Raw genomic sequence first — 56,488 nt, 5'->3', positions numbered from 1 at the left:
GGCAGCCGGCCGGCGCCGATGGCGGGGACCCGCGGCGCGCTGGCGATGGATGCGCGGCCGGAGCCGCGGGTCGAGCCGCGCCGGGCCGCCTCGCTGTTCGACGAGTCCGGAGGCATGGCGAAGATCACCACCCTCCGGCCACGTGATTACAGCGAGGCCCGCACAATCGGCGAGCAGTTCCGCGACGGCGTGCCCGTGATCATGGACCTCGTCGAGATGAGCAACGCCGACGCGAAGCGTCTCGTCGACTTCGCGGCGGGCCTTGCGTTCGCTCTGCGTGGTTCGTTCGACAAGGTGGCCACGAAGGTGTTCCTTCTCTCACCCGCGGAGATCGACGTCTCCGCAGAGGACCGTCGCCGTCTGGTGGAGACGGGCTTTTACTCCAAGTGATATCCGCCGGCAGGCACCCCCGTCGCGTCCGCGCGGCGGGGGTGCCGCCTATCACGGCCCGGCGGCGTGCGCGGCGCGGACGCCGGACGGTTCCGCCGGTCACCCGGCGTGGGGTGCGCCGCCGCTTTCGGGCAGAGTGATGAGCATGGCTGCGCTCGAGGTCGTCTACGTCCTTCTCTACATTTTCTGGTTCTGTCTCATCGGTCGCGTCATCGTGGAGTTCATCCGCTCATTCGCGCGCGATTGGCATCCCAAGGGGATCCTCGTGGTGCTGCTCGAGGTGCTGTTCACGATCACCGATCCGCCGGTGAAGCTGCTGCGCAAGCTGATCCCGCCGGTGCGAATGGGGCAGGTCCGGCTTGACCTGTCCATCCTGGTGCTGATGCTGATCCTGTTCGTCCTCATCAGCATCGTGGGGCGTTTCATGTACGCGTGAGTGGTGTTCGTGATGCACGATCGTGACCTGATGTGACAGGATGGGCGGCAGTGAACTGCGATGGCCGGGTCTCTCTCGGCTGCCCATGTATGCGATAGGGGAACACTCCAATGCCGCTTACTCCGGCCGACGTCCACAATGTGGCGTTCAGCAAGCCGCCCATTGGCAAGCGTGGCTACAACGAGGACGAGGTAGACCAGTTCCTCGACCTCGTCGAGGCCGAGCTGGCCCGGCTCGTAGAGGAGAACTCGGACCTGTCGCAGCGGGTCTCCGAGCTCGAATCCGAGCTGGCCGACGCCGAGAAGAAGGCCTCGTCCGCCACCGGCGCGCCTGGCGCGTCCGCGGCCGGGGCGACGGCGGTTCCGGCCGCCCGGACGCACTCGTCGTCGTCGGCCCCCGCTTCGGCCCCCGCTTCGGCCCCCGCTTCGACGGGCGCCTCGTCGTCCGGTGTCACCGCCGACGTCGAGGAGCAGTCCTCGTCGGACACGTCGGCTGCGGCCGCATCCGGTTCGTCGGTGGCCGCCGCCACCGAGGCCGCGCACGTGCAGGCGGCCAAGCTGCTGGCCCTCGCGCAGGAGACGGCGGACAGGCTCACCGGCGACGCCAAGACGGAGTCGGACAAGACGCTCTCCGATGCGCGCAGCACGTCGGAGAAGCTCGTCTCCGACGCCCGCGCCAACTCGGAGAAGATGGTCACCGACGCCCGCACCAAGGCGGACTCCATGCTCGCCGAGGCCCGGCAGAAGTCCGAGGCACTGCTGGCCGATGCGCGCACCCGGTCCGAGAACCAGCTCAAGCAGGCCCAGGACAAGGCCGCCGCTCTGCAGGCGGATGCGGAAAAGAAGCACACCGAGGTCATGGGCACCATCAACGAGCAGCGCACCAAGCTCGAGGGTGAGATCGAGTCGCTGCGCACCTATGAGCGCGAATACCGGACACGCCTGAAGACCTACCTGGAGGGGCAGCTCGAGGAGCTCAACCAGCGCGGGTCCGCTGCACCGGTGGACAACTCGTCCGAGGTCCGCGACCGCAAGTAGTGACCGCACGTAGCCGTACCCGCGCCCTGCGCCAGCCCGTTCTGCGCCGCCGGACATTCAGGAGGATCCGATGCTGATCGCAGCCCTGGTCGTGACCCTCGTCGGGTTCGTCCTGCTGGTCGTCGCGCTGGTGATCAGCTCGGTGGCCTTCGCCTGGGCGTGCATCGGCGTGTGCATCGTCGGATTCGTCCTGTTGGTGTTCGACATCGTCCGCGGTCGGCGCGGAGGCGACGGTTCGCCGCCGGACGATGACGCGCAGCTGGAACGCGGCGAGGAGCCCGGTGGCGAGGTCACGGCCGGTCACGGCGCACAGGACGAGGCCGACTAGAGTTGGCGCCAGTGCGGTTCCCCTTTCGGGGGCCGCGGCGTTGATCCGGCGATCACCGGGGAGCCTCCGGAAGAACAGCGGCACGCACGCCGACCCGCATCGCGGGTCGGCGTCCGTCCGCCCAGTAGACCCGGACGGGCGGGCCCGTCACAGCCCTCACGAGCGACCCGGCCTGCACAGCGCGGCCGGGTAAGCGGGGTGGTACCGCGGCGCAGGCGCGTCGTCCCCGTGCCGAGTCAAGGTGGCCCGCGGCGCGGGTGCACGAGGAAACTGGCACGTAGGGAGCCTGAACAGTGACCGACCCCCAACACCCCGGATCCGGTGACAGCAGTACCGCCGCCACGGCCTACCCGCGTGTCGACCTCACCGGCGGCCACAGCAAGGGTTCCGCCGATTTCCCGGCGATGGAGGAACGCGTGCTCGCGTTCTGGGCCGCGGACGGCACTTTCCAGGAGAGCATGCGCCGGCGCGCGGGCGCTGAGGAGTTCGTCTTCTATGACGGGCCCCCGTTCGCCAACGGCCTGCCGCACTACGGCCACCTGCTCACCGGGTACGTCAAAGACATCGTGCCCCGTTACCAGACCATGCGCGGCAAGCTCGTCGACCGGCGCTTCGGGTGGGACACGCACGGCCTGCCGGCGGAACTGGAGGCCGAACGCCAACTGGGGATCACGGACAAGTCGCAGATCGACACCATGGGCATCGCCGCGTTCAACGAGGCGTGCCGGTCCTCCGTGCTCGAGTACACCGACGAATGGCGAGAGTACGTCACGCGGCAGGCGCGTTGGGTCGACTTCGACCGCGACTACAAAACGCTCGACGTCACCTTCATGGAATCGGTGATCTGGGCGTTCAAGCAGCTCTATGACAAGGGCCTGGCCTACGAGGGCTACCGGGTGCTCCCGTACTGCTGGCGCGACGAGACCCCGCTGTCCAACCACGAGCTGCGGATGGACGACGACGTCTACAAGTCGCGTCAGGACCCGGCGATCACCGTCGGTTTCCGGATCGACGGCAATGGCGCGGGCCCGTTCGAGCGGCTGGACGGCGCGCACCTGCTGGTGTGGACCACCACGCCGTGGACGTTGCCGTCGAACATGGCCGCCGCTGTGCACCCGGAGGTCCGCTACGTGCTCGCGGCGGGGCCCAGCGGGCGCCGCGCCCTGCTGGCCGAGGCGCGCGTGGGCGCCTACGCCAAGGAACTGGGGGAGGACCCCGAGGTGCTCGCGCACTTCACCGGCGGGGAGCTGTTGGGCCTGCGCTACGTGCCGCCGTTCCCGTACTTCACCGGCGCCGAGAACGCCTTCCGCGTGATGGCGGCGGACTACGTCACCACCGACGACGGCACCGGCATCGTGCACATCGCACCCGCCTACGGCGAGGACGACAAGGTGGTCACCGACGCCGCCGGGATCACTCCGGTCACGCCGGTGGACGCGCGCGGCCGGTTCGACTCCCAGGTGACCGACTACGTGGGCGAGCTGGTCTTCGACGCGAACCCACGGATCATCCGCGACCTGAAGAACGCGTCGGGCCCGGTCGCTGCAAGCGGCGCCTGGCTGGTGCGGCACGAGACCTACGAGCACTCGTATCCGCACTGCTGGCGGTGCGGGAATCCGCTGATCTACCGCGCGGTGTCCTCCTGGTTCATCAAGGTCACCGAGTTCCGCGACCGAATGGTGGAGCTGAACGAGCAGATCACCTGGTACCCGTCGCACATCGGCCGCGGACAGTTCGGCAAGTGGCTCGAGGGCGCGCGAGATTGGTCGATCTCCCGCAACCGCTACTGGGGCACGCCGATCCCGGTGTGGGTGTCCGACGACGCCGAGCACCCCCGTGTGGACGTGTACGGCAGTCTCGATGAGCTGGAACGCGACTTCGGCGTGCGCCCGGCCGACCTGCACCGCCCGTACATCGACGAGCTCACCCGGCCCAACCCGGACGACCCCACCGGGCGCGCGACGATGCGGCGCATCCCGGACGTGCTCGACGTGTGGTTCGACTCCGGGTCGATGCCGTACGCGCAGGTGCACTACCCGTTCGACAACGGCGAGTGGTTCGACTCCCACTTCCCCGGCGACTTCATCGTCGAGTACATCGGGCAGACCCGCGGCTGGTTCTACACGCTGCACGTCTTGTCGACGGCGATCTTCGACCGGCCGGCGTTCCGCACATGCGTTTCGCACGGGATCGTGCTCGGCGACGACGGCCAGAAGATGAGCAAGTCCAAACGCAACTATCCGGACGTCTCCGAGGTGTTCGACCGCGACGGCTCCGACGCGATGCGCTGGTTCCTCATGTCGTCGCCGATCCTGCGCGGAGGCAACCTCGTCGTCACCGAGCAGGGCATCCGCGAGGGCGTGCGGCAGGCGCTGCTCCCACTGTGGAACTCGTGGGGCTTCCTGCAGCTCTATGCCGAGCGCCCGGGCAAGTGGCGCACCGATTCGCAGCACGTGCTCGACCGGTACATCCTGGCCAAGCTCGCGCTGTGCCGCGACGAGATGACCGCCGCGCTCGACGATCTCGACGTGGCGCGTGCCTGCGATCTGCTGCGCGGCTTCTGCGACGCGCTCACCAACTGGTATGTGCGCCGCTCCCGGCCCCGCTTCTGGGCGGGCTGCGAGGCCGAGCCGGATGCGTTCGACACGCTGCACACGGTGCTCGAGGTGCTCACTCGGTTGGCGGCGCCGTTGCTGCCGTTGGCCACCGAGGTGATCTGGCGGGGGCTCACCGGCGGACGTTCGGTGCACCTCACCGACTGGCCGGAAACGGACGTGCTGCCCGCCGATCCGCAGCTGGTGGCGGCCATGGACGACGTCCGCAGCGTGTGCTCCGCGGCGCTGGGCGTGCGCAAGTCCAACAAGCTGCGCGTGCGTCTGCCGCTGCGGTCCCTCACCGTGGCGGCCGACGGGGCCGGCGCGCTGCGGCCGTTCACCGACCTCATCGCCGACGAGGTGAACGTGAAGAACGTCGAACTCACCACGGACGTCGACACGCACGGCAGGTTCGAACTCGTCGTCAACGCGCGGTCCGCGGGCCCGCGCCTGGGCAAGGACGTGCAGAAGGTCATCAAGGCGGTCAAGTCCGGCGACTGGGCGCAGGGGGCGGACGGCACCGTCGTCGCGGCGGGCATCGCGCTCGCCGATGGCGAGTACACCAGCCGGCTCGTCGCCGCGGAGGAGGACTCCACCGCGGCGCTGCCCGGCGGCGCCGGTCTCGTGGTGCTCGACACGGAGGTGACCGAGGAGCTGGAGGCCGAGGGCTGGGCGAAGGACCGCATCCGCGAACTGCAGGACGCGCGCCGCAGCGCGGGCCTGGACATCTCGGACCGTATCCGCCTGACCCTCGACGTGCCCGACCGGTTCGCGGAGCGCGCGCGCGTGCATGGCGACCTCATCGCCGGCGAGGTCCTCGCCACCGAGCTCGCCTTCGCCACGGTCGACGGCGACGATGCGGTGGTGGAGCTGGGCGATGGCGTGCGGGCCGTGTTGGACAGGGCTTGACCCTGCCGGTTGTGCGACGGTGGTGACTGATCGGCGGCGGTGACGGCGTGGTGACGGGGACGGCGTGGTGACGGTGACCGGGGCGGGTGCGCAGCGCTGGGTGCTGCACATGGATATGGATTCGTTCTTCGCGTCCGTGGAGCAGCTGACGCGGCCTACGCTGCGCGGTCGTCCGGTGCTGGTCGGCGGCGCGGGCCCGCGCGGGGTCGTCGCGGGGGCGAGCTACGAGGCCCGCGCCTACGGTGCGCATTCCGCGATGCCCATGCATCAGGCGCGGCGCCTGGTGGGTCTGCGGGCCGTCGTGGTGCCGCCCCGCGGCCGCCTCTACCGGCTGGCGGGCCGGCGGGTGTTCGCCGTCGTGCGCGGTCTCGTCCCGGTGATCGAGCAGCTGTCGCTGGACGAGGCCTTCGCCGAGCCCGGCGAGCTCGTAGGCGCGGGCCCGGAGGACGTCGAACGCTTCTGCTCACGCCTGCGGGACGCCGTCTACGACGAGACGGGGCTCGTCGCCTCGGTAGGGGCGGGCTCGGGGAAACAGGTGGCGAAGATCGCATCCGGGCTGGCGAAGCCGCGCGGTCAGAAGGTGATCGCTCTGGCGCGGGAGCGGGCGGAGATGGACCCGCTGCCGGTGCGGAAGCTGTGGGGGATCGGGCCCGTGGCAGATGAACGGCTGCGCAAGGTGGGGGTGGAGTCGATCGGGCAGTTCGCCGCGCTCGGGCACGCGGAGGTGGTCTCGCTGTTGGGTTCGACGGTGGGACCGGCGCTGCACGCGCTCGCGCGCGGCATCGACGACAGGCTCGTCGCCGAGCGCGCGGAGGCCAAGCAGGTCAGCGCCGAGACCACGTTCGCCACCGACCTGCTCACCCGCCGCGAGATCCGGGGCGCCGTCCAGGCAACCGGTGAGGCGGCGCACCGGCGGCTGCTGCACGACGGGCGCGGCGCGCGGACCGTCATCGCCAAGTTCCGCAAGTCGGACATGTCCACCGTCACGCGTTCGAAAACCCTCACCTATGCGACGACGGACCGGGCGGTGCTCATCGCCGCCGCACAGAAGGCGGCCGTCGATCCCGGCGAGGTGGGGCCCATCCGCCTGGTGGGCGTGGGCTTCGCGGGGCTGACGGCACTGCAGCAGACGGTCCTGTTCCCGCAGTTCGACTCCGCGGACGCCGATGAACCGGGTGACCGAGGCGGCGGCGGTGATGTGGGCGTCGGCGGTGATGTGAGCGTCGGCGCGGGGGATGCGCGTGCCGCTGCCCGGACGCCGCTGAGCGCCGGCGACGATGTGCGGCACCCGGATCGCGGGCACGGCTGGGTGCAGGGGAGCGGCCACGGCGTGGTCACGGTCCGGTTCGAAACCCGCACTTCCGGGCCCGGTCCGGTGGTCACTCTGCCCGCGGAGGACGCCGCGCTGGCCCAGGCCGACCCGGCCGCCAGCCTGGATTGGCCCGAACGGTGGAGTGTGGCGGACGACACAGATCCGGCGGGTGCGGGGACCGATTTGGCATAGTGGTACGAGTATTCCGACGCGGGTGCCGGGTCGGCGGGGGTCGGCGTCGGCTTCCGCCGGTGCGGGCGCGTCGGGTGGAACTGCTCGCAGACCCGGAAACGCTCCGGTCGACCAACCACGAGGACTCGCCTGTGAATCTCCGTAAAACCGCCGCCGCACTCGGTGCGGGTGCCGCCATCGCACTGACTCTGACCGCGTGCGGCTCGGACGGCGGCGACACGACCACGCCCACCACCACCACCACCGCGGCGGAACAGACGACCGGCGCGGCGGACGGCGCCCAGGACAGCGCGCTGCCCCCGACGCCGACGGTCGACGAGCTCAACACCCAGCTGCAGACCGCGCTGGACCCGGCCGTACCGGTCGAGCAGAAGCAGGACCTGGTCACCGGCCTCGAGGCCGACCCGCAGCTGCTGCAGACACTTTCGGACAAGATCGCCGCGGCCAAGGCGGACGGCTCGCTGACGGACATCGCGGTTGTCGGCCCCATCCTGCCGCCCAACGGCGACGTGCTGTCGGTGCCGTTCAGCGCGAACTTCAATGGCCAGACCAACACCGGCGAGGCCACGCTCATCGCGGTCGACGGCACGTGGCGCCTCGACGGCAACTTCGTCTGCGGCCTTGCCACGGTGATCGGTGTGCAGAGCCCGGCCTGCCCGGCCTGATCCTGCACCGACACACACGCCACGGTGGCGTCGCCCGCGCGGGCGACGCCACCGTGGCGTGTGCGGCGCATCCGCAGCGGTCCGCACGGTAGGGGATGATGGAACGGTGAGCGAGGGAGCATCGGGTGAACGAGGCGTGCAGATCATGACCGGCGAGCAGAACCACGGCGGGGGCGATGCGAGCGGACGCCGCGTCAGCCGCCCCCTGGTGCTCGCCGCGATCGCCGTGATCGTGCTCACGCTCGACATCGTCACCAAGGTGGTCGTCGTCGCGAAGATGACCCCGGGGCAGCCGGTACCGCTGATCGGCGACGACATCCGCTTTACACTCATCCGCAATCCGGGCGCGGCCTTCTCCATGGCCACCGGCATGACCTGGATACTGACGATCGTCGCGCTGCTCGTGGTGGCCGGCATAATCCGCTACGGCCGCAGGCTTACCTCCGCCTGGTGGGCCGTGGGCCTGGGACTGGTGCTCGGCGGCGCTCTGGGCAACCTCGTCGACAGGCTCTTCCGCGCGCCGGGGCCCCTCGAAGGGCACGTCGTCGACTTCATCGCGGTCGGCTCGTTCCCGGTGTTCAACATCGCCGATTCGGGGATCACCGTCGGCGCGATCCTGCTGGCGGCGCTGGCGCTGTTCGGCGTGGAGCCGCAGCAGCGGCCCGTGGCGGGGTCCGCGGACGATGCGGTGTCGGTCGGGGATGCCGAGGCCACTGGGGATACGGGGTCCCCGTCCGATGCCGAGACCGCATCCGATGCCGACACTGCAGACGAAGCGGATTCCGCAGACGATGCCGGGTCCGACGCCGCCGGGCCTGCCGACACCACCGACGGGAAGGACCTGCCCCGCGATGCCTGATACACGCACGATCCCCGTACCCGACGGGTTGGACGGGATGCGGCTCGACGCCGCGCTCGCCCGGCTCACCGGGCTGTCGCGCACGGCTGTGGCGCACCTGGCAGAGTCCGGTTCGGTGCGCATCGACGGCGCCGCCTGCGGCAAGTCCGACCGGCTGCGCGCCGGCGTGTGGCTGGACGTGGACATGCCCGAACCCGAGCGGCCGCCGACCGTCGACGCCGAACCGGTCCCCGGCATGGACATCCTGTATTCCGACGAGCACATCGTGGTCGTGGACAAGCCCGTGGGCGTCGCGGCGCACGCGGGTGTCGGCTGGACGGGGCCCACAGTGGTCGGCGGGCTGGCCGCCGCGGGATTCCGCATCTCCACCTCCGGCGTGCACGAGCGCCAAGGGATCGTGCACCGGCTGGACGTGGGCACCTCGGGCGTCATGGTGGTGGCCGCCTCGGAGGTCGCCTACACCCGGCTCAAGCGTGCGTTCAAGGAGCGCACCGTGGACAAGCGCTACCACGCGCTGGTCCAGGGGCACCCGGACCCGTCCAGCGGCACCATCGACGCGCCCATCGGGCATGCCCGCGGCAACGAGTGGAAGTTCGCGGTGCGGTCCGACGGGAAGCACAGTGTCACCCACTACGACACGGTGGAGGCGTTCCGGGCCGCGAGTCTGCTCGACGTGCACCTGGAGACCGGCCGCACGCACCAGATCCGCGTGCACTTCGCCGCCGTGCACCACCCGTGCTGCGGCGACATGACCTACGGCGCCGACCCGGTGCTGGCCAAGCGGCTGCGCCTCGAACGCCAGTGGTTGCATGCCCGTTCGCTCGCGTTCACCCACCCCGGGGACGGCCGCTGGGTGGAGTTCACCAGCGAGTATCCGGACGACCTGCAGTACGGGCTGGACGTGCTGCGCGAGGCGGCGTGACGGCGCTGAGGCGCGTCCCCGCCGAAGCGTGGACGGTGGTGGTCATCGTCGCCGTGGTCATCGCGGTGTTCCTGGTGGGCAGGGCCAACCCGATCCCGCCGCCGACCGTGACGACGGACGCGCTCGGCCCCGCCGGCGGCGAAACGGTCGCGGAGTACACCGCGCGCGCGGCGGCGAGCCTGCAGGCGCGCGGCCCGTCGGACGCGGAGAGCGGGCCGCCGGACGCCTTGCACTGGGCGCTGGTCTCCTTCGAGCAGGGAGTGAGTGCGGACGCGGCGGCCCGCTCGGCGGCACCGATGCGCATTTCCGAGGTGCTCAGCCACGTGCCCGTCGACGGGGCGCAGACTCCGGTGACCCCCGTGCAGGTCCCCGCCACGGACGACCCGGCCGTGATGGTGGCTCGCGCCCAGTCCCGTGCGGCCGACGTCGTCGCGCAGCGCACGGGGCTCGCCACGGCTCCGGGGGAAGCTGCGGGATCGGGGGACACTGCCGGTTCGGGGCACGCTGCGGGGTCGCGGGAAACCGTGGCGGCCGCGGTGGTCGATGGGCTGCGCGGAGGATGCGCATGCGTGATGGCATTGGTGGTGCACGGCACCCTCGGGGACCTGCGCGCGGTGGCCGGCCGCCCGGGTGTCCTGGCGGTGGAAGCGCTGCCCGCGGACGCGGTGTTCGGCAGCTTCGCGGTGCGCCCGCCGGTACAGTACCTGCGCTGACTGCGGGCGCCGATCCGGCGCGCGGACGGGTGGGACGCGGGTGCCGGGGACGGCCTAGACTCGTCGGCAGCCGGTGGCGGTCGTCGCCGGCCGGGCGCAATCGGCGAAAGGACCGGGCAGGACGTGGCGGACGCGGTGCAGTCGGGGGATTCCAGTTCTTTTGTGCACCTGCACAATCACACCGAGTATTCGATGCTCGACGGTGCCGCCAAGACCGACGCGCTCTTCGCGGAGGCGCACCGGCTGGGCATGACGGCAGTGGGCATGACAGACCACGGCAACATGTTCGGCGCCAGCGACTTCTACAACCAGGCCGTCAAGGCGGACATCAAGCCGATCATCGGCATCGAGGCCTACGTGGCCCCGGAGTCGCGTTTCAACACCAAGCGCATCAAGTGGGGCGATCCCGGCCAGAAGTCCGACGACGTCTCCGGCAGCGGCGCCTACACGCACATGACGATGGTCGCCCGCAATGCGACGGGGCTGCGCAACCTGTTCAAGCTGTCCTCGCTCGCCTCGATCGAGGGGCAGCTTGGCAAGTGGGCCCGCATGGACGCCGACATCATCGCCGAGCACGCCGAGGGCATCATCGCCACCACCGGGTGCCCGTCCGGTGAGGTGCAGACCCGCCTGCGGCTGGGGCACGAGCGTGAGGCGCTCGAGGCGGCGGCGAAGTGGCAGGAGATCTTCGGCGAAGAGAACTTCTTCATGGAGGTCATGGACCACGGCCTGTCGATCGAACGCCGCGTGCGTTCGGGGCTGATGGACATCTCCCGGCAGCTGGGGATCCCGCCGCTGGCCACCAACGACTGCCACTACGTCAAGCAGGACTTCTCGCAGACGCACGAGGCGCTGCTGTGCCTGCAGACGGGCAAGACGCTCAACGATCCGACCCGTTTCAAGTTCGACGGCGACGGCTACTACCTCAAGCCCGCGTCGGACATGCGCGCGCTGTTCGACGACGAGGTCCCCGGCGCGTGCGACAACACGCTGCTGGTGGCCGAGCGCGTCGAGTCGTACGAGCAGGTGTGGACCCACCACGACCGGATGCCGATCTTCCCGGTGCCAGAGGGGCACACGCAGGGGTCGTGGCTGCGCGAGGAGGTTGCCGCCGGTTTGCGGCGCCGGTTCCCGTCGGGGCCGTCGCAGGCGTACCTGGACCGGGCCGACTACGAGATCGGCGTCATCGAGCAGATGGGGTTCCCCGCCTACTTCCTCGTGGTCGGCGACCTGGTACGGCATGCGCACGAGGTGGGCATCCGCGTGGGGCCGGGACGCGGATCGGCGGCCGGCTCGCTCGTGGCCTTCGCGCTGGGCATCACCAACATCGATCCGCTGCCGCACGGCCTGCTGTTCGAGCGGTTCCTCAATCCCGAGCGCGTGTCGATGCCCGATATCGACATGGACTTCGACGACCGCCGACGCGGCGAGATGGTCCGCTACGCCTCCGACCGCTGGGGCGAGGACAAGGTGGCCCAGGTCATCACGTTCGGCACGATCAAGACCAAGGCGGCCATCAAGGACGCCGCCCGCGTGCACTTCGGCCAGCCCGGCTTCCAGATCGCCGACCGGATCTCCAAGGCGCTGCCGCCGCCGGTCATGGCCAAGGACATCTCCGTCGTCGGCATCACCGACCCGGAGCACGAGCGGTACGCGGAGGCGGCCGAGGTGCGTGCGCTCGTCGAAACCGATCCCGATGTGCGCACCATCTACGACACCGCACTGGGCCTCGAGGGACTGATCCGCAACGCGGGCGTGCACGCGTGCGCGGTGATCATGTCCTCCGAGCCGCTCATGGATGCGATCCCGCTGTGGAAACGCGCCCAGGACGGCGCCATCATCACCGGGTGGGACTATCCGTCGTGCGAGGCGATCGGCCTGCTCAAGATGGACTTCCTGGGCTTGCGCAACCTCACGGTGCTCGGCGACGCGCTCGACAACCTCAAGGCCAACCGCGGTGTCGAGCTGGACCTGGACACGCTTCCGCTGGACGACATCAAGACCTACGAGCTGTTGGCACGCGGCGAGACGCTGGGTGTGTTCCAGCTCGACGGCGTGGCCATGCGTGACCTGCTGCGGCGCATGCAGCCCACCGGGTTCGAAGACATCGTGGCGGTGCTGGCGCTGTACCGGCCGGGGCCGATGGGCATGAACGCCCACAACGACTACGCGGACCGGAAGAACAGCCGCCAGCAGGTCACGCCCATCCACCCCGAGCTCGAGGAACCGCTCAAGGAGATCCTGGCCGACACCTACGGGTTGATCGTCTACCAGGAGCAGATCATGCAGATCGCGCAGAAGGTGGCCGGGTACTCGCTGGGCCGAGCAGACATCCTGCGCCGCGCCATGGGAAAGAAGAAGGCGTCGGTGCTCGAGGCCGAATTCGAGGGCTTCGAGAAGGGCATGCAGGACAACGGCTACTCGAAGCAGGCGATCAAGGCGTTGTGGGATACGATCCTGCCGTTCGCCGGGTACGCGTTCAACAAGTCGCACGCCGCCGGCTACGGGCTCGTGTCGTACTGGACCGCGTACTTCAAGGCCAACTACCCTGCCGAGTACATGGCGGGCTTGCTCACCTCGGTGGGCGACGACAAGGACAAGGCGGCGGTGTATCTGGCGGACTGCCGCCACCTGGGCATCACGGTGCTGCCGCCGGACGTCAACGAGTCCGGCACCTACTTCGCCTCGGTCGGCGAAGACATCCGCTTCGGCCTGTCGGCGGTGCGCAACGTGGGCACCAACGTGGTGTCGTCGATCATCGCGGCGCGCGAGCAGAAGGGCGCGTTCACCGGGTTCTCGGACTATCTGGGCAAGGTGGACGCCGCGGCCTGCGGCAAGAAGGCGATCGAGTCGCTGATCAAGGCGGGCGGTTTCGACTCGCTCGGGCATCCGCGCAAGGGGTTGCTGCTGGTGCACTCCGACGCCGTAGACGCCGTGATGGGCACCAAGAAGGCCGAGGCCATCGGCCAGTTCGACCTGTTCGGCGGGGACGGGGCCGCGGAGGAGAACTCGTCGGTGTTCGACATCCCAGTGCCCGACGAGGAGTGGGAGACCAAGCACCGGCTGGCTCTCGAACGCGAGATGCTGGGCCTGTACGTCACGGGTCACCCGCTCAACGGGGTCGAGCACGTTCTGGCCGCCCAGTCGGACACGTCGATCCCCGCGATCCTCGAGGGCAAGGTCAAGGACGGCACCCAGGTGTCGGTGGGCGGCATCCTCTCGTCGGTCAACCGTCGGGTGAACAAGCAGGGGCTGCCGTGGGCGTCGGCGCAGCTCGAGGACCTCACCGGCGGCATCGAGGTGCTGCTGTTCCCCAAGACCTATTCGGTGCTGGGCATGGACGTCGCCGACGACGCCATCGTCCTGTTGAAGGGCCGTATCTCCGAGCGCGACGAGCGACGCTCGCTCATCGTCAACGACCTGGCGGTGCCGGACTTGTCGTCGGTGGGCGTGGCGCGGCCGCTGGCGGTGACGATGGCGACGCGCATGTGCACCCCGGACAAGGTCGAGACGCTGCGCCAGGTGCTCACCCGGCACCCGGGCACCTCGGACGTGCACTTGCGGCTCGTCAGCGGCGAGGGCGACAAGGTGCGCCTGTTCCGTCTGGACGATCGGCTGCGCGTCGATCCCACCTCGGCGCTGATGGGCGACCTCAAGGCGCTGCTCGGCGCGGGCTGCCTGGGCGCCTGAGACCGGCCCGCGGCCGCGTCCGCGGGTGGTGCGACAATCGGGGGTTGTGACGACCAACGAGCAGACGCAGGCAGGTTCCGGGGTGCGCGACGGGCGGGGCGGGCTGCCCACGGCGGGCGACATCGACGCGGCCGCTGCGCGCATCGCCGACGTCGTCGTGCGCACGCCGCTGCAGTACTGCGAGCGGCTGTCGGCGGCCACCGGAGCGCGCGTGTTCCTCAAGCGTGAGGACCTGCAGGGGGTCCGGTCCTACAAGATCCGCGGCGCGTTCAACCTGATGGTGCAGCTCACCGACGACGAGCGTGCCGCGGGCGTGGCGGCGGCGAGCGCGGGCAACCACGCGCAGGGCGTCGCGTATGCCTGCCGGTCGCTGGGCATCCACGGACGAATCTACGTGCCGACGAACACCCCCAAGCAGAAGCGCGACCGCATCCGCGCCCACGGCGGCGAGTACGTGGAGCTGGTGGTCACCGGGACCACGTTCGACGCCGCGTCGGCCGCGGCCCAGGCGGACGCGGAGCGCACCGGCGCGACGATCGTCCCCCCGTTCGACGACCCTCGCACCATCGCAGGCCAGGGCACGGTGGCGGCGGAGGTCATCGAGCAGCTCGGCGGGGCGCCGGACACGGTGGTGGTCCCCGTGGGCGGCGGCGGGCTCATGGCGGGGCTGGTGACCTACCTGCACGACCAGGCCCCCGGCGTGTACGTGGCGGGTGTGGAGCCGGCGGGCGCGGCCTCGATGACGGCGGCGCTCGCCGCCGGCGGGCCTGTCACGCTGTCCGAGGTGGACCCGTTCGTCGACGGTGCCGCGGTCCGGCGGGTGGGGGCGTTGCCCTACGACGTGCTGCTGGCCGCCGGCGCGCAGGTGGTGACGCACGCGTCGCTGCCCATGGTCACGACCACCGTCCCGCGTGCCGACGGCGGCGGGATCGCCATGCTGCAGGTGGACGAGGGTGCGGTATGCACCGCGATGCTGGACCTCTACCAGACCGAGGGCGTCATCGCCGAGCCTGCCGGGGCGCTGGCAGTGACGGCGCTCGAGCAGATGCGAATGGAGCCGGGCTCCACCGTGGTGTGCGTGATCAGCGGGGGCAACAACGATGTCTCGCGCTACGGGGAGATCCTCGAACGTTCGTTGGTGCACCTGGGGCTCAAGCATTACTTCCTGGTCGACTTCCCGCAGGAGCCGGGTGCGCTGCGCCGGTTCCTGGACGAGGTCCTGGGACCGGACGACGACATCACGCTGTTCGAGTACGTCAAGCGCAACAACAGGGAGACCGGCGAGGCGCTCGTCGGCGTCGAGCTGGGCGAGCGCGAGGCCCTGGCCGCGCTGCTGGCGCGCATGGAGGCGTCGGCGATGCAGGTGGACCGGCTGGTGCCGGGGTCGCCGGCGTACCGTTACCTGACCTGACGGCCACCCGAACGGGCCGGGGTTGGACCTGACGGGCCGGTTTGGCGGATCATGCGCGGCCGAGGAGCCGCGCCACCACCCGTGCGTGCAGGTCGGGGTCCGGCCCCGGCAGGTCCAGCAGTGCGGCCAGGAGGATGCCGTCCCCGACGAGGCGGACGATCTCCGCATCCACCGGGTCGTCGAACTCCTTCTGCAGCCCCGCATCCCAACCGCGCAGCACCTCGGTCATCGCGGCCTGGACGACCTCGTGCCGCCCGTCGAGGCCGCGCAGCGCCGCGATTGCCGACTGGTATAGCGGCTTGTCGCTGAACGAATCGTCGTCCAGGGCCTGCAGGTAGAACTCCGCGACGGTGGTCCCGCCGGCCACGGCGGCGTCCAGCTCCGCGTCGGAACGTGCGCCGAGGCGCCGGACCATTGCCGCGAGCATCGCCTCTTTGGTGGGGAAGTGGTACAGAAGTCCGCCTTTGGACACGCCGGCGTCCGCCGCGACGGCCTCGAGAGTCGCCGCTCCGGGCCCCTCGCGCAGCAGGACGCGTTCCAGCGCGTCGAGGATCCTGTCGGGAGTGGACTGCCGCGTGGTCATGCGCATCACCCTACACAGGGCTATACCGTCCGGACGGTACACTGCTATTCTCTGTACCGTCCGGACGGTTTTGAGGTCGCGAGCGCCGCACACGGCGCGCGGCGGGGAGTCGAAGGTAGGGGAAATGTCGACGGCGATGGTCGAACGCGGATCGACGCGGGCCGGCGTGCGCGATTGGATCGGCCTGGCTGTGCTGTGCGGGGCGGTGCTCATCATCGCCATCGACGCCACGGTGCTGGACCTGGCCGTGCCGTCCATATCGGAGCACCTGGAACCGTCCACGGCACAGTTGCTGTGGATCATCGACATCTATTCGTTCGTCCTCGCCGCACTGCTGGTGACGATGGGGGTGCTGGCGGACAGGGTGGGGCGCCGCCGGCTGCTCATGCTCGGCGTCGCGGGCTTCGGCGCGGCGTCGGTGCTCGCGGCGTTCTCCGTATCGCCCGCGATGCTCATCGCCGCCCGTGTGCTGCAGGGCCTGTTCGGGGCGATGCTCATGCCGTCGACGCTCGGGATCATCCGCGCGACCTTCCTCGACGGCCGCCAGCGGGCCACGGCCATCGGCGTGTGGGGTGCGATGTGGGGAGGGGGTGCGGCCGGCGGACCGCTCGTGGGCGGATGGCTGCTGGAACATTTCTGGTGGGGCTCGGTGTTCCTCGTCGCTGTCCCGGTCCTCCTTGTCATGCTCGTCGCCATGCCGTTCGTGCTGCGCGAGTCGCGGGATCCGCACCCCGGCCGGTTCGATCTTCCCGGGGTGCTGCTGTCCGCGGGCGCCCTGGTGCCGCTGATCTACGCGCTGAAGGACGCCGCGTCGCACGGGCTGAGCGCACGCACCGGCGCCCTCGTCGTGGCGGGCGTTCTGTGCGGGTGGGCGTTCGTGTCCCGGCAGCGCCGCGCCGCCGACCCGATGATCGACGTGCGCCTGTTCCGCAATCCGGTGTTCTCCACGGCTATCCTCACGAACCTGCTGTCCGTGTTCGGGCTCGCCGGAGTGCTGTTCTTCGGCACCCAGTACCTGCAGATGGTGCTCGGGTACTCGCCGTTGGAGGCGGGGCTGCTCGCGGCCCCCGGCACCGCGGCGAGCATGGTGGCGGCGCTGCTCGCCGCAGCGGTGGCGCGCCGGATCGGGGTGCGTCGGGCGCTGGCAGGGTCGATCCTGTTCGCCGCCGCCGGCGGGGTCCTGCTCATGGCGCTGGGCGTCGACGGCCGGGCGCTCGTGTTCGTCGTGGGTTTCGTCGTGGTGGGGCTCGGCAGCGGTCTGGGGCTCACGCTCACCTCTGCCGTCGTGGTCGACGTGGTCGAGCCGGAGCGTGCGGGGGCGGCCTCGGGGATCTCCGAAACATCGTACGAGCTCGGCGTCGCGGCGGGGGTCGCGGTGCTCGGCAGCGTGGTGATGGGCATCTACCGGGCGGGCGTCGACGTGGCCGGGCTCGCCACGGGGCAGGGGGCCGCGGTGCGGGACACGCTCGGCGGCGCGGTGCGCGTGGCCGGTGAACTCGGCGGGCCGCAGGGCGACGCGCTGCTCGACTCGGCCCGGCACGCCTTCGTGAACGGCATGCACGTGGCGGCGGGGTCCACCGCGGTGCTGCTGGCGTGCGCGGCGGCGGCGGTGCTCGTGCTGCTGCGCGGCAGCTCGACGGAGCGCGATCCGGTGTGGGCGGACGGCAATTCGTCCTCTTGAGCGCGGGTGGCGGCGGGAGTATCGTTACAAGTTATGAAGAACGCCGTCCAGGCTGCCGAAGCTGCCCGGTGGCGGCCGTCCCCGTGAAGCGGGAATGTCCCCGTAATGCGGAATCGTCTCAGTAAGGGCGGTGGATCTGCACCGCCGCCTTCTCGGATGACATCAGATCGGCCCCGGCCGTCGGCCAGGGGCGGAACACTTCGGAGCGCGCTCCGTGCTCGGTCGTTGCCATCGGCGCGGCGCGTGCCATGATCATGACGTGGGTATCCGATGGGGAGCAGGCTGCCCGATGAGGGGATGACGGAGAATGCTGTCGGTGCGATGGGGAATGCGGGAACCAGGGCGGAAAACACAAGCGTTGCAGCATGGCCGGGTGCAGCGTCGGCGGCACCCCGGTAGGCGGGCCGCGCTGGCGAGCTGCAGCCTGCTGGCCGCGGCCGGACTTCTGGTCGCGTGCAGCAGCGATGCCGGCGGGGGCGCGTCCGGCGCCGCGGCGGCCACTGCCACCGGTACCGCGGGGGAGGGTGGTGCCGGCGCGGCGGACGCCGTGTCGGCGGACTCGTTGCCGCGCTTCGAAATCGACGCCGATGCGACCACTGCGGGCGGCGCCATGTCGTACACTCTGCCGTCCACGGAGGCCCCCGCGGGGACGGTCATGGTCACGCTGAAGAACAACGACACGATGATGCCGCACCAGGCGCAATTGCTGAAGCTGCATTCAGGCGTGACGGTCCCGCAGTTCACCGCCGCGCTCGCCTCACCGGCGGGGGTCGGGGCGGTGATGCCTCTGGCGGACTTTGCAGGCGGACCCAACGCGGTCATGCCCGGCGACGAGTCCAGTGTGGTCGTGCACCTTGACCCCGGCGCCACTTACATGGTGATCTGCCAGATCCCCGGGCCCGGCGGCAAGCCTCATTACGCGCTGGGGATGATCGCGCACTTCACGACGGGGGCCACGGCGCAGAGCGACGGGTGGCCGAAGACCGACGCCACCGTGAAGATGACCGACTTCAAGTTCTCGGAACCGTCGTCGATCGACTGGAACAAGCCGATCACAGTGGTCAACGAAGGCGACCAGCCGCACGAGCTGGCCGTCCTGGCGCCCGCCGACGGCAAGACGATGGACGACGTGCGGGCGGCGCTGTCGGCGCCGGAGGGCGCCTCGCCGGGGCCGTCGCCCTATAAGACCTACGGCGGCGTCGCTGCGGCAGCGCCGGATGTGCAGCAGCAGACCACGCTGAAGCTTGACGCGGGAGACTATCTGCTCGTGTGCTTCGTGGTCGATCCGTCCACAGGAAAACCCCACTACATGCTGGGAATGGAGCAGCCCATCACGGTCGGGTAGCCGGATGGGGCGGGGTCGCATGCGCGCTGCATGCGACCCCGCGTCCAGGTCAGCGGTTGAGGTTGCCGATGTCGATGGGAACCTGCACGCCGGTCATGTACTTGGCCTCGTCGGAGCACACCCATGCGACGACGTCCGCGATCTCCTCTGGCTGCGAGATCGCGTAGGGCAGCGAGTTCATGAAGATCGGCGCCAGGGTGTGGGCGTGCTTCGCGAACAGCGGCCCCATGTCCGAGGACATGTTCATCCCGGTCTCCACGCCGGCAGGATGAATCGTGTTGACGCGGATCTTGTGCTCGCCCAGCTCGTTCGCCATCGTCCTGGCCAGCCCGGTGATGCCGTGCTTGGTCGCCGTGTAGTGCCCGGTGAACGGTGTGCCCTTGAGCCCGGACACGGAGCTGGTGAACACGATCGCGCCGCCCTCGCCCTGGTCGATCAGGTAGGGGATGGCCGCCTTGGCCGTGTTGAAGGTGCCCGTCAGGTTGACGTCGACGGTCTCCTTCCAGTCCTCGGCCGAGACCTCCCAGCTCATGCGCCCGGAGCAGATGCCCGCGTTGGCGATGACGACGTCGAGCCGCCCGAACGCGTCGAGGCCCTCCTGCAGCGCCGCGGACAGCCCGTCGAAGTCGCGCACGTCGGCGACCTTGGCGACGATCTTCCCGCCGGCCTCCTCGACCAGGCGGACGGTCTCGTCCAGGTCGGCCCTGCTTGCACCCGGGTAGGGCGTCGATCGGAACTCGGCGCACACGTCGACGGCGATGATGTCCGCGCCCTCGTTCGCGAACTTCACCGCCTCCGCCCGGCCCTGACCTCGCGCCGTGCCGGTGATGAATGCGACCTTCCCCGCGAACCGTCCCTCGTTTCTGCTCATGCTCTGCCTTCCTTGCGACCGGTGCGTCTCCTCGCGGTCGCGAATGTGGGTCAACAACGATGACAGAGACCAAACTATCGGGAAGCGCCGCCCGCGCCCACCCCGCCGTCCCACTGGTATTGAACTGCAGTGACAGAGGGGGCGGACGGCGCGGCGGCGCGTCGATTCGGGTCCCGGATCAGTGCAGGACTCGCTCGTGCTTGTCACGGTCGAACTCCGGCAGCGGTCCGCCCTCGTAGAGGTGCTGCGCCAGATCCGGGTCGGCCAGGTGCAGCCGGCCCACCGCGATCAGGTCGAACTCCTCGTCGGTGAGGCGCCGGTGCAGCTCTTCGCGGTTGTCCTCGCTGGGGATGGTGCCGGCGCTGCGTCCCTCGCGCAGCGTCTTGCCCAGCCCGAAGCTGCCGACGGCCATGGTGCGGGCGCCGGTGAGCCTCTTCGCCCATCCGGCGAGCGAGCACGGGTCGCCGTCGAAGACGGGGGCGTCGAAGCGCCGGATGGAGGCGTCGAGCACGTCCGCGCCCGCGTCGACCAGCGTGCCCAGCAGCACCTTGAGCTCTTCAGGCGTGTCGGCGATGCGGGCCTTGTAGTCCTGCTGCTTGTGCTGGGAGAAGCGGTAGAAGATCGGCAGCTCGTCGCCGATCTCCGCGCGGATCGCCGCGACGACGGCGGCAGGGAATGCGGCGCGCGCCGCGAGGCTGCCGCCCCACTCGTCGGTGCGCCGGTTGGTGTCGGCCCACATGAACGCGTCGAGCAGGTAGCCGTGGCCGCCGTGGATGGCGATGCCGTCGAAGCCCGCGTCCACCGCGTTGCGCGCCGAGCGCACGTACGCGGACAGCACGTCGTCGATGTCCTGCGCCGTCATCGGTTCGGTGGCGGGGGAGTAGCGGGCGACGAGCTTCTCCGGGTACGAGGTGACGCCGGGCGTGCCCCACAGGCCGGACGGGCGCATCGGCTTGATCGCGGGGTCGGGTCGGCCCATCGCGCCCCACAGCGGGCCCACGTGCCACAGCTGCGGGATGATCTTGCCGCCCGCGGCGTGGACGTCGTCCGTCACGCGCCGCCAGCCGGCCAGCGCCTCGTCGCCGAACATGTGGGGGACCGACGGGTTCTCCACGGCGGCGGGGTGGTCGATGGTGACGCCCTCGGTGATGAGCAGGCCGGTGCCGCCCTCGGCGCGTTTGCGGTAGTAGTCGGCCACGTCGGCGCCGGGCACGCCGTTCGGGGAGTGCGAGCGGGTCATCGGCGACATGACCAGACGGTTCTTCAGCTCCAGCGAGCGGATGCTCAGCGGGCGGAAGATCGGCGACGTGTCCGGGGAATCGGGAGCGGTTCCGCTCATCGTCACGCCCTTCCGACGGTGCCGGCGCCCGCGCCATGCTCGAGGGTGCCGTCGGGGCCGGGCACGCCCTCGGCCAGCACGCGGGGCGCCTCGTCGCGGCCGTCGAGGACCCGGCTGGTGCGGCGGGTGCACTTCCACTCGCCGTCGGCGGTCTTGACCAGTTCCCAGCGGTTCGCGGTGGCCCGCAGCACGGTGAACACCGACTTGTCGGGCCGGGCCAGGATCAGCAGCGATTTGCAGGTCGCCACCGCGGTGTCGCCGTCGACGATCACGTTGCCCGGCTCGAGCACGTGCGCGCAGCCGTTCGTGATGAACCCCTGGTGGTTCTGGCCGCGGACCATCGCCGTGATCTCCGCGTGGCCGCGCATGATGCCGGTGTCGACGTCGTAGACGCCGTCCTCGGTCCACACGCGCGCCACCGCCTCTTCGCAGCCGGAGTCGATGGCGGGGCCGTAGGAGGTCATCAGGTCCACGATCGCCTGACGGTCCTCGAGGACGGCCAGGCGGGCGGAGAGGTCGCGGATCACGGTCGCCGTGTCGGTATCGGTCATGCCCTCCAGTTCGCCACGCGCGCGGGCGCCATTGGCGCCGGCATCCCGGACAGCGGGAAAGCAGGTCGCGTCAGCCGGGACGCGCGGCGCGCCGGCCGGTGGCTAGGGTCGTCGCTGTGACAGACGAGCGCATTGCGGCCCGGACGGAACTGACCACCCGGCAGATTACCGAGATCGACGCGGAACACATCTGGCATCCCTACGGCGCGTTCCCGCCGTCGACGCCGTCGCTGGTGGTGGACAGCGCGGCGGGCACCCGCCTGCGTCTCGCCGACGGCCGGGAGCTGGTCGACGGGATGGGCTCGTGGTGGGCGGCCATCCACGGTTACCGGCACCCGGTTCTCGATGCGGCCGTGCGCGAGCAGCTCGGCCGGATGAGCCATGTGATGTTCGGCGGGCTCACCCACGAACCGGCGGCCCGGCTCGCGCGACTGCTCACCGACGTCACTCCCGACGGTCTCGAGCAGGTCTTCTTCGCGGACTCCGGCTCGGTGTCCGTGGAGGTGGCGATGAAGATGGCCATCCAGTACTGGCGGTCCAAAGGGCGGCCGGGCAAGCGCCGGCTGCTCACCTGGCGGGGCGGATACCACGGCGACACGATGGGTCCGATGAGCGTGTGCGACCCGGACGGCGGGATGCACTCCTTGTGGTCGGACGTGTTGCCGCGGCAGATCTTCGCCCCGATGCCACCGCGCGACTACGACCCGGACTACGTGCTGAACCTGGAGCTGCTGCTGTCGGCGCAGGCGGACGAGACGGCGGCGGTGATCGTCGAACCGGTGGTGCAGGGCGCCGGGGGCATGCGCTTCCACGACCCGCAGTACCTGCAGGCGCTGCGCGACGCCTGCGACCGCCACGGCGTGCTGCTGATCTTCGACGAGATCGCCACCGGGTTCGGCCGTACCGGCCGCATGTTCGCGGCCGACCATGCCGACGTGCGCCCGGACATCATGTGCGTCGGAAAGGCTCTCACCGGGGGATACATGACGCTGGCGGCCACGTTGTGCACGCCGGAGCTGGCGCGTGCCATCAGCGTGGGCGAGGCGGGCGGGCTCATGCACGGGCCCACGTTCATGGCCAACCCGCTGGCGTGCGCGGCGGGTGCGGCGTCGCTGGAGCTGCTTCTCTCGCGGGATTGGGAGACGGAGGTGGCCGACCTGGCGGACGGGCTCACCGCGGGGCTGGCCCCGGCGTGGGACCTGCCGAACGTCGTCGACGTGCGCGTTCTCGGCGGGATCGGCGTCATCGAGCTCGATTCGCCTGTGGACATGGCCTCGGCGACGGACGCCGCGGTGGACGCGGGGGCGTGGCTGCGGCCGTTCCGGACGCTGATCTACGCGATGCCGCCGTACATCAGCACGCCCGAAGACCTGGCGACGGTCACCGGCGCGATGGTGGCGGCCGCGGCGAGCCAGGCGCTGGGGGACATGTCGGGCTGAATCGGACATCTGTGCAGTACACCCAGCGACTTGAACTGCGTTCAATTTGTGTACGGTGGGTCCATGCCCACCGAGACGCACGTGCATGACCCGCTCGCCTGGCTCGACGAGGCCTCGGCGGAGCGTAGGGCCGCCGGCCTGCACCGGGAGCTCGCGCCCCGGGTGGCGGGTGCGCCCGGCGAGGGCCGCGGCGCAATCGACCTCTCCTCCAACGACTACCTGGGCTTGGGCGCCCACCCCGAGGTGATCGCGGGCGCGGTCGACGCGGCGCGGCGCTGGGGCACCGGGTCCACCGGTTCGCGCCTCGTCACCGGCACCACCGAGGAGCACGCGGCGCTCGAACGCGAGCTCGCGGCGTTCGTCGGCGCCGGCTCCGGTCTGGTCTTCTCCTCGGGCTACACGGCCAACATCGGCGCGGTGACCGCGCTGGCGGGAAGGGGCGCGCTCATCGTGTCCGACGCCGGCAGCCACGCGTCGCTGGTCGACGCCTGCCGGCTCTCCCGCGCCCGCGTGGCGGTGGCACCGCACGGCGACGTCGACGCGGTCGAGCGGGCACTGGCCGTCCGCGCCGAGGACCGGGCGCTCGTCATCACCGACTCCGTGTTCAGCGCCGACGGCGACCTGGCGCCGCTGCGCGCCCTGCACGGGGCCTGCCGGCGGCGGGGCGCGGTGCTGCTGGTCGACGAGGCGCACGGGCTGGGTGTGCGCGGTGAGGGCGGCCGCGGGCTGGTGCACGAACTGGGGCTCGCCGGCGCCTCGGACGTCGTCGTCACCGCGACCCTGTCGAAATCGCTCGGCGGCCAGGGCGGCGTGGTGCTCGCCGATCCGCGGGTGCGGGAGCACCTCATCGACGTGGCGCGCTCGTTCATCTTCGACACCGGCCTGGCGCCGGCGTCGGCCGGATCGGCGCGGGCGGCGCTCGCGGTGCTGCGCCGCGAACCCGGGCGCGCTGCGGCGGTGCTGGATCGGGCGCACGAGCTGGCGCGGATCTGCGGCGGGGCCCGCCCGGAGTCGGCGGTGGTCTCGCTCGTGCTCGGCGGCCCGCAGCGGGCCGTCGACGCCGCACGCTGGTGTGCCGTCAGGGGGCTGCGCGTCGGCTGTTTCCGGCCGCCCTCGGTGCCGGCGGGGACCTCGCGGCTGCGCCTGACGGCGCGGGCCGACCTCACCGATGAAGACATGGCCATAGCGCGCGACGTGCTGGGGGCCGTCGCAGAGGGGGCGGCCGCGTGAGCATCCGGTTCGTCACGGGCACGTCCACCGGTGTCGGCAAGACGGTCGTCACCGCGGCGCTCGCGTCGGTCCTCGCGCGTTCCGGGCGCGTCGCAGTGTGCAAGCCGGCGCAGACGGGGCTGTCGCCGGAGGAGCCCGGGGACCTCGCGGACGTCTTCCGCCTGGCAGGCGCGGTGACCACGGTGGAGCTGGCGCGGTATCCGGAGCCGCTGGCGCCCGACACCGCCGCGCGCCGGGCCGGAATGCCGCTGCTGCGGTGCGCGGACGTCGTGGACGCCGTGCGGGAGCTCGCCGCCGTGCACGACCACGTGCTGGTCGAAGGGGCTGGCGGAGTGCTGGTGCGTCTCGGCGAGGGCGGGTTCACGCTTGCCGACGTGGCGGCGGGCGTCATAGAAACCGGCCTCGCCACTGATACCGCCGCCGTGGTGGTGGTCGACCCGGCATTGGGGGCGCTCAATCACGCCGACCTCACGGTACGTGCGCTGCACGAGGCGGATGTGCCGTGTGCGGGGCTGGTGATCGGTTCCTGGCCGGATGCCCCCGACCTGCCCATGCGGTGCAATCTTCGTGACCTACCCGCCCAGACCGGCGTTCCGGTGCTCGGCCGGTTGCGCGCCGGCGCGGGCGCGATGGGGCGTGCCGAGTTCGCGGCGGAGGCGCTGCGATCCGGGTTGGTGCGATCCGGGTTGGTGCGGTCCGGGCTGCGCTGATCACCCGTCGCGGTCGACCCAACCGTGGCCGGCCGGCTCCACCGCGGCCCTGCCGCCGGTGCGGGACGCGATCAACTCGTCGAACCCGGACGGGTCGTCGGCGGGCACGGCGACGGTGACGGCGGCGCCCGCGCCGCCGAAGCCCACTCCGTAGTCGACGGCCGCGATGTGCAGCCCGTCGGCGCGCAGCTCGTTCTCGAGCCGGCCGGCGTCGGCGGCCGTCACGGTCGCGGTCCGGTACTCCACGCGCATGCGGGTGCGGGTGCCTGCGGCGCCGAGGGCCGCCGTCACCGCGTCGCCGTATGCGCGGACCAGGCCGCCGGTGCCCAGCCTGATGCCGCCGAAGTAGCGGGTGACCACCGCCACCACGTCGCTCACTCCGCGTCCGCACAGCGTCTCGAGCATCGGCGCGCCGGCGGTGCCCGCGGGCTCGCCGTCGTCGTTCGACCGCTGCAGGCGCCCGCGCGGGCCGATCACGAAGGCGGTGCAGTGGTGGCGGGCGGCGCGGTGCTCGCGGCGGGCCTGGGCGATGACCGCCCGTGCGGCCTCCTCGTCCTCGACCCTGCGCAGGCGCGCGAGGAACCGTGAACGCTGCACCTCCGTCTCCACGTCGATGTCGCGGCCGATCACGAGGTAGGTGTCGGGGACGCCGTCCGGCCCCGCGGCGTACTGCGCCGGGTTACCGGGCATCGACGGGCTCGCGGACGGTCTCCAGGTCGGTGCCGTCCCAGCATTCGACGTTCCGCAGCCCGGGGACGTCATCGCGGTGGAACACCGGATCGAGCCCGCGGGACTTCTGCTGCCTGTAGTGGCGTAGCAGGACGACGGCGACCCCTCCGATGGCGAAGAGCCCGAGGATGTTGATCGTGGCCATGAGCGACGAGAACACGTCGGCGAGGTTCCACACCAGGCTCACCTGTGCGATGGCGCCGAAGAAGACGAATCGGACGACGAGGACGCGGAAGACGAGCAGCACCCCCTTGCTCCGGGTGAAGAACGCGATGTTGGTCTCGCCGTAGTAGTAGTTGCCGATGATGGAGCTGAAGGCGAGGAAGAACAGGATCACGGCGAGGACGGGCGCGGCCCAGCCGCCCATGTGCTCCTGGAGCGCGGTCTGGGTGAGCTGGACGCCTTCGATGTCGCTGCCGAGGTCGGGATTGGACAGCAGGATGATGAACGCGGTGGCCGAGCACACCACGAGGGTGTCGAAGTAGACGCCGAGGGTCTGGACCAGGCCCTGCTTGACGGGGTGGGATACGGCCGCGGTGGCGGCCGCGTTGGGGGTGGAGCCCATGCCCGCCTCGTTGGAGAACAGCCCGCGCCGCATGCCCTGCATCATCGCCGCCCAGATGCCGGCCCCCGCGAACTGGCGGATGCCGAACGCCGACTCGACGATGTCGGTGATCACCGTGGGGATGTGTGGCAGGTTGGTGACGATGACGAACAGCGCGATCCCCACGTACAGCACCGCCATCACGGGCACGACGATCTGGGAGACGCCGGAGATGCGGTGCACTCCGCCGAAAATGACCAGGCCGGCCAGGACGGCGAGCGCGACGCCTATGGCGGCCGGCATCCAGTCGGCATCCGATCCGACGGCCAGCTCGAATGCGCTGGTGATGGAGTTCGACTGCACGGCATTGAACACGAATCCGTAGGTGAAGGTGATCGCGACGGCGAACAGGAACGCCATCGCCAGGCCGACCTTGCGGTTCTTGATGCCACGGCTGAGGTAGTAGGCGGGGCCGCCGCGGTAGTCGCGGCCGTCGCGCACCTTGTAGAGCTGGCCCAGCGTGGATTCGACGAAAGCGGTGGCACCGCCGATGACGGCCAGCAGCCACATCCAGAACACCGCGCCCGGGCCGCCGACGGTGATGGCGACGGCCACACCGGCGACATTGCCGGTGCCCACGCGGGACGCGGCGGAGATGCAGAACGCGCGGAACGCGGAGATGGCGCCGGGGCCGGTGTCGCCCTGCGCGCGGGCGGGCCGTTCACGCAGCGTCCGCGCCATCTCGGGGAGCATGCGGAGCTGCACGACGGCCGTGCGGGCGCCGAAGTACAGTCCGGCGCCGACCAACAGGACGATCAGCACATAGCCGTACTTGTCGTTGAACCAGACGATGGCCTCGTCGACGGAATCCATTCCGCACATACTAGCGAGGTGTCGGGCCCCACCTGCGGCGAACCGGCAGGCCGGGTCATTGGCCGTGGGCGGGCGGCCGGCGGTGGTACTCAGGGTTGGGGCGGTGGCCCATGGCCGACGAGACCCGGTTGGTGAAGTTGTACATCGCCGCGATCTCGACGACGTCCCAGATGTCGTCGTCGGTCAGGCCGGCCGTGCGCAGGTCTTCGAGGTCCTGCTTCTCGACCATGTCCGGCGAGGTGGTGAGCTTCTCCGCGTAGGCGCAGATGGCGTGCCGGCGCGGGTCCAGCCCGGCGTGCCGCCAGTTGATCGAGATCAGGTCCGCCTGCGCGCGGTCGCCCAGCGCCTCCGCAAGCGAGTAGCCGTGCGAGACCATGCAGTAGGTGCAATGGTTGATGTTGGACACCACCACGGCGATCATCTCCCTGTCGGCCGCGTCGAGCGTCTCCGTGGGGGCTGTCACCTCGCGGAAGTGATTGAACCAGGCGGAGAACCGTTCCGGTCGTCGCGCGTAGGCCAGGAAGACGTTGGGCAGGAAGCCGATCTGCTCGCGGGCCTTGCCGAAGAGCTTCTGCAGGCCCGACGGCAGCTCCGCCTCGCGGGGGACGGGGAAGAACGGTTGCGGTTGCTGATTCACGGTGCTGCTCCTGGAGGTCATCGGTGGTGGGGGTGCGACTTCGGGTCAGGGAGTTCAGGGCGTTCGAGGCCGGTGGATTCCGGCGCGCACGGTGTGCTTGCGGACCTTGCCGGTGGCGGTCTTCGGGAGTGCGTCGACGAGGATGACGCGTTTGGGCACCTGGAACGGGGCGAGGTGCGCACGGGTGTGGGAGCGCACCCGCTCGGCCAGGTCGTCGGCGGTGGCCTGGTCGGTGGCCTGGTCGGTGGCCTGGTCGGTGGCCACCACGACGGCGCACACGGCCTCGCCCCAGTGGTCGTCCGGAACGCCGATGACGGTGCACTCGGCGACGCCGGGGACGGCGGCCACCACACGCTCCACGTCCACGGAGGAGACGTTCTCGCCGCCGGTCTTGATGATGTCCTTGAGCCGGTCGGTGAACCACACGACGCCCTCGTCGTCGAGGTTGCCGATGTCGCCGCTGTGGAACCATCCGTGCGCGAACGCCTCGCGGTTGGCGGGGCCGTTGTTCCAGTATCCGGACATCACATGCGGGCCGCGATAGGCGATCTCCCCGCTGTCCCCGGGGCGCAGGGAGTCGCCGCCGGGGCCGAGGATCGCCGTCCGGACGGTGGGCACCGCAGGCCCCCAGGAGGCCGGTTTGGTGCGCTGGTGGGCGGGCCATTGCAGCACCGTGGCGGGCACGACCTCAGTCTGCCCGGAGCCCAGGATCACCGAAGCCGACGGGAACAGCGCCTCGACGTCGCCGAGCAGATCCGCGGGCATAGGCGCCATCGCGTATACGGCGGTGCGCAATGTGCGGATGGGGCCTGCGTCCCCGCGCGCCGTGACCATCGCGCGGTACATCATCGGCAGGCCCATCGTGTGGGTGACGGCGTGGCGTTCGATGTCGGCAAGGACTGCGGACGGGTCGAACTGCGCGTGCAGCACGACGGTTCCGCCGGTGAACAGCACCGGGATGACCAGGGTGTTGAGCGCTGTCGTGTGGAACATCGGCAGCACGTTGAGCAGCGTCGACGGGGAATCCCCCCACTGATGGCCGATCTGCATCGCGTTGGTCATGGCTCCGATGACCACCGCGACGTGGCTGGTGAGCACGCCCTTCGGCCGCGACGTGGTGCCCGATGTGTACAGGCACTGCACGGTGTCCCTGTCGTCGACCGGAACCTCCACCGGGCCGGCCGGCGCACCCGCGACCACGTCGTCCCATGCTTCGACGCGGTGATGTTCGACGTCCGGGGGCAGGCCGGCGCCGGCGACGATGATCCGGAGCCCCGTGGGCGCGTGCGGCAGGAAGTCGTGCAGCAGGGGCAGCGCGTCGTCGTCGACGATGACGGTGCGGCAGCCCGAGTCCGCGAGGATCCAGGCGATGTCATCCGGGGAGAGTGCGATGTTGACGGGTAGCGCCACCAGCGCCGATTTGGCGCACGCGAAATACGAGGCGACCATGCGCCACGAGTTGCGCATGAGCATCGCGACGGGCTCCTGGCGGCGCGCTCCGCCGGCGAGAAGCGCGTGCCCGAGCGCGTCGGACTCCGCGTCGAGCCCGCGATAGGTGACGGTGGTATCGCCGTCCACGATCGCGGTGCGTGAGCCGAACATCTCGGCCGCGCGCACCAGCGCGTCCCCGGCGGCGACGCGCGTGGCGAGGTTGATGTCGATCTCGGGGATGCCGGAAAGGTCGGGGCGCATCGTCACCTCACGCGTGCTTCGGTGGCCCCGTTTGTGATCTGGGGCACGGACGATGCCGACGCTAACAGCGCCGCCTGTTGAAAACAAGCGTCGATGATTGTTTGGCGGCCGCAGTGCGGCGATGCAGCTGAGTGCCCCCGCGGCTGACTGACCCTGCAGCTGAGTGACCCTGCGGCTGAGTGACCGTGCGACTACTTGACGGCCCGCTTGTACCGGCCGATCGACAACGGCATGAAGATCACGAGGATGAGCACCACCCAGCACAGTGTGTAGGCGGTGGGATGCTGCATCGACCAGGCGTCGGAGACGGGGATCGCGGGGTTGGTGTTGCCGAAGAACTCGCGCACCGCCTGCGTGACCGCCGAGACCGGGTTCCACTCCACGAAATACTGCAGGACCGTGGGGAACGACTCGAGCGGCACGAAGGCGTTGGACACGAAAGTCAGCGGCATGATCACGACGAACGAGGCGTTGTTGATCACTTCGACGCTGGGCACGAGCAGGCCCACGTAGGCCATGATCCAGCTGAAGGCGTAGGAGAAGACCAGCAGCAGCAGGAATCCCGCGACGGCGTCGAGGACCGAGCCGCGCATGCGCCATCCGACCAGCAGCCCGGTGACGGCCATGATGGCGATGGACAGCAGGTTGTAGGCGATGTCGGAGACGGTGCGGCCGATGAGCACGGCAGACCGTGACATGGGCAGCGATCGGAACCGGTCGATGATGCCCTTCTGCATGTCCTCCGCGAGCCCCGCGCCGGTGAAGGTGGCGCCGAACACGACCGTCTGCGCGAAGATGCCGCCGATGAGGAACTCCCGATAGTTCACGCCGCCGCCCGGGTCGATGGCGCCGCCGAAGACGTACGCGAACAGCAGCACGAACATGATCGGCGAGATCAGCACGAACACCAGGACTTCCGGCACGCGGATGATCTTGATGAGGTTGCGTTTGGCGATGACGATCGAATCGGTCAACACCCGGGAGGGGCCGCGGTGGGGCGCGGTGAGGGATGTCGTGGTCATCGTTTCGCCTCGCCTGCCGTCGGGTCGCCGGTCCCGGCCGGGGAAGGGTCGGGGTGTGCGTCGGGCATCGGATCTGCTTCCGCCGCATGGCCGGTGAGCGCGAGGAAGACGTCGTCGAGCGTGGGGCGCCGCAAGCCGATGTCGGACACCTCGATGCCGGCGGTGTCGAGCCTGCGGAGTGTGTCCATCAGTGCCCTTGCGCCTCCTGACGCCGGCACCGCCATCGTGCGGGTGGGCTCGTCCACCTGGACCGTGTCGGCGGTCCCGGATGCGAGGGCGGCTCGTGCCCGCGGGATGTCCACGGCGTCGGTGACCACCAGCTCGATGCGGTCGGCGCCGAAGTCCTGTTTGAGCCGGTCGGCGGTGCCGTGAGCGATGGCGCGGCCGTGGTCGATGACGACGATGTCGTCGGCCAGGCTGTCCGCCTCTTCCAGGTACTGGGTGGTGAGCAGGACCGTGGTGCCGTCGGCGACGAGGAAGCGGATCACCGACCACATCTCGTTGCGGCTGCGCGGGTCGAGGCCGGTGGTGGGCTCGTCGAGGACCAGGACCGGGGGCGCGGCCACGAGGGCGCCGGCCAGGTCGAGGCGTCGGCGCATGCCGCCCGAGTAGGTTTTGGAGGGACGGTCGGCGGCGTCCGAGAGCGAGAACTGGGCGAGCAGTTCGCGGGCGCGGGCGCGGGCCTGTTTGCGGCGGAATCCGTAGAGGCGCCCCACCATCTCGAGGTTCTCGAAGCCGGTGAGGTGCTCGTCCACGGCGGCGTACTGGCCGGACAGCCCGAGGCGCGCGCGGGCGGCGTCGGGCTCGGCGAGGACGTCCACGCTCGCGAGGCGCACCGTGCCGGAATCGGGGATGAGCAGAGTGGAGATGATGCGCACGGCGGTGGTCTTGCCTGCGCCGTTGGGGCCCAGCAGGCCCAGGACGGTGCCCTCGGGGACTTCCAGATCCAGGCCGTCGAGTGCTGTCGCATCACGGTACTTCTTCACCAGGTCGTGGGCTTCGATCATCGGTGCCACGGGACGCTCCACAATCTTTGAGGGGCCGCTCGTGGGGGCGGCCTCGGGCGTGGTTCCGGTTCAGGGTAACTGCAGATCGCGAGCGGTGGGGAGAGCGCGGACTCCGCCGATGAACAAACCCAGCCCAAACTCGAAACCCTCGCCGGCGGTGGGCGACTCGAACAATGGGGAAGCCGATTCCTCCAGTGCGCCGTGCGAGTCCATCTGCATGCGGGACTGCTCGTCCATGGTCTGCCCGAGGATGTAGGAGAACAGTGCACGGGCGGCCATCCCGGCCTCGTGGGGCGGCATCCCGCCGTCGATGCACGCGGCGGCCAGGGCCTCCTGCGGCGCATCCGAGGCCAGGCGCGCCGCGTAGGAGGCGGACGCGACCTCGGCCCCGTCACGGTGCGACAGCAGCGCGTCGCGCATTCTGCGGGCGAGGGCGGCGAGGGCGACGTCCCATGCCGCGTTGTCTGCTGTCGACGAGTGCGGCATCGGTGTCGACGGCATCGGTGTCGGCGGCATCAGTGTCGGCGGCGTCGCCGCTTCCGTGAGGATCTCGTCGGTGATGGCCGCCAGCAGTGTCTGCTTGTTGGGGAAGTGCCAGTACAGCGCGCCCGGCTGCACGCCCAGCGACGACGCGAGACGGCGCATCGTGAGGTCGGCCAGGCCGTACTCGTCGAGGATCGTGATGGCACCCGCGAGCACGTCGTGGCGGCGCAACTGCATGGAATGCCTCCCTGGATGTCGCGGGCCGAGCCTCGTTGACACCCTACCCATTGGCGCTCTAACTTGAACGCTGTACAACTTGTACGAAGTTCAAGTTTCCGCGGGTGCTTCGGACACCTTGCGGCGATCGACCACGCGACGACCTGAGGAGACTTCGTGACCGAAGCGATGGCGGCCCCCGTGCACGGCCCGGACCGTACCGACGGCGGCATCCTCGCCGCCGCCCGCGAGCAAGTGCTCGGCAGCGGCGAACCGCTCGACCGGGACCAGGTGCTGCGCGTGCTGCAGCTGCCGGACGAACACCTCGACGAGGCGTTGGAGCTGGCCCACGAGGTGCGCTTGAAATGGGCCGGGCCGGAGGTCGAGGTGGAGGGCATCATCAGCCTCAAGACCGGCGGCTGCCCCGAGGACTGCCACTTCTGTTCGCAGTCGGGACTGTTCGCCTCGCCCGTGCGTGCGGCCCGCCTGGACATCCCGAGTCTGGTGGAGGCCGCGAAGCAGACGGCGAAAAGCGGCGCCACAGAGTTCTGCATCGTCGCCGCGGTGCGCGGGCCCGACGAGCGGCTCATGGCGCAGGTCGCGGCCGGAATCGAGGCGATCCGGGACGAGGTGGACATCCAGATCGCCTGCTCGCTGGGCATGCTCACCCGGGAGCAGGTCGACGCGCTCGCGGCCATGGGGGTGCACCGCTACAACCACAACCTGGAGACGGCGCGGTCGTACTTCCCGCAGGTCGTCACCACCCACACCTGGGAGGAGCGGGAGCAGACTCTGCGCATGGTGGCCGACGCCGGGATGGAGGTGTGCTGCGGCGGGATCCTCGGGATGGGCGAGACCCTCGAGCAGCGGGCGGAGTTCGCGGCCGACCTGACGGCCTTGGGGCCCGACGAGGTGCCGCTGAACTTCTTCGACCCGCGCCCTGGAACCCCGTTCGGCGACCTCGACGTCATGCCGGCGGCGGATGCTTTGCGCGCCGTCGCCGCGTTCCGGCTGGCGCTGCCGCGCACCATGCTGCGGTTCGCCGGCGGCCGTGAGCTGACCCTGGGCGACTTGGGCGCGCGCAAGGGCCTGCTCGGCGGAATCAACGCCGTGATCGTCGGCAACTACCTGACCACGTTGGGCCAGGCCCCGGAGAACGACCTGGAGTTGCTGGGCGAGCTGACCATGCCCGTCAAGGCGCTCAACGCGACGCTGTGATCGTGTCGGAGGGGGAGCGGGTCGGTGGTGAACTGCTCGCCGGCGGCCCGTTGGACGTCGGTGCGCAACGATTCGATGTGAACACGGGTGCGGAGATCGAGTCGGGGGCGGAAGCGCAGGATGCGGGGCTCGCCGAGCGGGTCGCGGGATGCCTGCAGCCGCCGCGATACTGCGGGGTGTGTGCGCGGCGCATGGTCGTGCAGGTGCGGCCCGACGGCTGGTGGGCGCAGTGCTCGCGGCACGGGCGGGTGGACTCTTCGGCCCTGGAACTGCGCTGATCAGGACGTTGAAGGCCGGCGTGCTCGCGGCCTGGTGGCGGGTGTGAGATCGCGTCGCATGATGTGGCCGGCGCTGCTGACGAGGTGATCGGCGGGGACGTCCTTTGCCACCACAGCGCCCGCGGCGACGACGGAGCCGGCGCCGATGCGGACGCCCGGCACTACCGTGGCATTCGCACCGATCCAGACGTCAGCACCGATCACGATCGGTGCGGCGGTGATCCCGTCGAATCGGCGGACCCGCTCCACCGGGTGCCCTGCTGTGGTCAGCGTGACCCCTGGGCCGATCATCGTCCTGTCTCCGATGTCGATTCCGCCGATGTCGTAGAACGAACAGTTCTGGTTGACGAACACATGCTCGCCGAGCTCCAGGCCAAGCCCGTAGTCGCAGTAGAAGGGCGGGTAGAGGGTGAGGGTTTCCGGCGCCGGCCGCCCCAGGATCCGGCTGAGAAGCGCGGTGCGGGCCTCGACGTCGCTGTGGAGCAGCGTGTTGAGGCGGGACGTCAGCTCGATGACGGTCTGCGTCCGCTCGGCGACGGCCTGTGATTCCGGCGTGCGCCGTCGGATCAGTCGCTGGTCGCGCATCGGATGAGCATGGCACGTCGTGGGAGGCGGGCATGACTCCGACACGCGCCGGCGGGATCTGCGCGGCGGGTTCTTTATCAGCGCGCGGTTCTTTATCCTCGGGGCATGGCGTCGACGGGAACGGGGAACTCATGACCGACAACTACGGCCGCGAATACCGGGGGCAGGGGTATCCGCAGGGGGCCGAATACCGGGATCGCGGGTACGAGACGCAAGCATATGAGACGCAGGCCTATGCGGGACGTCCCGCCGGAAACGAGGGGGCGGGGCGACGGGCCGCGCCGGGCGGGGGGCCGGAGAAGTCGCCGAACGGCGCCGTCATCGATCACGCGCAGTTCGCGGCGGGCGCGGTGGCCACGGCACTGGTGGCTGCGGTCGCGGGGTTCGTCATCACTGCGATCATCAACGCCGTCTACACCTCGCACGCCCTCGGCTCGGCCTGGGTGGACGGGGAGCAGGACCCGTGGGATTCGGTGCTGATCGGAGGAGTGGGCGGCCTGGTGGCGGGCGTCGTCCTGTGGATGTTCCTCAACCTGGTTCCGTCGCCGTTGACGTTCTTCCGTTGGATTGCGGGACTGTTCGTGTTCGCAGCCGTGGTGTTGCCGTTCCTCAGTGGTACCGATTGGGTGGCGCGGCTGATCACCGCGGTGCTCAACGCGTTCCTGGGGATCCTCGTGATCGCGTTGTTGACCGCAGTGGCGGAGAAGACGACGGACGTCGGGCGCCGCTGAGGCCAACGCGTACCCCTGCCCCCGTGTCGCAATGCGACGCGGGGGTTCGGCGTTATGGGGGCTGCGGGAGCGTAATGGGGCTTATGGTGCGCTGCCGCGAGTGTCCGGCTGTCCGGTGGGCTCGGCCGTGGCGAGCCCCTCGTGATCGATCCACCGCAGGAAGGGGTCGATGTCGGAGGGCGGCCGGAACACTGGCCGACGGTGCTCCGACATGGCGATGTTCCAGCCGTCGTTGTGCACGGCGCGGTGGTGTGCGGTGCACAGCAGGACGAGGTTGTCGAGGTCGGTGGGTCCTCCGTCGGCCCAGTGGATGATGTGGTGCGCGTCGGTCCAGGCGATGGGCCGGGTGCAACCTGGGAATGCGCATCCGCGGTCGCGGGCAGCGAGTGCGCGGCGCTGTGCCCGGGACGCTAGCCGCACGGTGCGGCCCAGATCGAGGGGCGTGCCGCGGCCGTCGACGAGGATCGGCGTGACGGCGGCATCGCACGCCATCCGCCGCAGCACGGAGGTGGACATGGCACCGTGGTGTCCGGTCCAGCCGGACTTCAGCAGCGCGAACATGTCGTGGATCCGACCATGCCGCAGCAGCGTCAACAGCTGTGCCTGATCGGCGGGCAGGTCGGCGAGGTCGCGGGCCCGGATGTGCACGTGCACCTGGGGGCGGGCGTTGCCTCCCGGCAGGACCTCGCCGTGCGGGTGGCCCGGGTCGCGGACGGTGCTGTTCCTGGAGCGCTCCACCGGGTCGGCGGTGGTCCTCGTGCCGCCGGTGGTGTTCTCGCCGTCGGCGTTTCCGTCGCCCGGTGTGTTTTGCGCGGATGCGTCCGGCTGGTCGTCGGGGCCGAGTCCGCACAGGTACCGGCGGATGATCTCTGCAAGAGCGTCTGCGCGGCGGCGGGCCGGCCTGCGGCGGTCGCGGGTGCCGTCGTCTTCCGGCCGCGGTGCGGACAGAGGCGAGAGGGCGGTGTGGATCTGCTCGCCGGTCTCGGCGTCGACATCGCCGCGGAGGCGATAGCGGCCGTTGAGCAACCGCGCGACGGAGAACTCGTTGCGCTCCGGATCGTCGGCGGGCGGCGTGCCGTCGGGGTTGAGGACGGCATCGAACTTGGTGACCGCGTCCCCGAATGCCCCGGACTGGGCGCTGCGGCACGAGCGGGCGGTATCGAGGAGTACGGCTTCGATCCGGTCGGCCAGTGCGATCGAGTCGGGATCGTCCTCGGGCAGCGAGGCTATCAGCCGCAGGATCGCTTTGGCCTGCGCCTCGGTGGCCTGGGCGCGGGCGATGGCGGCGAGCACGGCGGGGCGGGTCGACACGGCGACGGCGAAGACGACAGTGGAGCGTGCGCTGGCGATGCCGCTGCGGCAGCGTGAGGCGAGTTCGTCGCCGGTGCGGTTGATCGCGCGGGTCTCGCTCAGCCCGAGGATGTCGGTGCGGCGGGCGACCTGCTCGGCGCAGATGCGCAGCTGCCCGATGTGCAGGGACAGTTCCCAGGCGGCGATCTCGGCGGTCCACGCGCCCAGCTCGTGTTCGGCGTGCTGCCAAAGACCTTCGGACAGCGGCGCCATCACCAGCTCGGCGAACGACCCGACGCTGTCGCGGCGCCGCGATGCGTCGGGTCCCACCACCGCGGCGTCCCCGTCGATGACGCAGGTGTCACTCGTCTTGGCCTGCGCGAAAGTGGTCCCCTGCTTTCCACGCCCCTGCTCTTCAGGCCACTGCGTTTCCAACCCCATGGCATCCCCCGATCCCCTTGCTCGCCACGGTACCGAAACATACGTTCTATCGCAAGAATGTTCGGAATCGGAACCGCGCACCCGATACGTGCTGCGCGTCGTCTCCAGCTCGCGCCGTCGACGTCGTCAGCGCACGACCCTCTAGGCTGGCCGGGTGAGGACTTTCTCGCCCGCGCGGGGCGCCACGCTCGTCGGCATCGGCTGCGCGCTCGCGGGGGTGCTCGGCGGCGTCGTCTGGGGCCTGCTGGCACCGGGGCGGACGCAGGTGGTGGCCCATGGTGGACTGTTGTTGTCCGTGGACATGTCGGCCAACCACGAGTTCGACGCGCTGGCGATCTTCGCGTGGATCTCGGTGGTCGTCGGTGTCGTGACCGGCGCGGCCGCCTGGGCCTGGCGCAGCATCCGCGGACCGCTGACGGCGTTGGCGGTGATCGTGGGCGGAGTCGCCGGCGCTTGGCTCGCGGCGGGCGTGGGGGACCTGATAGCGCAAAACAGGTTCGATTGGCCGGGTGCGTCCGCGCTGGACGCGATGGTGGGGCAGGTGGTGGTACAGGCGCCATCGGTGGAACTGTGGATCGCGCTGGTCATGCAGCCGCTGGCCGCGGGGCTGGTCTATCTGGTCGCCGTACTGCTCGCTCCGGACGCGGACCTGGGTTCGGCCGGCGCAGAGGCGGTGCCATCAGTGAGCGCGGGCCCTGAGTCCGGCGGGGTGCAGAGCCCACCGTCGTCGGCCACGGAGCGGGCCCGCGGCGGTTCCTCCGTCGAGCCTTGATACCGGGGTTGCGGGGAGAACATCGATGCCGCCTATGAGCGTGGTGGTCATCCGAGCACCCCGGGCAGCCGAGCTTTTCCGAGTTCCGTCGCGTTCGCGTCGTACGCGACGATGGTAAGGGGGCTGCGTCCCTTCCGTGCGACGAGCACGTGCCCGTGCCAGGGGGCGGGGATTGTTCGGTCGGCGACCTGCACCGACTCGACGTGCCGACCCACGTGCACGGTTGTGTAGCCGACCCATCGTCCCCGCCACGGGAGGCGCCCGGGCCGGCCGCCGTCACCTCGAACCGCACCGGACCTGCCGAGCGCCATCGCCCGCTTGCTGATTCCGCCAGGGGAGTCGGACGAGCTCAATCGCGGCTGGGGTGGCACGGATGACCGTTCCGCAAGGTGGCCCTTGCCGTCACAGCCGTCGTCGCCGTCGCTCACCGCCCCGCCGCCGAGAAGATGCCAGTTCGGCCCGCGCAGGGTCAGGATGTGGATCTCCTCGTGAACGCGGCCCGCGCCGCGGCGCAGGAACATGGTGGCGGCGACGTCGCCGTTCACGTCGACGGCCATCGCCGCGAACCGGCGGCGCCGGCTCAGCCGGATTATGGGCGTAGGCGATGGCGATTCGATGAGCGCCACGCTTTCCGCCAGCGCGTCGTAGGCCACGGCGGATAGGTTACGGCATGCGGACCCTTCATCGTCGTCGGAAATATCGCATGCGTGCGCGAGAATGTCGGGTGTGAAGAGCACTGTCGGCCGCCGCGTCGGTCAGGATCGCGGCCACCGTGTCCGATGGGCGGCCATCACGGTCGGCACGGTCGCTGCGGTGATTCTGCTTCTCCTCGCGATGGGGCAGTGGTGGCCGCGGGATTCCGCCTGGATCGTCACTGCGGCGGCAGGCTGGGCGATGCTGGCCGTGGCGGCGCTGTGCTGGGCGATCTCGGCGGTGTACACGATCGGATACCGCCGGGCTTGGTCGTGGTGGCAGCTTCTGTGGCCGGTCGTCACGGTTCTCGGGACTGCCGCCGCGGTCGTCGTCGTGCCCCCGGATTTCGCCGACGCGCGCCCCGAGTTCGACGCAGCGGCGATGCGCGTGCTGGATTCCGGAATGCCGTCGGGCCGAGACGGTCTCAGGATCGGGCGGTTCGAGGTGGGCAGGGTTTATGTCAGGTCGGGGGACGCGTATTTCGTCGACGCTCGCAACACGATGTTCACGCTTGAGCGGGGATGGGTGTACTCGGCCGAAGGCCCGCCTGGGCTTTCTGCCGGCGCGTATGAGCCGCTCGACGGTCATTGGTTCCGCTATGAGCGCTCGCTCGACTGGTGAAACCCGGAGGGCGGTGACTTCGGTATTGCGTGACACCGGTGGATGCGCTGTGCGTTCGCACGCCTCACACCGGCGGACGCAGCACCGCGAATTCGTCCGTCACCCGCAACCGCGATTCGGTGAACCGGAACAGTGCCGCTGGCCGGCCGCCCGCCCTCCCCGGCGGCGCCGTCTTCCCCGTCGGTGTGATGACGCCCCGGCGGCGCAGTATGCGCTGCAGGTTGGTGGTGTCCACCGCATGGCCGATGGCGCACGTGTACAGGTCGCGCAGCGCCGACATCGTGAACTCGTCGGCGGCGAGAGCGAAGGCGATGTTGGTGTAGGACAGCTTGGCGGCCAGTCGGCGGCGCGCGTGCCGGATGACGACGCCGTGGTCGAAGCTCGTCTGCGGCAGGTCCGATACCGGATGCCAGCGGGTGTCGGGCGGCAGGTGCGGGTCGGAGGGGGAGGGGATCAACCCGAGGAACGTCGAGGCGATGGTGCGCGGCCCGGGCACGCGGTGCGGGTCGCTGAACACCGACAGCTGCTCGAGGTGGGCCAGTTCCTGCACGTCGACTTTCTCCGCCAGCTGGCGGGTGGCGGAGGCGGGCAGATCCTCGTCGGCGCCGAGCGCCCCGCCGGGCAGCGACCAGGTGCCGGACTCGGGTGCGAGTGCGCGCTGCCACAGGAGCACGCAGAGCTCGTCATCGCGTTTCTGGAATACCGCGACCAGTACCTCGTGCTGCATAGTGCTATCATGTGGCATGTTTTCGATTGTAAGTCGAAAACCCGACCGCCTTCAAACGCACCTGTGCGCACGGGCGGTCCCAGACCGGGCCCGCGTCGGTTCACCGACCGTGCGGGCGGCACGTGCGATGCCCCGCGGCATCTTTCGGTGAGGAGTGAAGCCATGACGACCACGCTGACCCAGCCGGTGCGGCTCGAATCGGAGTTGGCCGCACGGATCGTCGACGGCCCGGGCGGTTACACCGGGGTGGAGGCAGGAGCGGAGTGGGCCGCGGAGGTCCGCCGCCTGGTGAAGCTGCGCAACGCCACGATCCTTGCGCACAACTACCAGCTGCCGGCCATCCAGGACATCGCCGACCACGTGGGCGATTCGCTGGCCCTGGCCCGCGCCGCGGCCGCGGCGCCCGAGCAGACCATCGTCTTCTGCGGCGTGCACTTCATGGCCGAGTCGGCCAAGATCCTCAGCCCGGAGAAGACGGTCCTCATCCCGGATGAACGCGCCGGTTGCTCGCTGGCCGATTCCATCACCGGCGCCGACCTGCGCGAGTGGAAGGCCGAGCACCCTGACGCCGTCGTCGTCTCCTACGTCAACACGACAGCCGAAGTGAAGGCGCTGACGGACATCTGCTGCACGTCGTCCAACGCGGTCGACGTGGTCGAATCCATCGACCCGGACCGCGAGGTGCTCTTCCTGCCGGACCAGTTCCTGGGCGCCCACGTCAAGCGGGTGACCGGCCGCGACAACATCCACATCTGGGCGGGCGAGTGCCACGTGCACGCCGGGATCAACGGCGACGAGCTCACCGCGCAGGTGGAGGCCAGCCCCGACGCCGAGCTGTTCGTGCACCCGGAGTGCGGCTGCGCCACGTCCGCGCTCTACCTCGCCGGCGAGGGCACCGTGCCGGAGGAGCGGGTGAAGATCCTGTCGACGGGCGGGATGCTGGACCAGGCTTCGCAGACGGCGGCCAAGAAGGTGCTCGTCGCCACTGAGGTGGGCATGCTGTATCAGCTGCGCAAGGCCGCGCCCGATGTTGACTTCCAGCCGGTGAACGACCGTGCCGCGTGCCCCTACATGAAGATGATCACGCCGGCGGCGCTGCTACGCAGTCTCGCCGCGGGGGCGGACGAGGTGCATGTGGACGCGCAGACGGCACATGCCGCCCGGCGGTCGGTGGAGCGCATGATCGAGCACGGCAACCCCGGCAGCGGAGAGTGATGACCGGCGCCGGCCGGGGCGTGGGCCCGGCCGTGCCCGCTGTCGAGTGGGAGGCGCACGCGGACCTCGTCGTCGTCGGCGGCGGGGTAGCAGGGCTCAGCGCGGCCCGGGCGGCCGCTCGGCGCGGGCTCGCGGTCCTGGTGCTGCAGAAGGGCCCGATGCAGCAGGGCGGCGGCTCCGAAGCGGCATCGGAGGACACGTCCACTGCGTTCGCTCAGGGCGGCGTTGCGGTGGCCCGGGCAGGCCATGACACCTCGGCCGCACACGCCGACGACACCTGCGATGCGGGCGCCGGGCTGTGCGACCGGTCGGCGGTCGAGTCGATCGTCGCCGATGGTCCGCGCGCGCTCACGTGGCTGGTCGAATCCGGCGCCGAGTTCGACCGCGGCCCGGACGGCGACTACGCCGCGACGCGTGAGGGCGGCCACCGGGTGCGCCGGATCCTGCATGCGCACGGCGACGCCACGGGTGCGGAGGTCCAGCGGGCCCTCGACGCCGCTTGCGGCCCGGTGGAGTCCGGTATCGCCCGTGTCATCGGTGCGTCGGTGCTGCGGGTGTGCACCGACCATCGCGGGGTGACGGGCGTGCTCGCCGAGACCGCTGACGGGCACGGCGTGGTGCACGCGCCGTCCGTGCTGCTCGCCACCGGCGGCCTGGGCCGCCTCTACTCGGTGAGCACCAACCCGGCCGCGGCCACCGGCGACGGGCTCGCGCTGGCGCTCGACGCGGGGGCGCAGGCGGCCGACCTCGAGTTCGTCCAGTTCCACCCGACGGCGCTGTATGTGCCCGGGGCACAGGGGCGCAGCCCGCTCGTCAGCGAGGCGGTCCGCGGCGAGGGCGGAGTGCTCGTCGATGCGCGCGGCCGTTCGGTCACCGACGGCGTGCACCCCATGGGCGACCTGGCGCCGCGTGACGTCGTCGCGCGTGCCATCGCCTCGCGGATGCGGGAGACGGGTGCCGCGCACGTATTCCTCGACGCGCGGGCCGTCGAGGGCTTCGCTGCGCGGTTCCCCACGATCACCGCGTCGTGCCGCCGGATCGGGATCGTGCCGGCGGCGGACCGCATCCCCGTCGCACCTGCGGCGCACTTCTCCTGCGGCGGCGTGGTGACCGACGTACACGGACGCACCAGGGTCCCCGGGCTTTTCGCCGCTGGCGAGGTGGCGCGCACCGGCCTGCACGGCGGCAACCGGCTGGCCTCCAACAGCCTCCTCGAGGGGCTCGTGGTGGGCGAACGCGCCGGGCTCGCGGCGGTGGGGCGGGCGGCGATGAGCCCCGAGGTGCTCGACGCCGCGTTCCGGCTGGCCCCCGCGGCGCCGCGGGAACGGGTGCAGGAGATGATGACCGCGCACTGTTCCGTGACGCGCTCCGCCGACGGCCTTGCCGCCGCCGCGGCAGGGATCACCACGGCGGCGCGGCCCGCGATCGTGCGCACCCGGCCCGGTGCTGAGGACGCCGCGCTGACGATAGCGGCGACCGCGGTGCTGACGGCGGCGGAGCTGCGCACGGAGACGCGCGGCTGCCACACCCGGGACGACCATCCCGAGGCGCGCCCGGAATGGGCGCGCAGCATCGTGTTCGAGCAAGGGGGGGGTGCAATGCCCCGTCCCGTGCTGCCGGATTCCCCGACCGGCGGGCCGGCAATGGATTTCCGCCTCGACACCGCAGGAGCCGACAGATGACGACGCACGACGTTGACGCACGGGCATCGGAGCCCGGGTACGACGTGGAGGCGACGCGCACACTGATCCGCGTCGCCCTCGACGAGGACCTGCGCTACGGGCCGGACGTCACCACCAGCGCCACGATCCCCGCGGACGCGCGCGGCGAGGCGGCTGTCGTCAGCCGCGAGCACGGCGTGGTCGCGGGCGTCGGCGCGGCGCTGCTCGTACTCGACGAGGTGCTGGGCCCGGACGGCTACCGCGTCCTCACCCGGGCCGAGGACGGCACCGCCGTGGCGCCGGGCACAGCGGTGCTGCGTCTCGACGCGCCGGCGCGCGGCATGCTCACCGCGGAGCGCACGATGCTCAATCTGCTGTGCCACCTTTCCGGTATCGCATCGGAGACGGCCCGGTGGGTCGCCGCCGTCGACGGCACCGAGTGCCGCATCCGCGACAGCCGCAAGACCCTTCCGGGCCTGCGTGACCTGCAGAAATACGCGGTGCGCGTCGGCGGCGGCGTCAACCACCGGATGGGGCTCGGGGATCAGGCGCTGATCAAGGACAACCACGTGGCGGCCGCCGGATCGATCGTCGACGCGCTGCGGGCCGTGCGCGCGACGGCGCCGGGCGTGCCCTGCGAAGTGGAGGTGGACACCCTCGAACAGCTCGACGCCGTGCTCGCCGAGCGCGCCGAGCTGGTGTTGCTGGACAACTTCCCGGTGTGGCAGACGCAGATCGCGGTGCAGCGGCGCGACGGCGCGTCGCCCGAGACCAAGCTCGAGTCGTCGGGCGGACTGGCCCTCACGGCTGCCGCGGACTACGCGCGGACCGGCGTCGACTATCTGGCCGTCGGCGCGCTCACCCATTCGGTGCGGGTGCTGGACCTGGGGCTCGACATGTGACGAGGCCGCGCCCGGCGCCGTCCGCGGCGAGGGCGGCGGAGGCGGCCGCCTGATGCGGTCTATCCTGGGTGTTCACCGGTGCCGTGCCCGCTGTGATCGTCGGCGTGCCCGGACCGCCCACGTCGGCCGGTACAAGCCCGGAATGAGATGCCACCTCCCGAAAGGACCAGAATGCCCGCCCGCGTACAGCTCGCACGTCTCGACCTGCGAGGCACCGCCCCCTCACGCGCACGGCTGCGCTCCGAGCTGCCGCGCGGCGGAGTGGACGTGGACGCGGTACTGCATCGGGTGCAACCGGTGGTGGACGACGTGCGTGAGCGCGGCAGCGCGGCGGCGTTGGACCTGAGCGAGAAGTTCGACGGCGTCCGGCCGGCGACCGTCCGGGTCCCGCGCGCGCAGCTGGACAAAGCCCTCGCGGAACTCGATCCGGCAGTCCGTGATGCCCTGGAGACTTCGATCGCGCGGGCCCGCACCGTGCACGCGGCCCAGCGCCGCACCGACGTCACCACCGAGGTGGTTCCCGGCGGCACGGTGACGGAACGTTGGGTGCCCGTGGAGCGTGTGGGGCTCTACGTGCCCGGCGGCAACGCCGTGTACCCGTCGTCGGTCGTGATGAACGTGGTCCCCGCCCAGGAGGCCGGAGTCGGGTCGCTCGTGGTGTGCTCGCCGCCGCAGGCGCAGTTCGACGGGCTTCCGCATCCGACGATCCTCGCGGCGGCAGCGATGCTGGACGTCGACGAGGTGTGGGCGGTCGGCGGCGCGCAGGCCGTGGCGCTGCTCACCTACGGCGGCACCGACACCGCGGCCGTTGAAGGCACGGACGACCTCGCCCCGGTGGACATGATCACCGGCCCCGGCAACATCTATGTCACCGCGGCCAAGCGGCTGTGCCGCGGCGTGGTGGGCATCGACGCCGAGGCCGGGCCCACCGAGATCGCGATCCTCGCCGACGACACCGCCGACCCCGTGCATGTCGCGGCGGATCTGATCAGCCAGGCCGAACACGATGTGATGGCCGCCAGCGTCCTCGTGGCCACCTCGTCAGGGCTTGCGGACGCGGTCGACGACGCGGTGAACGCGCAGCTGGCCACCACCAAGCACGACGAACGCGTCGCGACGGCCCTGTCCGGGCGGCAATCGGGGGTAGTGCTGGTCGACGACATCGCGCAGGGACTCACCGTGGTCGACGCCTACGCCGCCGAACACCTCGAGATCCAGACGCGCGATGCGCGCGCGGTGGCGGCGCGCGTCCGGTCCGCGGGAGCGATCTTCGTGGGCCCGTGGGCACCGGTGAGCCTGGGCGACTACTGCGCCGGCTCCAACCACGTGCTGCCCACTGCGGGATGCGCGCGGCACTCGTCGGGCCTCAGCGTGCAGACCTTCTTGCGGGGGATCCACGTGGTGGACTATTCCGAACAAGCGCTGGCGGACGTCCAGCATCAGGTGATCGCACTGGCGAACGCCGAGGACCTGCCCGCTCACGGCGAGGCGGTGCGGCTGCGTTTCGCACCGTCGTCCCCCCGCAACTGACCTTCCACGAGGACCATCCCCATGACTTCCCCGAAGCCCGCCGGCCGGGCCCCCGGCGCAGCGCTCAGGCTCGAGTCGCTGCCCATCCGCGACGACCTGCGCGGCGCATCGCCCTATGGTGCTCCGCAGTTGGACGTGCCCTGCCGGCTCAACACCAACGAGAACCCGCATCCGCCGAGCCCCGCACTGGTGGCTGAGGTGACGGAGGCCGTGCGCGCCGCGGCCGCGGACCTCAATCGCTATCCGGACCGCGACGCCGTCGAGCTGCGCACCGAACTGGCCGCCTACCTGAGCCGCCAGACCGGCGTGTCGTTGGCGACGGAGAACCTTTGGGCTGCAAACGGTTCCAATGAGGTACTGCAGCAGCTGCTGCAGGTGTTCGGCGGGCCGGGGCGCACGGCGCTCGGCTTCGTGCCGTCGTACTCGATGCACCCGATCCTGGTGTCCGGCACGCAGACGCGGTGGCTGCCCACACCGCGCCGCGACGACTTCACCGTCGACGCCGAAAGCGCCGCCGCGGTGGTCGCCGAGCAGCGCCCCGACGTCGTGTTCGTCACCAGCCCCAACAATCCGACGGGGCACAGCATCGGGCTGGACGACCTGCGCACCATCCTCGACGCGTCCCCCGGCATCGTCATCGTCGACGAGGCGTACGCCGAGTTCTCGGCCGCGTCCAGCGCGGTGTCGCTCATCGACGAGTACCCGTCGCGCGTCGTCGTCTCGCGCACTATGAGCAAGGCGTTCGCGTTCGCGGGCGGCCGGCTGGGCTATCTGGCCGCGGCGCCGGCCGTGATCGAGGCGCTGCTGCTGGTGCGGCTGCCGTACCACCTGTCGGTGCTCACACAGGTGGCGGCGCGGGCGGCGCTGCGGCACGCCGAGGAGACGCTGGGCAGCGTGGCGGCCCTCGTGTCCGAGCGTGAGCGCGTGTGCGAGGCTCTGGCAGGCTATGGGTACGAGGTGGTGCCCAGCGACGCGAACTTCGTGCTGTTCGGGCGTTTCGCCGACGCGGATGCCGGCTGGCGGATGTTCCTCGACCGCGGGGTGCTGGTGCGGGACGTGGGCATCGAAGCGCACCTGCGCACCACCATCGGTTTGCCGGAGGAGAACGACGCTTTCCTCGCGGCGGCGCGCGAGATCGCCGCGACGACCCTCGCCGGCACGCCCACGCCGGCGGACAGTGGCAAGGGCAGAGACAGGGAGATGGCCAGAGACAGGGCCAGAGACAGGGACAGGGGATGACAGTGACCGGACGCACGGCGCGCGTCGAACGCGTCACCAGCGAATCGTCCATCACGGTGGAACTCGGCCTCGACGGCACCGGAGTCGTCGACGTTTCCACCGGTGTGCCGTTTTTCGACCACATGCTCACCGCGTTCGGCGTGCACGGCAGCTTCGACCTGACTGTGCGGGCACAAGGCGACGTGGAGATCGACGCCCACCACACCGTGGAGGACTCGGCCATCGTGCTGGGCCAGGCGTTGCTGCAGGCTCTCGGAGACAAGAAGGGGATCCGGCGGTTCGGCGACTGCTTCATCCCCATGGACGAGACGCTCGCGCACGCCGCCGTGGACGTCTCCGGCCGGCCGTACTGCGTGCACACCGGCGAACCCGAACAGCTCACGCACAGCGTGATCGGCGGGTACCCGGGTGTGCCGTATCACACGGTGATCAACCGGCACGTCTTCGAGACGTTCGCGTCGAACGCGCGGATCGCGCTGCACGTGCGCACCCTGTACGGGCGCGACCCCCACCACATCACCGAGGCCCAGTACAAGGCGGTGGCGCGTGCGCTCCGGGCCGCCGTCGAACCCGACCCGCGCGTGAGCGGCGTGCCCTCCACCAAGGGAGCCCTGTGAAGGATTTCGCCATCTACGGCCTGTTCATCTTGGCCGGGTTCCTGGCGGGCGGCGCGTTCAGCCTGCTGAAGGTGAGCAGGGTCGGCGCGGGCGTCGTCGCGGTGCTCGCCGTCCTGGCGGCGGCCGGCGGCGTGCTCCAGCTCGTCGGCGAAGTCTGACGGGAGCCGTCCGCACTTTCGGAGGCCGCAGAACTGTGAACGCATGAACGCACGAAAGGCCGCGATGACCGCGAAGACCGTCACCCTGCTCGACTACGGCTCCGGAAACCTGCATTCGGCCGAGCGCGCCCTGGTACGTGCCGGCGCCCGGGTGACCGTCACGGCCGACCCCGACACCGCATTGGCCGCGGACGGTCTCGTGGTGCCCGGGGTGGGCGCGTTCGCCGCGTGCATGGCGGGGTTCCGTGCGATCCGCGGCGAGCGGATAGTCGGCAAGCGCCTCGCCGGCGGCCGTCCTGTGCTGGGCATCTGCGTGGGCATGCAGATCATGTTCGAGCGCGGCGTGGAGTTCGGAATCGAAACCGAGGGCTGCGGTGAGTGGGCGGGCTCCGTCGATGGCCTGCACGCCCCGGTGCTGCCGCACATGGGCTGGAACACCGTTCGCGCGCCCGAGGGGTCGCGGCTGTTCCGCGGGCTGGACGAGGGCACCCGATTCTACTTCGTGCACTCCTACGCGGCCCGCGCCTGGGACATGCCGGAATCCGACGTGCTCTCCCCACCCCTGGTCACGTGGGCGGAGCACGGAGAACCGTTCGTCGCGGCCGTGGAGAACGGGCCGCTGTGCGCCACGCAGTTCCACCCGGAGAAGTCCGGAGACGCGGGCGCGCACCTGCTGTGCAACTGGATCGACGGACTCTGACGGCTGCGTCCAGGCCGGAGCAGCTTCCCGTGTGCGGGAGCTCCGTATGGCAGGCTCGAGGGCGTGAACGGGGCAGACGGGCGGCGTCAACAGCACCGGCAGGGGATGGACCCGCAGTTCGTCGGGTATTTCGTGCGGCTCGCACTGCTGAGCGTCGCCGCGGTGGCGGTGGTTTTCGCGGGGGCGACTGTGCTCATCGTCGTGGTCAAGCCGGCTCCTGTGTGGGGGCTGGTGATCGTCGCCGCGGCGGTCGTGCTGGCGGTGGCGGTGCTCGCGCAGATCTCCCGGCGCCTCACCGGGCGGTTCCTGCGGCCGGGCGCCGGCGGGGGGTCTGATGGCGCCGGCTCCGACTGCCGGGGGCCTGACGACGGGCATGCTGAACCCGGCCGGGGGCGGCCGCCGCGCACTGGCTAGGCTCATCGCCGTGAGTCTTGTTCTGCTGCCTGCAGTCGATGTCGCCAATGGTCAAGCCGTGCGCCTTGTTCAAGGGGAGGCCGGTAGTGAGACCTCCTACGGCGCGCCCCGTGACGCCGCCCTCCAGTGGCAGTCGGACGGTGCCGAGTGGGTGCATCTGGTGGATCTCGACGCGGCGTTCGGCCGCGGCTCCAACCGCGCGCTGCTGGTGCAGGTGGTGGGTGAGCTCGACGTCAAAGTGGAGCTCTCCGGCGGTATCCGCGACCAGGATTCGCTTGACGCCGCGATCGCCACGGGCTGTGCGCGGGTGAACCTGGGCACGGCGGCGATCGAAAACCCCGAGTGGTGCGCCAAGGCCATCGCGGACTACGGCGACCGCGTCGCTGTTGGCCTGGACGTCAAGCGGGTCGACGGCGAGTGGCGGCTGCGCGGCCGCGGCTGGGTGAGCGACGGCGGAGACCTCTGGGAGGTGCTGGCGCGCCTCGACCGCGAGGGCTGCTCGCGCTACGTGGTCACGGACGTGAGCAAGGACGGCACACTGCAGGGCCCCAACCTGGAGCTGCTCGCGGCGGTGTGCGCCGAGACGCGGGCGCCGGTGATCGCCTCGGGCGGAGTGTCCGCGTTGGACGACCTGCGCGCCATCGCCGAGCTGACGGGGCAAGGCGTCGAGGGCGCCATCGTGGGAAAGGCCCTCTACGCGGGCCGGTTCACCCTGCCCCAGGCGCTGGCTGCGGTAGCGGACTGACCTCGCTCGCACGGACCCGACGATGACGGTGAACGAGTCTCCGCGGGTCCCCTCGGGGCTGCCCGACGACCCCCGGCGCCTGCTCGCCGTGGCGTCGGGGCTGCTCGACGGCGTTGTCGAACATTTCCGCAGCAACGTCGGCGCACCCGGCAAGATCGACAAGGGCGGCCACGACTTCGCCACCCAGGTGGACCTCGAGCTGGAGCGGCGCCTCGGCGACAGCCTCCTCGAGCGCACCGGGATCCCCGTGCACGGCGAGGAGTTCGGCGGGCCGCGACTGGACACCGGCACCGTCTGGGTGCTCGACCCGGTGGATGGCACGTACAACTATTCCGTGGGGCTGCCCATGGCGGGCGTGTTGCTCTCGCTGATCCACGAGGGCGTGCCCGTGCTGGGGCTGACGTGGCTTCCACTGGTGGGCCAGCGGATCGCGGCCACCGTGGACGGCCCGGTGATCTGCAACGGAGCACCGTTGCCGCCGCTGGGGCCGCGCGGGCTCGCGGATTCGGTGATCGCGCTGGGCGCGCTGAACATCGAGGGCCGTGGCCGGTATCCTGGGCGCTACCGGATCGCCGCGCTCGGCGAGTTGAGCCGCCGCGTGTCGCGGATGCGCATGCACGGCAGCACCGGCGCGGATCTGGCGTTCACGGCGGCCGGGGTGCTCGACGCCGCGGTGGGCTTCGGCGACCACCCCTGGGACAACGCCGCCGGTGTGGCGCTGGTGCGTGCGGCCGGCGGGGTGGTGACGGACCTGGCTGGACGCGCGTGGGACATCAACTCGCCCTCGGTGGTGGTGGGCGCGCCGGGTGCGCAGCAGGAGATGCTGCAGGTGTTTCTGGACCTGGGTGATCCGGAGGACTTCCTCCCGGAGCCCGGCGAGGTTTTCCCGTAGGACGAGTACGAACGGAGCTGCAAGTGACGCTGGCGGTCCGAGTGATCCCGTGCCTGGATGTCGACGCCGGCCGGGTGGTCAAGGGCGTGAACTTCGAGGGCCTGCGCGATGCGGGCGATCCGGTGGAACTGGCCGCGGCATACGACGCGGCGGGGGCCGACGAACTGACGTTCCTCGACGTCACGGCGTCCAAGTCGGGACGCGGCACGATGCTCGACGTGGTGACGCGCACCGCCGAGCAGGTGTTCATCCCGCTCACGGTGGGCGGCGGAGTGCGCTCGGTGGACGACGCCGACCAGCTGCTGCGCGCCGGCGCGGACAAGGTGAGTGTCAATACCGCGGCGATCGCGCGGCCGGAGCTGCTCCGGGAACTCAGCAGACGGTTCGGCTCGCAGTGCGTGGTGCTCTCGGTGGACGCCCGGCGCGTTCCGGAGGGCGGCGCACCCACAGCATCGGGCTGGGAGGTCACCACCCACGGCGGCAGCCGCAGCGCCGGGGTCGACGCCATCGAGTGGGCACGGCGCGGCGCCGAACTGGGCGTGGGGGAGATCCTGCTCAACTCGATGGACGGCGACGGCACCAAGAACGGCTTCGACCTGCCGCTCATCGAGGCGGTACGCGCGGTGGTGCACGTGCCGGTGATCGCCTCCGGCGGGGCCGGAAAAGCGGCGCACTGCGCGCCCGCGGTGCGCGCCGGGGCGGACGCCGTGCTGGCCGCGAGCATCTTCCACTTCGGCGAGGTGTCGATAGCCGAGGTGAAGTCCGCGATGGCGGCGGAAGGGCTGGTGGTCCGGTGAGCGACTCCGACGAAGCGGCGCGCGACCCCTTGGAGTCCGCCCTCGATCCGAAGGTGGCCGCCCGGCTCAAGCGCACCGACGACGGGCTGGTGTGCGTGGTGGTGCAGGAACACTCCACGGGTGACGTGCTGATGGTCGCGTGGATGGACGACGAGGCGCTCGCGCGCACGCTGGCCACCCGCAAGGCCACCTACTGGTCACGGTCGCGGCAGGAGTATTGGGTCAAGGGCGAGACGTCCGGGCATACCCAGCACGTGCACGAGGTGCGCTTGGACTGCGACGGCGACACGCTCCTGATGACCGTCGACCAGACCGGCGGCGCCTGCCACACGGGCGATCACACCTGCTTCGACGCCGACCTTCTCCTGCCCGACGCGTAGTCCGGCCTCGCTGCGCTCCTGCGCCGGGGTGATCGCTCACCGATCTGTGCCGCCCACCAGCGGCACGAATCGCACCGAGCTCAGGCGACGGCGCCGACCGTCGGCAAAGCGCACCAGCTCGCCGGCGTCCCGGCGGCCCACGGGGCACACGAGCACCCCGTGCGGCGTCAGCTGTGCGAACAGGGGTGCGGGGACGTCGTCGGCCATCGCCGCAACGGCGATGGCGCCGAAGGGGGCGGCGTCGGGTGCGCCCGCCATGCCGTCGGCGTGCCGGACCTCGACGTTGTCGTAACCGAGGTCGCCGAGCACGGCCCGCGCGCGCTCTGCCAGGTGCGCGCGCCGTTCGATGGTGATCACCCGAGATGCGCACTGTGCCAGCACCGCCGCTGCGTATCCGGAACCGCCGCCCACCTCGAGCACCGACTCGCGCCCGGTCAAGGCCAGCGCGGTCGCGGTGAGGGCGACGATGTCCGGCGCGGAGATGGTCTGTCCGGAGCCGATGGGGACGGGGCGGTCGGCGTAGGCCATGTCGGCGTACTTCTCCGGGATGAACCGCTCGCGCGGGACGGCGCGCATGGCCTCGAGCACCCGGGGATCGGTGAGCCCGTTCCGGCGCAGCCTGGCGACCATGGCGGCGCGGGCATCCGGAGCTACCCGGGGGTCCCGGTCCACGCCGCCCCTCATCGCCCGGTGCGCACTGCCGGGGTCTCCGTGTCGGTGCCCGCCTGCCATGGCCTGCCTGTCCCGCCGATCGTCCGCGCCGGTGTGCCGGGATGCCGGATCGCACCCGCTGAGTCCAGGCTAGCCGCCGGGGCTTTCCGGCGGCGTAGCATCGATCCCGGTGGCGGGGGCCACAGAGGTTCCGGCCGGGCCGGCGGGGGTGGCCGGCGGGGATGGACAGCGGGATTGGACAGCAGGGTTGGTCAGCAGGGGTGGGCAGCAGGTTCGACGGTGGAGAGTTCAGCGAGGAGTTGACGGGGATGCCGGCTACGCAGCGGATGGCGATCAGCGAGGTCGACGGGGGCGCGTACAAGGCGGTCCTGGGGCTGCAGAAGTATGTGAACGAGGGCGTCGTGGACGCGCTTCTTCGGGCGATCGTCGATATCCGTGCCTCGCAGATCAACCACTGCGCGTGGTGCCTGGACATGCACGTGGCCGAGGCGCGCGATGCCGGTGCGCCGCAGCGGCAGATCGACCTGATCGCGGCCTGGCGGGAGGCGCCGGCGCTCTTCGACGACCGTGAGCGCGCGGCATTGGCATTGACCGAGCAGGTCACACTCATCAGCAGGCAGGGGGTGTCCGATGAGGTCTGGGCGCAGGTGCGGGCCGTGTTCACGGAGCAGGAGACCCTGGAGTTGCTGATGACCATCGCCACCATCAACGTCTGGAATCGGATGAACGTGGCCGTGCGCGCGGACCTGCCCACGCAGCCGACGGTGGCGGGGTGACCGGCCGGGCGCCGGGGCGCCGGGCGGCGTTCCTCGCGATGCACGTTCCGGGTGATCCGCTGGTGGTGCCCAACCCGTGGGACGTCGGTTCCGCGCAGATGCTGCGTGCGCAAGGGTTCCGGGCTCTCGCCACCACCAGCAGCGGCTTCGCAGCCGCGGCGGGCCGCGGCGACGGCGAGCCCGGGCGCGACGCGTCGCTCGCGTATGCGGCCGCTCTCGTCGCCTGCGTCGACATCCCGGTGACGGCCGACCTGGAGAACGGTTTCGGCGACACCCCGGCGGAGGTGGCCCGCACGGTGGAGGCGGCCGTGGAGTCCGGCCTGGCGGGTTGTTCGGTCGAGGATTTCACCGGGCGCCCCGACGACCCGATCCACCCGCTCGAGGCCGCGGTCGACAGGGTCACGGCCGCGGCGGAAGCCGCCCACCGGGGGGCCGGGCTCGTGCTCACCGCGCGCGCCGAGAACTTCCTGCACGGCAACCCGGATCTGGCGGGCACGATCGCCCGTCTGCAGGCGTTCCAGGAAGCCGGCGCCGACGTCCTCTACGCCCCCGGGCTCACCGATCTGCGCGACGTCCGTACCGTCGTCTCGTCCGTCGACCGGCCTGTGAACGTCCTCGCCAGGCCCGGCCTGCACTCCGTGCCGGCGTTGGCGGCGTCGGGGGCGGCGCGCGTCTCGGTGGGCGGTGCGTTGATGTTCGCCGCCTACGAGGCGGCCGCCGGGATCGCCCGGCAGCTACTCGACGGCGCCGAACTGGGCTGTTTCGATCAGGCGGCCGCCGGCGCGCGGCGCCTCGCCGAGGCGCGCAGCGCCGGGTGACCGTGACACGGAGGAGCCGGATGACAGTCTCAGGGGAGGGGCCGGCCGAGGTCACCCGGACATTCGAGGGCGAGCGGCCGCGGCTCCGGCGCATCGCGGCACGCATCCTCGACGACGAGGCTGAGGCCGACGACGTCGTCCAGCAGGCCTGGATCCGGCTGCACGGCGCGGATGCCGCGGCCATCGGAAACCTTCCGGGTTGGCTGACCACGGTGACCACCCGGCTGTGCCTCGACGTTCTGCGGGCGCGGCGGGCTGCTCCGCAGGCCGACGTCGGTGAGGACGGGCGGCCCGTGGACTGCGAGGGGCGTCTCCGTTTGGAGGACGGCGACCCCGCGCACGCGGCCGTGTCGGCCGACGATGTCGGCGCGGCGCTCCGTGTGGTGCTCGGCGCGCTCACGCCTGCCGAGCGGGTGGCGTTCGTGCTGCATGACAGCTTCGGCTTCGATTTCCCGGCGATCGGGCGGATCCTCGACTGCACCCCGGCCACGGCCCGCAAACGTGCCTCGCGGGCCAGGTCGCGGCTGGGGCAGGCCACCTGCCCGGGGGCGGTGGCGCCGGAATCCGCCGTCACGCCGACGGACTGGGAGATCGTGGACGCCTTCCTCGCGGCCGCCCGCGAGGGCGAGTTCGCGCGGCTGCTCGCGCTGCTGGCGCCGGACGCGACGGTGACCGCCGACGCGGACGCCGTCGCGACGGGGACGCCTGCACGCCTGGACGGGCGCGAGGCGGTCGCCGCCATGTTCGACGGCGCGGCGAAGTCGGCCCTCCCGGTGTTCGTGGAGGGGCGCCCGGGCGCGGCCTGGTTCCTGCGGGGGCGCCCGCGCGTGGCATTCGATTTCACGATCGTGCGCGGCAGGGTGCTGGGCATCGAGTTCCGGGCGGAGGCTTCGGTGCTCGGCGGGCTGACGCGGCGTGCGGGTGGCGTGCGGCGCACTCGATCGCGGAAGGGCGGGACGGACCGGACGGCGGGGCCGTAGCCGCGGTGACTTCCGGGGCTCCCGGGTGGCGGTCACACTTTCCGCGCCCGATCCGTCACCGTGGTGAGCGCACCGCTCGAACGGATGCGGCAGCTGCCGCACCGCGCACACGAGAGGACGAGGACCGATGACGAAAACGATGACCTGCAGCCAGCTCGGCGGACCCTGCGACCTGCAGCACCACGGCGCCACGGCCGACGATGTGATCAACGCGCAGGACCGGCACATCAAAGAGGCGGTGGCGGCGGGGGACAGCGCGCACGAGCAGGCGCGGAAGGACATGAAGTGGCGCTGGATCCATCCCAAGAAGGCGATGGGCTGGTACAACGACACGAAGCAGGCCTTCGCGGACCTGCCGGAGGACTGACCCCGCGCGTGCGGGCAGGGGCGGCGGTACCGTCGTTGCCATGCCGCTGATCCAGATCTCCCAGACCCCGGGCCTCACGGACGAGCAGAAGGCCGCCGTCATCGCCGAGGTGACCCGGGCCTACGCGAAGGCCTCGGGCAAGTCCGAGAGCGCGGTGTGGGTGACGGTCACCGACATCCCGCGCGAGGCCTGGGGCGTGGGCGGGGTACCGCTATCGCAGGGGTGACCGCGCCCCTGGGAGTATGGGCGGCATGGAGGCGATGAGTGCGACCGCGCAGCACCTGACCACCTCGCGCGCGACGTTCCGTGCCCTGGCCGCGGAACACCGCGTGGTGCCGGTGACCCGCAAGGTGCTGGCGGATTCGGAGACACCGCTGTCGGCCTACCGCAAACTCGCGGCGGGCCGGCCGGGCACGTTCCTGTTCGAGTCCGCCGAACACGGACGGTCGTGGTCGCGCTGGTCGTTCATCGGCGCCGGCAGCCCGGCCGCGCTCAGCGTCGTCGACGGGCAGGCCGCCTGGCAGGGCAACGTGCCGGCGGGCGCCCCGTCCGGCGGCGACCCGATCGACGCGCTGCGCGAGACCCTCCGCCTGCTCGAGTCCGAACGGATCCCCGGGATGCCGCCGCTCACGGGCGGGATGGTCGGCTACCTCGGCTATGACATCGTGCGCAGGATCGAGCGGTTGGACGACTCCACGGCGGACGACCTGGAGCTGCCGGAGCTGGTGATGCTGCTGGCCGCCGACGTGGCCGCGGTGGATCACCACGAGGGCGCCATCACCCTGATCGCCAACGCGGTCAACTGGGACGGCAGCGACGAGCGCGTCGACGAGGCGTACGACGACGCCGTGGCCCGCCTCGACGCGATGACGCGCGCACTGTCCGCGCCCGCGCCGTCCACGGTGGCCGCGTACGACCGGCCGGAGCCGGAGTACCGGCGCCAGCGGACCGCCGAGGAGTACCACGCCGGGGTGCGCCGGCTGATCGACGACATCGGCGCCGGGGAGGCCTTCCAAGTGGTGCTCTCCCAGCGATTCGAGATGGACACGGACGCCGACCCGTTGGACGTCTACCGCATCCTGCGGGCATCGAATCCGAGCCCGTACATGTTCCTGCTCAACGTGCCGGCGGTGCCCGGCGGCACGGGCGGCGGGCATGGCGCGTTCACGATCGTCGGTTCCAGTCCGGAGGCGCTGGTGACGGTGGCGGACGGGACGGCGACGACGCACCCCATCGCCGGCACACGGTGGCGCGGCGCCACCGAGGAGGAGGATCTGCTGCTGGCCAAGGAGCTGTCCACGGATGAGAAGGAGAACTCCGAGCATCTCATGCTGGTGGACCTGGGGCGCAACGACCTGGGGAAGGTGTGCGAGCCGGGGACGGTGAAGGTGGGCGACTACCGGCATGTCGAGCGCTACAGCCACGTCATGCACCTGGTGTCCACGGTGTCCGGGCGGCTGCGCGGCGACAAGTCGGCGCTCGACGCCGTCACCGCGTGCTTTCCGGCGGGCACGTTGTCCGGCGCACCCAAGCCGCGCGCCCTCGAGCTGATCGAGGAGCTCGAAACCTCGCGGCGTGGAGTGTACGGCGGGATCGTCGGCTACCTGGACTTCGCGGGTGACGCCGACACCGCGATCGCGATCCGTTCCGCGGTGATGAAGGACGGCACCGCCTACGTGCAGGCGGGCGCCGGAGTGGTGGCGGATTCGGTTCCGGAGAGCGAGGAGCGCGAGACGCGTGACAAGGCGTCCGCCGTGCTGCGCGCGATCGCCGCGGCCGAGACGATCACCAGTGTGGGCGGGCGCGGCGCGGCGGCCGAGGGCGGTGCCCGGTGAGCGGCGGGGCGGAGGCCGCGGCGC

Annotated in this window: 57 protein-coding genes; 41 read left to right on the top strand and 16 right to left on the bottom strand. The window is 70.9% G+C overall.

Annotated features, from left to right (window positions below; all coding sequences use genetic code 11):
* The 12 genes from JJ683_RS11275 to ilvA all read left to right on the top strand — a co-directional run.
* Positions 1–390: cell division protein SepF (locus JJ683_RS11275; protein ID WP_200174140.1), on the top strand; the 390-nt coding region annotated here is incomplete at its 5' end.
* A gap of 145 nt (positions 391–535) precedes the next feature.
* Positions 536–826, top strand: a complete 291-nt coding sequence (locus JJ683_RS11270; RefSeq protein ID WP_200174138.1) for a YggT family protein — start codon at positions 536–538, stop codon at positions 824–826.
* Positions 827–936: 110 nt separating this feature from the next.
* Entirely contained in the window at positions 937–1,863 is a 927-nt protein-coding gene (gene wag31, locus JJ683_RS11265) for a DivIVA-like cell division protein Wag31 (RefSeq protein WP_200174136.1), read from the top strand.
* 70 nt (positions 1,864–1,933) lie between these two features.
* The gene (locus JJ683_RS11260) at positions 1,934–2,191 is read left to right on the top strand and encodes a hypothetical protein (RefSeq protein ID WP_200174134.1); all 258 of its coding nucleotides are present in this window, start codon (positions 1,934–1,936) and stop codon (positions 2,189–2,191) included.
* 293 nt (positions 2,192–2,484) lie between these two features.
* Complete coding sequence (ileS, locus tag JJ683_RS11255; RefSeq protein ID WP_307810865.1) at positions 2,485–5,694, top strand: isoleucine--tRNA ligase; 3,210 nt, start codon at positions 2,485–2,487, stop codon at positions 5,692–5,694.
* Positions 5,695–5,767: 73 nt separating this feature from the next.
* The gene (locus tag JJ683_RS11250) at positions 5,768–7,198 is read left to right on the top strand and encodes a DNA polymerase IV (protein WP_443733839.1); all 1,431 of its coding nucleotides are present in this window, start codon (positions 5,768–5,770) and stop codon (positions 7,196–7,198) included.
* A 131-nt stretch (positions 7,199–7,329) separates the two neighbouring features.
* Positions 7,330–7,863 carry a WKL family lipoprotein gene (locus JJ683_RS11245; protein WP_200174132.1) on the top strand — a complete coding sequence of 178 codons (534 nt, stop codon included), beginning with the start codon at positions 7,330–7,332 and terminating at the stop codon, positions 7,861–7,863.
* 106 nt (positions 7,864–7,969) lie between these two features.
* Positions 7,970–8,722, top strand: coding sequence for a signal peptidase II (lspA, locus tag JJ683_RS11240; protein WP_372435287.1), 753 nt, complete (start codon positions 7,970–7,972; stop codon positions 8,720–8,722).
* Positions 8,715–9,644: an RluA family pseudouridine synthase gene (locus tag JJ683_RS11235; RefSeq protein ID WP_200174130.1), complete on the top strand. Its 930-nt coding sequence runs from the start codon at positions 8,715–8,717 to the stop codon at positions 9,642–9,644. Before lspA ends, JJ683_RS11235 begins: the two co-directional genes overlap by 8 nt.
* Positions 9,641–10,357 carry a hypothetical protein gene (locus JJ683_RS11230; RefSeq protein WP_200174128.1) on the top strand — a complete coding sequence of 239 codons (717 nt, stop codon included), beginning with the start codon at positions 9,641–9,643 and terminating at the stop codon, positions 10,355–10,357. The genes JJ683_RS11235 and JJ683_RS11230 overlap by 4 nt, the downstream gene beginning before the upstream one ends.
* A gap of 123 nt (positions 10,358–10,480) precedes the next feature.
* Entirely contained in the window at positions 10,481–14,047 is a 3,567-nt protein-coding gene (dnaE, locus tag JJ683_RS11225; RefSeq protein ID WP_307810864.1) for a DNA polymerase III subunit alpha, read from the top strand.
* A gap of 82 nt (positions 14,048–14,129) precedes the next feature.
* On the top strand, positions 14,130–15,458 hold the full coding sequence (gene ilvA, locus JJ683_RS11220) for a threonine ammonia-lyase IlvA (RefSeq protein WP_200174153.1): 1,329 nt from the start codon (positions 14,130–14,132) through the stop codon (positions 15,456–15,458).
* Positions 15,459–15,507: 49 nt separating this feature from the next.
* On the opposite strand, the gene JJ683_RS11215 is transcribed toward ilvA, so the two are convergent.
* Positions 15,508–16,041: a TetR/AcrR family transcriptional regulator gene (locus JJ683_RS11215; RefSeq protein WP_200174125.1), complete on the bottom strand. Its 534-nt coding sequence runs from the start codon at positions 16,039–16,041 to the stop codon at positions 15,508–15,510.
* Between the two features lie 124 nt (positions 16,042–16,165).
* Here JJ683_RS11215 and JJ683_RS11210 point away from each other — a divergent pair, with 124 nt between their 5' ends.
* Both JJ683_RS11210 and JJ683_RS11205 read left to right on the top strand, forming a co-directional pair.
* Entirely contained in the window at positions 16,166–17,722 is a 1,557-nt protein-coding gene (locus tag JJ683_RS11210; RefSeq protein ID WP_200174123.1) for an MFS transporter, read from the top strand.
* 373 nt (positions 17,723–18,095) lie between these two features.
* On the top strand, positions 18,096–19,067 hold the full coding sequence (locus JJ683_RS11205; RefSeq protein ID WP_200174121.1) for a cupredoxin domain-containing protein: 972 nt from the start codon (positions 18,096–18,098) through the stop codon (positions 19,065–19,067).
* Between the two features lie 49 nt (positions 19,068–19,116).
* On the opposite strand, the gene JJ683_RS11200 is transcribed toward JJ683_RS11205, so the two are convergent.
* The 3 genes from JJ683_RS11200 to JJ683_RS11190 all read right to left on the bottom strand — a co-directional run bounded on the left by JJ683_RS11200 (position 19,117) and on the right by JJ683_RS11190 (position 21,828).
* Positions 19,117–19,938, bottom strand: coding sequence for a mycofactocin-coupled SDR family oxidoreductase (locus tag JJ683_RS11200; protein WP_200174120.1), 822 nt, complete (start codon positions 19,936–19,938; stop codon positions 19,117–19,119).
* A 178-nt stretch (positions 19,939–20,116) separates the two neighbouring features.
* A complete protein-coding gene (locus JJ683_RS11195) occupies positions 20,117–21,277 on the bottom strand; it encodes an oxidoreductase (protein WP_200174119.1) in 1,161 nt (386 codons plus the stop codon).
* 2 nt (positions 21,278–21,279) lie between these two features.
* Entirely contained in the window at positions 21,280–21,828 is a 549-nt protein-coding gene (locus JJ683_RS11190) for a nuclear transport factor 2 family protein (RefSeq protein WP_200174118.1), read from the bottom strand.
* A 149-nt stretch (positions 21,829–21,977) separates the two neighbouring features.
* Here JJ683_RS11190 and JJ683_RS11185 point away from each other — a divergent pair, with 149 nt between their 5' ends.
* The 3 genes from JJ683_RS11185 to bioD all read left to right on the top strand — a co-directional run bounded on the left by JJ683_RS11185 (position 21,978) and on the right by bioD (position 25,207).
* Positions 21,978–23,267: an adenosylmethionine--8-amino-7-oxononanoate transaminase gene (locus JJ683_RS11185; RefSeq protein ID WP_200174152.1), complete on the top strand. Its 1,290-nt coding sequence runs from the start codon at positions 21,978–21,980 to the stop codon at positions 23,265–23,267.
* A gap of 63 nt (positions 23,268–23,330) precedes the next feature.
* Entirely contained in the window at positions 23,331–24,497 is a 1,167-nt protein-coding gene (locus JJ683_RS11180; protein ID WP_200174117.1) for an 8-amino-7-oxononanoate synthase, read from the top strand.
* Positions 24,494–25,207: a dethiobiotin synthase gene (gene bioD, locus JJ683_RS11175; RefSeq protein ID WP_200174116.1), complete on the top strand. Its 714-nt coding sequence runs from the start codon at positions 24,494–24,496 to the stop codon at positions 25,205–25,207. The genes JJ683_RS11180 and bioD overlap by 4 nt, the downstream gene beginning before the upstream one ends.
* Here bioD and JJ683_RS11170 read toward each other — a convergent pair whose 3' ends face one another.
* The 7 genes from JJ683_RS11170 to JJ683_RS11140 all read right to left on the bottom strand — a co-directional run bounded on the left by JJ683_RS11170 (position 25,208) and on the right by JJ683_RS11140 (position 32,431).
* Positions 25,208–25,897, bottom strand: a complete 690-nt coding sequence (locus tag JJ683_RS11170; RefSeq protein ID WP_200174114.1) for an IMPACT family protein — start codon at positions 25,895–25,897, stop codon at positions 25,208–25,210.
* The gene (locus JJ683_RS11165) at positions 25,887–27,353 is read right to left on the bottom strand and encodes an alanine/glycine:cation symporter family protein (RefSeq protein WP_200174112.1); all 1,467 of its coding nucleotides are present in this window, start codon (positions 27,351–27,353) and stop codon (positions 25,887–25,889) included. The genes JJ683_RS11170 and JJ683_RS11165 overlap by 11 nt, the downstream gene beginning before the upstream one ends.
* A 55-nt stretch (positions 27,354–27,408) precedes the next feature.
* Positions 27,409–27,990, bottom strand: a complete 582-nt coding sequence (locus JJ683_RS11160; RefSeq protein ID WP_307810863.1) for a peroxidase-related enzyme — start codon at positions 27,988–27,990, stop codon at positions 27,409–27,411.
* A gap of 54 nt (positions 27,991–28,044) precedes the next feature.
* On the bottom strand, positions 28,045–29,682 hold the full coding sequence (locus tag JJ683_RS11155) for a class I adenylate-forming enzyme family protein (protein WP_200174151.1): 1,638 nt from the start codon (positions 29,680–29,682) through the stop codon (positions 28,045–28,047).
* 191 nt (positions 29,683–29,873) lie between these two features.
* On the bottom strand, positions 29,874–30,704 hold the full coding sequence (locus JJ683_RS11150; RefSeq protein ID WP_200174109.1) for an ABC transporter permease: 831 nt from the start codon (positions 30,702–30,704) through the stop codon (positions 29,874–29,876).
* Entirely contained in the window at positions 30,701–31,720 is a 1,020-nt protein-coding gene (locus JJ683_RS11145; RefSeq protein ID WP_372435286.1) for an ATP-binding cassette domain-containing protein, read from the bottom strand. Before JJ683_RS11145 ends, JJ683_RS11150 begins: the two co-directional genes overlap by 4 nt.
* 60 nt (positions 31,721–31,780) lie before the next feature.
* A complete protein-coding gene (locus JJ683_RS11140) occupies positions 31,781–32,431 on the bottom strand; it encodes a TetR family transcriptional regulator (protein ID WP_200174108.1) in 651 nt (216 codons plus the stop codon).
* Positions 32,432–32,599: 168 nt separating this feature from the next.
* Here JJ683_RS11140 and bioB point away from each other — a divergent pair, with 168 nt between their 5' ends.
* Together bioB and bsaP are read left to right on the top strand one after the other, a co-directional pair.
* The gene (bioB, locus tag JJ683_RS11135) at positions 32,600–33,628 is read left to right on the top strand and encodes a biotin synthase BioB (protein ID WP_200174149.1); all 1,029 of its coding nucleotides are present in this window, start codon (positions 32,600–32,602) and stop codon (positions 33,626–33,628) included.
* Positions 33,629–33,630: 2 nt separating this feature from the next.
* Positions 33,631–33,906 carry a biotin synthase auxiliary protein BsaP gene (gene bsaP, locus JJ683_RS11130; protein WP_307810861.1) on the top strand — a complete coding sequence of 92 codons (276 nt, stop codon included), beginning with the start codon at positions 33,631–33,633 and terminating at the stop codon, positions 33,904–33,906.
* On the opposite strand, the gene JJ683_RS19445 is transcribed toward bsaP, so the two are convergent.
* Positions 33,907–34,491 carry a DapH/DapD/GlmU-related protein gene (locus JJ683_RS19445; RefSeq protein WP_200174107.1) on the bottom strand — a complete coding sequence of 195 codons (585 nt, stop codon included), beginning with the start codon at positions 34,489–34,491 and terminating at the stop codon, positions 33,907–33,909.
* Between the two features lie 131 nt (positions 34,492–34,622).
* Between JJ683_RS19445 and JJ683_RS11120 the strand changes: the two genes are divergently transcribed.
* Complete coding sequence (locus JJ683_RS11120; RefSeq protein WP_200174106.1) at positions 34,623–35,222, top strand: hypothetical protein; 600 nt, start codon at positions 34,623–34,625, stop codon at positions 35,220–35,222.
* 81 nt (positions 35,223–35,303) lie between these two features.
* On the opposite strand, the gene JJ683_RS11115 is transcribed toward JJ683_RS11120, so the two are convergent.
* Entirely contained in the window at positions 35,304–36,953 is a 1,650-nt protein-coding gene (locus tag JJ683_RS11115) for an HNH endonuclease signature motif containing protein (protein ID WP_200174105.1), read from the bottom strand.
* Between the two features lie 154 nt (positions 36,954–37,107).
* Here JJ683_RS11115 and JJ683_RS11110 point away from each other — a divergent pair, with 154 nt between their 5' ends.
* Positions 37,108–37,725, top strand: coding sequence for a DUF2567 domain-containing protein (locus tag JJ683_RS11110; RefSeq protein ID WP_200174104.1), 618 nt, complete (start codon positions 37,108–37,110; stop codon positions 37,723–37,725).
* Between the two features lie 47 nt (positions 37,726–37,772).
* Here JJ683_RS11110 and JJ683_RS11105 read toward each other — a convergent pair whose 3' ends face one another.
* A complete protein-coding gene (locus JJ683_RS11105; RefSeq protein ID WP_200174102.1) occupies positions 37,773–38,378 on the bottom strand; it encodes a hypothetical protein in 606 nt (201 codons plus the stop codon).
* A gap of 73 nt (positions 38,379–38,451) precedes the next feature.
* Here JJ683_RS11105 and JJ683_RS11100 point away from each other — a divergent pair, with 73 nt between their 5' ends.
* Positions 38,452–39,039: a hypothetical protein gene (locus JJ683_RS11100; protein ID WP_200174101.1), complete on the top strand. Its 588-nt coding sequence runs from the start codon at positions 38,452–38,454 to the stop codon at positions 39,037–39,039.
* 64 nt (positions 39,040–39,103) lie between these two features.
* Here the strand turns inward: JJ683_RS11100 and JJ683_RS11095 are convergent, their stop codons facing one another.
* Positions 39,104–39,784, bottom strand: coding sequence for an NUDIX hydrolase (locus JJ683_RS11095; RefSeq protein WP_200174099.1), 681 nt, complete (start codon positions 39,782–39,784; stop codon positions 39,104–39,106).
* Positions 39,785–39,928: 144 nt separating this feature from the next.
* Between JJ683_RS11095 and nadA the strand changes: the two genes are divergently transcribed.
* The 13 genes from nadA (at position 39,929) to hisI (ending at position 51,016) form a co-directional block, all read left to right on the top strand.
* Positions 39,929–40,981 carry a quinolinate synthase NadA gene (gene nadA, locus JJ683_RS11090; RefSeq protein WP_200174097.1) on the top strand — a complete coding sequence of 351 codons (1,053 nt, stop codon included), beginning with the start codon at positions 39,929–39,931 and terminating at the stop codon, positions 40,979–40,981.
* The gene (locus JJ683_RS11085; protein ID WP_200174095.1) at positions 40,981–42,663 is read left to right on the top strand and encodes an L-aspartate oxidase; all 1,683 of its coding nucleotides are present in this window, start codon (positions 40,981–40,983) and stop codon (positions 42,661–42,663) included. The genes nadA and JJ683_RS11085 overlap by 1 nt, the downstream gene beginning before the upstream one ends.
* Positions 42,660–43,544, top strand: a complete 885-nt coding sequence (gene nadC / locus JJ683_RS11080) for a carboxylating nicotinate-nucleotide diphosphorylase (RefSeq protein ID WP_200174094.1) — start codon at positions 42,660–42,662, stop codon at positions 43,542–43,544. The genes JJ683_RS11085 and nadC overlap by 4 nt, the downstream gene beginning before the upstream one ends.
* A 171-nt stretch (positions 43,545–43,715) precedes the next feature.
* Entirely contained in the window at positions 43,716–45,074 is a 1,359-nt protein-coding gene (hisD, locus tag JJ683_RS11075; RefSeq protein ID WP_200174093.1) for a histidinol dehydrogenase, read from the top strand.
* Positions 45,075–45,095: 21 nt separating this feature from the next.
* Complete coding sequence (locus JJ683_RS11070; RefSeq protein ID WP_200174092.1) at positions 45,096–46,313, top strand: histidinol-phosphate transaminase; 1,218 nt, start codon at positions 45,096–45,098, stop codon at positions 46,311–46,313.
* Positions 46,314–46,315: 2 nt separating this feature from the next.
* Positions 46,316–46,930 (top strand): imidazoleglycerol-phosphate dehydratase HisB, encoded by a 615-nt coding sequence (gene hisB / locus JJ683_RS11065; protein WP_307810866.1) that lies wholly within the window; start codon positions 46,316–46,318, stop codon positions 46,928–46,930.
* The gene (locus JJ683_RS11060) at positions 46,927–47,088 is read left to right on the top strand and encodes a CG2302 family histidine operon protein (RefSeq protein WP_200174089.1); all 162 of its coding nucleotides are present in this window, start codon (positions 46,927–46,929) and stop codon (positions 47,086–47,088) included. Before hisB ends, JJ683_RS11060 begins: the two co-directional genes overlap by 4 nt.
* A gap of 64 nt (positions 47,089–47,152) precedes the next feature.
* Positions 47,153–47,788: an imidazole glycerol phosphate synthase subunit HisH gene (gene hisH / locus JJ683_RS11055; RefSeq protein ID WP_200174147.1), complete on the top strand. Its 636-nt coding sequence runs from the start codon at positions 47,153–47,155 to the stop codon at positions 47,786–47,788.
* Between the two features lie 63 nt (positions 47,789–47,851).
* Positions 47,852–48,202: a hypothetical protein gene (locus tag JJ683_RS11050; protein WP_200174087.1), complete on the top strand. Its 351-nt coding sequence runs from the start codon at positions 47,852–47,854 to the stop codon at positions 48,200–48,202.
* 10 nt (positions 48,203–48,212) lie between these two features.
* Positions 48,213–48,947 (top strand): bifunctional 1-(5-phosphoribosyl)-5-((5-phosphoribosylamino)methylideneamino)imidazole-4-carboxamide isomerase/phosphoribosylanthranilate isomerase PriA, encoded by a 735-nt coding sequence (priA, locus tag JJ683_RS11045; protein WP_200174085.1) that lies wholly within the window; start codon positions 48,213–48,215, stop codon positions 48,945–48,947.
* Between the two features lie 22 nt (positions 48,948–48,969).
* Complete coding sequence (locus tag JJ683_RS11040; RefSeq protein WP_200174082.1) at positions 48,970–49,839, top strand: inositol monophosphatase family protein; 870 nt, start codon at positions 48,970–48,972, stop codon at positions 49,837–49,839.
* A gap of 23 nt (positions 49,840–49,862) precedes the next feature.
* A complete protein-coding gene (gene hisF / locus JJ683_RS11035; RefSeq protein ID WP_200174080.1) occupies positions 49,863–50,636 on the top strand; it encodes an imidazole glycerol phosphate synthase subunit HisF in 774 nt (257 codons plus the stop codon).
* On the top strand, positions 50,633–51,016 hold the full coding sequence (hisI, locus tag JJ683_RS11030; protein WP_372435285.1) for a phosphoribosyl-AMP cyclohydrolase: 384 nt from the start codon (positions 50,633–50,635) through the stop codon (positions 51,014–51,016). Before hisF ends, hisI begins: the two co-directional genes overlap by 4 nt.
* Positions 51,017–51,052: 36 nt before the next feature.
* Here hisI and JJ683_RS11025 read toward each other — a convergent pair whose 3' ends face one another.
* On the bottom strand, positions 51,053–51,688 hold the full coding sequence (locus JJ683_RS11025) for a protein-L-isoaspartate(D-aspartate) O-methyltransferase (RefSeq protein WP_200174078.1): 636 nt from the start codon (positions 51,686–51,688) through the stop codon (positions 51,053–51,055).
* A 260-nt stretch (positions 51,689–51,948) separates the two neighbouring features.
* Here JJ683_RS11025 and JJ683_RS11020 point away from each other — a divergent pair, with 260 nt between their 5' ends.
* The 6 genes from JJ683_RS11020 to JJ683_RS10995 all read left to right on the top strand — a co-directional run bounded on the left by JJ683_RS11020 (position 51,949) and on the right by JJ683_RS10995 (position 56,464).
* Positions 51,949–52,464: a carboxymuconolactone decarboxylase family protein gene (locus JJ683_RS11020; RefSeq protein ID WP_307810858.1), complete on the top strand. Its 516-nt coding sequence runs from the start codon at positions 51,949–51,951 to the stop codon at positions 52,462–52,464.
* Positions 52,461–53,282, top strand: a complete 822-nt coding sequence (locus JJ683_RS11015; RefSeq protein WP_200174076.1) for an isocitrate lyase/PEP mutase family protein — start codon at positions 52,461–52,463, stop codon at positions 53,280–53,282. Before JJ683_RS11020 ends, JJ683_RS11015 begins: the two co-directional genes overlap by 4 nt.
* Before the next feature lie 20 nt (positions 53,283–53,302).
* Positions 53,303–54,262 (top strand): sigma-70 family RNA polymerase sigma factor, encoded by a 960-nt coding sequence (locus JJ683_RS11010; protein WP_200174074.1) that lies wholly within the window; start codon positions 53,303–53,305, stop codon positions 54,260–54,262.
* Positions 54,263–54,389: 127 nt separating this feature from the next.
* The gene (locus JJ683_RS11005) at positions 54,390–54,629 is read left to right on the top strand and encodes a hypothetical protein (protein WP_200174072.1); all 240 of its coding nucleotides are present in this window, start codon (positions 54,390–54,392) and stop codon (positions 54,627–54,629) included.
* A 40-nt stretch (positions 54,630–54,669) separates the two neighbouring features.
* Positions 54,670–54,855 carry a tautomerase family protein gene (locus JJ683_RS11000; RefSeq protein WP_200174070.1) on the top strand — a complete coding sequence of 62 codons (186 nt, stop codon included), beginning with the start codon at positions 54,670–54,672 and terminating at the stop codon, positions 54,853–54,855.
* Positions 54,856–54,889: 34 nt separating this feature from the next.
* A complete protein-coding gene (locus JJ683_RS10995; protein WP_242474621.1) occupies positions 54,890–56,464 on the top strand; it encodes an anthranilate synthase component I in 1,575 nt (524 codons plus the stop codon).
* Positions 56,465–56,488 lie beyond the last annotated feature (24 nt).

Source organism: Tomitella cavernea (assembly GCF_016599145.1).
Classification (GTDB): Bacteria; Actinomycetota; Actinomycetes; order Mycobacteriales; family Mycobacteriaceae; genus Tomitella; species Tomitella cavernae.
This window is presented reverse-complemented; position numbering and strand designations above follow the sequence as displayed.

What these genes read in the sequence shown, in the direction of transcription:
- JJ683_RS11215 (WP_200174125.1), bottom strand. Translation starts at nt 16,041, where the DNA reads ATGACCACGCGGCAGTCCACTCCCGACAGGATCCTCGACGCGCTGGAA.
- bioB (WP_200174149.1), top strand. Translation starts at nt 32,600, where the DNA reads ATGGCGGCCCCCGTGCACGGCCCGGACCGTACCGACGGCGGCATCCTC.
- JJ683_RS11190 (WP_200174118.1), bottom strand. Translation starts at nt 21,828, where the DNA reads ATGACCGATACCGACACGGCGACCGTGATCCGCGACCTCTCCGCCCGC.
- JJ683_RS19445 (WP_200174107.1), bottom strand. Translation starts at nt 34,491, where the DNA reads ATGCGCGACCAGCGACTGATCCGACGGCGCACGCCGGAATCACAGGCC.
- JJ683_RS11140 (WP_200174108.1), bottom strand. Translation starts at nt 32,431, where the DNA reads ATGCAGTTGCGCCGCCACGACGTGCTCGCGGGTGCCATCACGATCCTC.
- JJ683_RS11210 (WP_200174123.1), top strand. Translation starts at nt 16,166, where the DNA reads ATGTCGACGGCGATGGTCGAACGCGGATCGACGCGGGCCGGCGTGCGC.
- JJ683_RS11085 (WP_200174095.1), top strand. Translation starts at nt 40,981, where the DNA reads ATGACCGGCGCCGGCCGGGGCGTGGGCCCGGCCGTGCCCGCTGTCGAG.
- hisH (WP_200174147.1), top strand. Translation starts at nt 47,153, where the DNA reads ATGACCGCGAAGACCGTCACCCTGCTCGACTACGGCTCCGGAAACCTG.
- JJ683_RS11155 (WP_200174151.1), bottom strand. Translation starts at nt 29,682, where the DNA reads ATGCGCCCCGACCTTTCCGGCATCCCCGAGATCGACATCAACCTCGCC.
- JJ683_RS11095 (WP_200174099.1), bottom strand. Translation starts at nt 39,784, where the DNA reads ATGCCACATGATAGCACTATGCAGCACGAGGTACTGGTCGCGGTATTC.
- JJ683_RS11235 (WP_200174130.1), top strand. Translation starts at nt 8,715, where the DNA reads ATGCCTGATACACGCACGATCCCCGTACCCGACGGGTTGGACGGGATG.
- JJ683_RS11115 (WP_200174105.1), bottom strand. Translation starts at nt 36,953, where the DNA reads ATGGGGTTGGAAACGCAGTGGCCTGAAGAGCAGGGGCGTGGAAAGCAG.
- JJ683_RS11270 (WP_200174138.1), top strand. Translation starts at nt 536, where the DNA reads ATGGCTGCGCTCGAGGTCGTCTACGTCCTTCTCTACATTTTCTGGTTC.
- JJ683_RS11200 (WP_200174120.1), bottom strand. Translation starts at nt 19,938, where the DNA reads ATGAGCAGAAACGAGGGACGGTTCGCGGGGAAGGTCGCATTCATCACC.
- JJ683_RS11165 (WP_200174112.1), bottom strand. Translation starts at nt 27,353, where the DNA reads ATGGATTCCGTCGACGAGGCCATCGTCTGGTTCAACGACAAGTACGGC.
- JJ683_RS11170 (WP_200174114.1), bottom strand. Translation starts at nt 25,897, where the DNA reads ATGCCCGGTAACCCGGCGCAGTACGCCGCGGGGCCGGACGGCGTCCCC.
- hisD (WP_200174093.1), top strand. Translation starts at nt 43,716, where the DNA reads ATGCCCGCCCGCGTACAGCTCGCACGTCTCGACCTGCGAGGCACCGCC.
- JJ683_RS11005 (WP_200174072.1), top strand. Translation starts at nt 54,390, where the DNA reads ATGACGAAAACGATGACCTGCAGCCAGCTCGGCGGACCCTGCGACCTG.
- wag31 (WP_200174136.1), top strand. Translation starts at nt 937, where the DNA reads ATGCCGCTTACTCCGGCCGACGTCCACAATGTGGCGTTCAGCAAGCCG.
- JJ683_RS10995 (WP_242474621.1), top strand. Translation starts at nt 54,890, where the DNA reads ATGAGTGCGACCGCGCAGCACCTGACCACCTCGCGCGCGACGTTCCGT.
- JJ683_RS11070 (WP_200174092.1), top strand. Translation starts at nt 45,096, where the DNA reads ATGACTTCCCCGAAGCCCGCCGGCCGGGCCCCCGGCGCAGCGCTCAGG.
- JJ683_RS11040 (WP_200174082.1), top strand. Translation starts at nt 48,970, where the DNA reads ATGACGGTGAACGAGTCTCCGCGGGTCCCCTCGGGGCTGCCCGACGAC.
- JJ683_RS11150 (WP_200174109.1), bottom strand. Translation starts at nt 30,704, where the DNA reads ATGACCACGACATCCCTCACCGCGCCCCACCGCGGCCCCTCCCGGGTG.
- JJ683_RS11195 (WP_200174119.1), bottom strand. Translation starts at nt 21,277, where the DNA reads ATGAGCGGAACCGCTCCCGATTCCCCGGACACGTCGCCGATCTTCCGC.
- JJ683_RS11000 (WP_200174070.1), top strand. Translation starts at nt 54,670, where the DNA reads ATGCCGCTGATCCAGATCTCCCAGACCCCGGGCCTCACGGACGAGCAG.
- JJ683_RS11180 (WP_200174117.1), top strand. Translation starts at nt 23,331, where the DNA reads ATGCCCACCGAGACGCACGTGCATGACCCGCTCGCCTGGCTCGACGAG.
- JJ683_RS11120 (WP_200174106.1), top strand. Translation starts at nt 34,623, where the DNA reads ATGACCGACAACTACGGCCGCGAATACCGGGGGCAGGGGTATCCGCAG.
- nadA (WP_200174097.1), top strand. Translation starts at nt 39,929, where the DNA reads ATGACGACCACGCTGACCCAGCCGGTGCGGCTCGAATCGGAGTTGGCC.
- JJ683_RS11260 (WP_200174134.1), top strand. Translation starts at nt 1,934, where the DNA reads ATGCTGATCGCAGCCCTGGTCGTGACCCTCGTCGGGTTCGTCCTGCTG.
- nadC (WP_200174094.1), top strand. Translation starts at nt 42,660, where the DNA reads ATGACGACGCACGACGTTGACGCACGGGCATCGGAGCCCGGGTACGAC.
- JJ683_RS11010 (WP_200174074.1), top strand. Translation starts at nt 53,303, where the DNA reads ATGACAGTCTCAGGGGAGGGGCCGGCCGAGGTCACCCGGACATTCGAG.